The sequence below is a fragment of the Streptomyces sp. NPDC037100 genome, assembly GCF_055606225.1.
The window spans coordinates 466,926-523,630 of the sequence record NZ_JBVJSX010000001.1; the positions used below are offsets into that span (position 1 = coordinate 466,926).

The window sequence follows — 56,705 nt, forward strand, 5'->3', positions numbered from 1 at the left end:
CGTTGGCGGGCCCGGCAACCCGACCCGGGGCCGAATCCGTAGCGGTCTCGGCGCCCCGGCCCAAGGCCGAATCCGTGCCAGGCCCGGCGCCCCGGCCCGAGGCCGAATCCGTGGCGCCTGCCCGCCCCGCGGCCTCGGATTCAACTCGGTTGTCCTCCTCTTCCTCCGCACCGGCCGCGGAGCCGACACCGGCACCGGCACCGGCACCGGAGCTGTCACCGGCTCCGGCACCGGCACCGGCCGTGGAGCCGACACCGGCCGCGGGACCGGCACCGATACCGGCACCCGCACCCGCACCGGCACCGGCACCGGCCGCGGCGGCGGCCCGCGCCGCGTCGGCCAGGGCCCACAGGCGGTGCAGGGTGCGCAGTTCGGCCGGGGTCGCGCCGCAGACCGTGGCCAGCCGGTGCACGCTGCCGTAGTCCTGCGGCACCGACGTACCACGGCAGTAGCGGTGCAGGGTCGAGCCCGCCAGGCCTGACTTCCTTGCGAGGGCCTCGTAACTCAGTCCGGACCGGCTCTTGAGTGAACGCAACAGCGCGGCGAACCGCTCCGTTTCAGGGCATGCGGACAACGCCATTCCCCCCTCGGGAATCCCCAACGGACGCTGGTCGGGCGTCTCGTGCCGACACTGTGCCACCAAAGGCGTCCCATGGCCGTCCCAACGGTTCAGGAACGCGCCAGGCAGGCGCCGGGACGCCGTCCCGGCATCCCAGACGGCCCCCGCGTCCTTGCCCGGCCCGGTCCTGCCTTGCCAGCGTCGGGCCGTCCGCTCCACCGTCCCCGACCTCCGAGGAGACCAGGCTCATGCGCCTTTCCGTACGCCGGCACTCTCGTACGAACTCGCTGCTCGCGGTTCTCACCGTCAGCGCCGCCGCCGTCACCGCCCTGGCCGTGCCGAGCTCCGCGTCGGCGGCCCCGGCCGCGCCCGCCGCGGTGGACTGCGCGTCCGGGCACATCTGCTTCTGGACCGGAGCCAACTTCACCGGCAGCAAGTGCGCGTGGGACGTGGCCGACCCCGACTGGCAGAGCGGTGCCGTCAGGTGTTCCTGGGCCGCCACGACCAACGTGAAGTCGGTGTGGAACGCCGGCACCAGCAGCTCCACCGGTGTCGCCTACTACCGGGGCGCCAACTACTCCGACCGCGTCGGCTGCACCCGTCAGCAGCACGGCGGCAACCTGGCCGGCACGTACAAGGTCCGCTCCCACCGGTGGATCTCGGGCAGCTGCGGCTGATCCGGCCCCCGGCACGAACGCGGTGGCGTGCACGCCTGCTCGGGCGTGCACGCCACCTCGGCATGTCCCCCACGGACGGGTCAGCCCACGAGGGGTGAGCGCGCGTGCTCCTCCGGGAGGGGCCGCGTGTCGAGATAGAACCACTCGGCGTCCGCCGGGGGCCAGGGCGGTGGTTCCGCCGCGACCTCCTCGGCGGCGGTGACCGGACGCCTGGGCAGCGGCGCCGTCGCCGGGCCCTCGAAGGCGGGCGGCGCGGCACCGGCCTGCTTCGCCTCCCCCGGCATCAGCAGCTCCACCCGCAGCCCCAGCCCCCGCTGCTGGGCGGTGAACTCCTCGACCTGCTGGCGGCAGGCGTGGTCCAGGTGGGTCACGCCGGTCAGGTCGAGCCGGATCCGCGGCTTCCCCGACGCGGCGGCCGCCTCCAGCGCGTCGATCACCTTCGGCAGCCGCAGGAACGTGGCGTTGCCCGCCATGACGACCTTCGCCGTGTCCTGCTCGACGTGCTGGCGGACCACGGTCTGCGACATGCGCAGCGCGGCCAGCACGATCCCCGCGGCGAGACCGAACAGCACGCCCTCCAGCAGCGCCGTCGCCACGATGACCAGCATGGTCAGCGTCATCACCGCGAACTCGCCCCGGTCCTGCCGCCACATCTTCGGGAACTCGGCGGGCCCGAAGAGCTTCCAGCCGCTGTGCACGAGGACGCCGGCCAGCACGGAGATCGGGATCAGCGCGAGCACCTGCGGCAGCAGCAGCGCGAACGCGAGCAGCCACAGGCCGTGCAGGGTGCGCGAGAGCCGCGTCTTGGCACCGGCCTGGACGTTGGCCGAACTGCGCGCCACCACCGCGGTGATGGGGAGCGCGCCGAGGAGCCCCGCGACGGTGTTGCCGGCGCCCTGCGCGATCAGCTCGGTGTTGTAGCGGGTGCGCGGACCGCTGTGCATCCGGTCCACGGCGGCGGCCGTGAAGAGGCTCTCCGCGGACGCGATCACCGTGAAGGTGAGGATGGCGGTGATGATCGTCCCGTCGGCCAGTCCCGCGAACTGCTCGGCCCCCGGCACCTCCACCGAGTCGAGGAGGTTGCCCACCTGAAGCGTCTTCACGTCCACGCCGGGCAGCGCGGCGACGAGCACGCCGATGCCCACGGCGACCAGGGCGGCGGGGATCTTCCCGGCCGGTCCGGGCACCTTCTTCCAGACGAAGCTGAGCACGATCGTGACGACGCCGAGCAGGGTGGCGATCATCGCCTGCGGGTCGGTGAGGACGCCGGCCAGCAGCCCGGGGATGCCGGCCATGTTCTCGATCGGGGTGCCGGGGGCCTTGGCGTCGGCCATCGGGTAGGCCTGGCTGAACATCAGCGGTACGCCGATGCCGGCGAGCATGCCCTGGACGACGGCGACGGAGATGGCCTGGAACATCCGGCCGAGGCGCACCAGTCCCAGGACGATCTGGAGGAGGCCGGCGAACAATACGATCACGCCGAGCATGGCCACGCCGACCTCGGCGACGGTCTCCGCGACCAGCGCGGCGAGCCCCGCGGCCGGGCCGCTGACCTGGAGCGTGCTGCCCCGGACCGCGCCGACGACCAGGCCGCCGATCACCCCGGAGATGATCCCGAGTTCGGCGGGAACGCCGGAGGCGACGGCGACACCGATGCACAGCGGCAGGGCGACGAGGAAGACGACGAGGGAGGCGGTGATGTCGGTGACGAGGTCCCCCCTCGCTCCGCCCTTGCCCCCACCGGCTCCGCCCTTGCCTCCACCGCCCTTGGCTCCACCTCCCTTGGCTCCACCTCCCTTGGCTCCACTGACCAGACCACGGATCAGCCCACCGAGCGCACCGACGCCCGAGAGGCCCGGCCCGCCGGGGGTATTCGAGCGCCGCGGGGCATCCGTGCGGCCCGAGGTATCCGGGCGGCCCGGAAGACCTCCGCCCGGCCCGCGGTCCGAGAGTCCCCCTGATCCGCTCCCTGACCAGCCACCCGACCAGCCGCCCGACCAGCCACCCGTGTCCCCCGCCCGACCCCCATCCGACCAGGCCCCCGCATCCCCCACCGGGCCGGCGTCCGACCAATTCCCCGAAGCCCCGGCCGGACCCCCACCCGACCAACTCCCCATGTCCCCCGCCGGATCCCCACCCGACCAATTCCCCGTGCCCCCGGCCGGACCCCCACCCGACCAGCCCCCCGAACCCCCCACGGAACCGGTCCCCCACTCGGCGTCGCCCCCCGGTGGCGGCCCGCCCCCCTGTCGGCCGCCCTCGCCGCCCGACGGCCCTGCGTAGCGCCCGCCCCCCGGGCCTTGCCAGGTCCGCCCCCGCGCATGCGCCCCGCTCACGCGGCGTGCACCCGGAAGTCGCCGTCGTCGCCGAGTTCGTACACGAAGCCGGTGTCGACCTCGTAGTACCAGCCGTGCAGCCGGAGCCGGCCCGAGTCGACGCGTTGCCGCACCACGGGGTAACTCCGCAGTGCCGCCAGCTGGTTGACGACGTTGCTCTGGGAGACCTCCGGCAGGGACGGGTCGTCCGGCGCGCTCTCCAGCACGGAGGTCAGCTCGGGGCGGGCGATGCGCAGCCAGGCGTCCACGCCGGGCAGTGCCGACAGGTCGTCGCCGGACTTCAGCGCCCCCATCGCACCGCAGTGTGAGTGACCGCACACCACGATGTCCTGAACCCCGAGCACCTCCAGTGCGTACTCGATGGTGGCCGCCTCTCCACAGGCCCCGGGCCGTCCGTAGGGCGGCACGATATTTCCCGCGTTCCGAAGCTCGAATATCTCCCCGGGTCGCGCACCCGTGATCATCGCGGGTATGACACGCGAGTCCGAGCAGGTAATGAACAGCGCCTCCGGATATTGCCCTTCAGCCAGTTTCCGAAATTCGCCGCTGTCGAAATCGACGCGCGTCCTGAACGCGCGGGCACGATCCAGCAAATCCTTCAACGCACTCTCCTGAGCTGGGTGTTCATCCGATGCACCCCACCGTAGACGGCCTACCTACAGAGGAAGGTTAAGCAAAGTACAGAGCCCGGACAGCAATTGAACATTCTTTGCCCTCATTCCCATATACGGCGTCTTCTTGTAGCGTGTGAACTCCGCGGCAGGGAATGCGAATTGACGCTGCCCGGATTCATGCCGGTTTCACGGAGAGACAGGACGTATGGGCCTACGAGTGCTGCTCATCGAAGACGACGAGACGATCGCCGAGCCGCTCACCGAAGGGCTCGGCCACTTCGGGCTGACGGTCGACCACGTCGCCACCGGGACGGACGGCCTGAGAGGCCCGTACAACGACGTCGTCCTGCTCGACCTGGGGCTGCCGGACATGGACGGCATCGACGTCTGCCGCGGCATCCGGCAGGTCTCCGACGTGCCCATCGTCATCCTCAGCGCACGCGGTGAGGAGGCCGACCGCGTCCTGGGCCTGGAGCTGGGCGCCGACGACTACCTGGCGAAACCTTTCAGCGTGCGTGAACTGGTCGCCCGGGTCCGTGCCGTGACCCGCCGCACACAGCGCACCCCCCAGGCGTTCCACGAGGCCCCGGGCACACGGGGCACCCCGGAGCCGCCGCCGTACGAGCCGGCTCCGGCGCCCGCCCACGAGCCGGCCCCGGCGCTGTCCTACGACCCCCCCGCGACCACCTCGTACGACCCCGCCCCCGACCCGCCGCACGACCCGGGACCGCTGGTCGTGGACCGCCGTACCCGCCAGGTCTGGGTCGGTGACGCCCCCGTCCTGCTCACGCCCAAGGAGTTCGACCTGCTGGCGCTGCTCAGCGAGGACCCGGGCGCGGTCTACTCACGGCAGCAGATCCTCGACCGCGTCTGGGACCCGCACTACGACGGCCCGACCAAGACCCTGGACGTCCATGTGGCCGCGCTGCGCCGCAAGTTGGGGCACCCTGCGTGGATCAGGACGCTGCGGGGCGTCGGTTTCCGGCTGTCGGTGCACACGGGTCCCACCGCGCAGGTGGCCTCTCCGTGACCCGCCGGCTGCTGCTCAGCTACCTCAGCCTCGCGGCGTTGGTGCTGCTCTGCCTGGAGATCCCGCTGGGCTTCGTCTACTCGCGCGGCGAGCGGGAGAGAGTCGTCAACGCGGCGAAGGACGAGGCCGAGTCGGTCTCCGCGTACGCCGCGCTGTCCCTCGCGGCGGGGCGGGCCGAGCGGGACCTGCCCACGCGGGTGGCGCACTGCGCGGAGCGCATCGGCGGGAAGGTGGTGATCGTCGACGCCTCGGGCGCACCGCTCGCCACCTCGCACCCGGTGGACGCCGGGGTCTCCGGCGACCTGGCCGAGCGGCCGGGCATCGCGGCCGCGCTGCGGGGCACGTCGACGGTGGACGTCCGTACCTCCACGATCGGCGGGGTGGAGTATCTGTCCGTGGCGGCTCCGGTCGGCCAGGAGGCGCAGCCGACCGGCGCGGTGTGGCTGACGGTGCCCACCCGGACCGTGCACGAGCGGGTCCACCATGTGTGGCTGCTGCTGGCGCTGGGCGGACTGGCCGTGCTGACGGCGGTCGCCGTGGTCGGGTTCGCGTTCGCCCGCTGGGCGGGCCGCCCCATCCGCGAACTGGAGCAGGCGACGCACGACTTGGCCGACGGTGGACGGTTCGCACCGGTGACGATCACGAAGGGACCTCCGGAAGTCCGCAGTCTGGCCGCCGCGTTCAACCACACCGCCGCCCGGCTCGCCCATCTGCTGGCGTCCCAGCGGGCGTTCGCCGGCGAGGCCTCGCACCAACTGAAGACACCCCTGGCGGCGCTGCGGCTGCGCCTGGAGAACCTGGAGCCGGACATCGCCGCCCGGGCCCGGGGCAGTCTCACCGCCGCCGTCACGGAGACGGACCGGCTGGCCCGGATGGTCGAGCACCTGCTGGCCATGGCCCGGCTGGAGGAACACGCCGTCATTCCCGCCACCGTCGACCTGGGCGCGGTCTGCGCGGAGCGGCACCGGACGTGGCAGCCCCTGTTCGCGCGGGAGGGCGTCTCCCTCGTGCTCTTCGCGGGGAGCGTGGGGCCGGTGCTCGCGGTGCCGGGGGCCGTCGAGCAGATCATGGACAACCTGCTGTCCAACGCCCTGCGGGCGTCCCCGGCGGGCAGCACCGTCACGATCGAGCTGCGGCTGCAGGCCCCGCCCCGGCGGGCGTTGCGCGACAGCAGGCCCCGCTGGGTCGACCTGCACGTCACCGACGAGGGCCCGGGCATGACGGAGGAGCAGCGGACCCGCGCCTTCGACCGTTTCTGGCGTGCCCCGGGCGCGCCCAAGGGCGGTACGGGACTGGGTCTCGCCCTGGTGCAGCGCCTCGCCCATGCCAGCGGCGGCGAGGCGGCCCTGCGCGCGGCGGCGACCGGCGGCCTGGACGTGGTGATCCGGCTGCCGGCGGCGCGAACGCAGGGCGAGAGCGGCGGGCATGGCGGGGACCGGCCGAGGCGGCCGAGACTGGAGGCGCCGGCGCTGCCCGCGTAGAGGGCCACCGAGCGCAGAGGCCCACCCGCGCAGAGGCCCGCCCCGCGCAGGGCACTGGCGGCACACAGCACGCCGCCCCACGGCCACGAGCTGTCCACGCCCCGTCAACTCTGTCCGCTTAGCGTCCCTTCCGCCTCCCCTCACGCACAACCCTGCCGTCGACCGGCGGCAGGGCGGTACGGCACCTCTTGGAGTGAGAGTGGAACGTCGTAACCTCCTGCGCGCGGCCGTCCTCGGCGGTACCTCCGCCGCGCTGGGCGGAACCCTGTGGCGCGGCGCCGCGCACGCGGCCCCGGCCCAGCCCGGCACCGGCCCCTACGGGCCGCTGGGCTCCCCCGACGCCAACGGCATCCGACTCCCCAGCGGCTTCACGAGCCGGGTCATCGCCCGCTCCGGCCAGCGCGTCGGCAGTACGTCGTACACCTGGCACAACGCCCCGGACGGCGGCGCCTGTTACGCCGACGGCACGGGCTGGATCTATGTCTCCAACTCCGAGATCAACCCCTCGGGCGGCGCGAGCGCGGTGAAGTTCTCCTCGACGGGAGCGATCACCGGCGCGTACCGCGTCCTCTCGAACACCCGGCAGAACTGCGCGGGCGGCAAGACGCCGTGGAACACCTGGCTGTCCTGCGAGGAGGTGTCCCTCGGCTACGTCTACGAGACCGACCCGTGGGGCACGAACGCGGCGGTGCAGCGCGCGGCGATGGGCCGCTTCAAGCACGAGGCGGCGGCCGCCGACCCGGTACGCAAGGTCATCTACCTCACCGAGGACGAGTCGAACGGCCGCTTCTACCGCTTCGTCCCGACGACCTGGGGCGACCTGTCCTCCGGCAAACTCCAGGTGATGGTCGCGGGCAGCGCCACGAGCGGCTCCTTCACCTGGACCGACATCCCCGACCCCGACGGCTCCCCCACCGCCACCCGCTCCCAGGTCTCCGGCTCGAAGTCCTTCAACGGCGGCGAGGGCTGCCACTACGCGAACGACACGGTCTGGTTCACCACCAAGGGCGACAACCGCGTCTGGCAGCTCAACCTCCTGAACAACACGTACGAACTGGCCTACGACGACTCCCTCGTCAACGGCACGGCCCCGCTCACCGGTGTCGACAACATCACCGGCGCCTCCTCCGGGGACCTCTTCGTCGCCGAGGACGGCGGCAACATGGAGATCTGCGTCATCACCCCGGACGACGTCGTCGCCTCGTTCCTGCGCGTCGACGGCCAGTCGAGCTCGGAGATCACGGGCCCGGCCTTCTCCCCCGACGGCACCCGCCTGTACTTCTCGAGCCAGCGCGGCACCACCGGCAGCTCCTCGGGCGGCATCACCTACGAGGTGACGGGCCCGTTCCGCTCGTAGCCCCACCCTCCCCCTTCACATGGCCATTACAAAATGGTCACCCTTCCTTCATCCCGGGCCGCAGGGTCCTACGGTCATCCCCTCACGTACGACCCCTGGGGGGATGACCATGACCAACCCGCACACCGGCCCGCACAACAGTCCGTACCCGGCGCCGCCGATGCCGCAGCCCGGCAGACCGGCACCCCGCTGGGCCCGGAAGCGCTACATACTGCCCGCGCTCGCGCTGGCCCTGTTCCTCGGTGTCGGTATAGGCGGCGGTGGGGAGACCACCGCCGACGCGAAGCCCGCGTCCGCCAAGCCGCAGCCGACCGTCACGGTCACCGCGACGACCACCGCCACGGCCACCGCCACCCCGCTCGCCGAGAAGCCGAAGCCCGCCCCCACCGTCACCGCCACGAAGACCGTGAAGGTCACCACCACGGTCACGGCCCAGCCGGCCGGGGGCGGCGGCTCCGACGACGGCGGCTCGGGCGGCTCCGGCGGCTCCCAGGACGTCTTCTACGGCAACTGCAGCGAGGTCCGGGCCGCCGGTGCCGCCCCCATCCACCGGGGCGAACCCGGGTACGCGTCCCACCTGGACCGGGACGACGACGGGGTCGCCTGCGACACGTGACCCGGCGCGCCGGTGACCATCGGCGGGTCCGGCCGTTCCACCGGTTGGGCAGTTCGCAGCGGGCTGCCCGGCCGACGGAAGGAACACCACCGTGGACACGACCGTGCCCGTCCCGAACGCGCCGGGTGTGCTGCCCCGTGCCGAGTGGGTCAAGACACTGCCGCAGACCATCGTCGCGTCCTGCGTCCTGCTGCTCGACGCCGAGGACCGGATCCTGCTGCTGCGCTACGCGGGGGGCCTGCCCGCCGCGGGGCTATGGGGGCTGCCGGGCGGCATGCTCGACCACGGTGAGGACCCCCTCGGGGCCGCGCGCCGGGAGCTGCACGAGGAGACCGGCATCGCCCTGGACGGGGACCTGCGGTTCCTCGGGTACGACCACCGGGCCGATGTGCTGGAGACGGGGCCGGTGATCGACTTCTACTTCCACGGTGGCCGGCTCCCGGCCGGACAGCCCGTCCGGCGCAGCTCGGAGCACGATCACCACGGTTTCTTCGCCCTCGCCGACCTGGAATCGACGCCGCTGGCGACCGGGTTGCCCACCCTCACCGCGCTGGTGACCGCGGCCCGGGCCGGCACCGTCGTGTGCCTGCGGGAAGGGCTCCCCGGATAGGCCGGGACGCCGAAGGGGCGGCACCTCCGCACAGGTGCCGCCCCTTCTTCTCGTGCTCCGGAGCCGCCGCGATCGGTGAGGGTCGGGGACCGCCGACGGCTCCGGGTTCGTGCGTGGCCCCGCACGGGCCACGGTGCTAGCGGTGGTCGCTGCCCTGGGACTGGACCGCCGCCCGGCCCGCTTCCAGGCGGGCCACCGGGATGCGGAACGGGGAGCAGGAGACGTAGTCGAGTCCGACCTCGTGGAAGAAGTGGACCGACTCCGGGTCGCCGCCGTGCTCGCCGCAGACGCCGAGCTTGAGGTCGGGGCGGGTCTCGCGGCCGGCCTTGGCGGCCAGCTTCACCAGCGAGCCGACGCCGTCCTTGTCGATCGTCTCGAACGGCGAGACCCCGAAGATGCCCTTCTCCAGGTACGCCGTGAAGAACGAGGCCTCCACGTCGTCACGGGAGAAGCCCCACACCGTCTGGGTCAGGTCGTTCGTGCCGAAGGAGAAGAACTGCGCCGCCTCGGCGATCTGACCGGCGGTCAGCGCGGCGCGCGGCAGCTCGATCATCGTGCCGATGGACAGCTTCAGCTGCGCGCCCGAGGCCGCCTCGACCTCAGCGATGACCGCGTCGGCCTCCTCACGCACGATCTCCAGCTCCTGGACCGTGCCCACGAGCGGGATCATGATCTCGGCGCGCGGGTCGCCCTTGGCGGCCTTGCGCTCGGCCGCGGCCTCGGCGATGGCCCGGACCTGCATGGTGAACAGGCCGGGGATGACCAGGCCGAGGCGCACGCCGCGCAGACCCAGCATCGGGTTCTGCTCGTGCAGGCGGTGCACGGCCTGGAGGAGGCGCAGTTCGTTCTCGTGCGGCTCCTGGCGGGACTCGGCGAGGGCCACCCGGACCGACAGCTCGGTGATGTCCGGGAGGAACTCGTGCAGCGGCGGGTCGAGCAGACGGACGGTGACCGGGAGACCGTCCATCGACTCGAAGAGCTGCACGAAGTCCTGCTTCTGGAGCGGGAGCAGCTGCTTGAGGGACTCCTCGCGCTCGGCGTCCGTGTCGGCCAGGATCAGCCGCTCCACCAGCTCGCGCCGGTCACCGAGGAACATGTGCTCGGTGCGGCACAGGCCGATGCCCTGGGCGCCGAAGCGGCGGGCGCGCAGCGCGTCCTCGGCGTTGTCGGCGTTGGCGCGCACCCGCAGACGGCGCTTGCGGTCGGCGAAGGCCATCATCCGGTGGACGGCCTCGACCAGCTCGTCGGCGTCGTCGGCGCCCGGGTGCATCCGGCCCTCGAAGTACTCCACGACCGGCGACGGAACGACGGGTACCTCACCGAGGTAGACCTTGCCGGAGGAGCCGTCGATGGAGACGACGTCGCCCTCCTCGACGACGTGCCCGCCCGGCACGGTCATCCGGCGACGCTTGGTGTCGACCTCCAGCTCCTCGGCGCCGCAGACACAGGTCTTGCCCATGCCGCGCGCGACCACGGCCGCGTGGGAGGTCTTGCCGCCGCGCGAGGTCAGGATGCCCTCGGCGGCGATCATGCCGTCCAGGTCGTCGGGGTTGGTCTCGCGGCGGATCAGGATGACCTTCTCGCCGGACCGCGACCACTTCACGGCCGTGTAGGAGTCGAAGACGGCCTTGCCGACGGCCGCGCCCGGGGAGGCGGCGATGCCCCGGCCGACCTGCTGGACCTTCGCGTCCTCGTCGAAGCGCGGGAACATCAGCTGCGCGAGCTGGGCGCCGTTGACGCGGGTGAGCGCCTCGGCCTCGTCGATCAGGCCCTGGTCGACGAGCTGCGTGGCGATGCGGAAGGCCGCGCCCGCGGTGCGCTTGCCGACACGGGTCTGGAGCATCCAGAGCACACCGCGCTCGATGGTGAACTCGATGTCGCAGAGATCCTTGTAGTGGTTCTCCAGCGTCTCCATGATCTGCATCAGCTGGTCGTACGACTTCTTGTCGATCTGCTCCAGCTCGGCGAGCGGCACGGTGTTGCGGATGCCCGCGACGACGTCCTCGCCCTGCGCGTTCTGCAGGTAGTCGCCGTAGACGCCCTGGTGCCCGGAGGCGGGGTCGCGGGTGAAGGCGACACCGGTGCCGGAGTCGGGGCCGAGGTTGCCGAAGACCATGGAACAGACGTTGACGGCCGTGCCCAGGTCGTGCGGGATGCGCTCCTGGCGGCGGTAGAGCTTGGCCCGGTCGGTGTTCCAGGAGTCGAAGACCGCGTGGATGGCGAGGTCCATCTGTTCGCGCGGGTCCTGCGGGAAGTCCCGGCCGGCCTCCGTCTTGACGATCTTCTTGAACTTGGTGACGAGCTTCTTGAGGTCGGCGGCCTCCAGCTCGGTGTCGACCGTGACCTTCTTGGCCGCCTTGGCCGCGTCCAGCGCGTCCTCGAAGAGCTCGCCGTCGACGCCCAGGACGGTCTTGCCGAACATCTGGATGAGGCGGCGGTAGGAGTCCCAGGCGAACCGGTCGTCGCCGGCCTGCTTGGCGAGGCCCTGGACCGACTTGTCGGAGAGGCCGATGTTGAGGACGGTGTCCATCATGCCGGGCATGGAGAACTTGGCGCCCGAGCGCACCGACACCAGCAGCGGGTCGTCGGCCTGGCCGAGCTTCTTGCCCATGCGGGCCTCGAGCGCGTCGAGGTGGGAGCTCACCTCGTCACGCAGTGCCGCCGGTTCCTCGCCGCTGTCCAGGTAGACCTTGCAGGCCTCGGTGGTGATGGTGAACCCGGGCGGGACCGGAAGGCCCAGGTTCGTCATCTCGGCGAGGTTCGCGCCCTTGCCACCGAGGAGGTCCTTGAGGTCCTTGTTGCCCTCGGTGAAGTCATAGACGAACTTCACGCCCTCAACGCTCGCGGCCTGCTCGGCTACCGGGAGATCTTTGTTTTCCGACACGGGTCTCGACTCCTCGAGGACGCGGTGGCTGCCCTGACGGGCAGGAACATACCCAGATCAAAGGCGTCTGGGTACGTCCACTTGTGCGTCATGCGCCTGTAACCACTCGTCCGCCAGCGGATCGAAAGTCAAGGCTGAGCAAGCGATCGCAGCCGCATGTTTTCACTTCTTGAACGCAAGAGCCTCCTTGGAGACCTCTGACCGCTCATGTGAGCGGAGTTTCCGCACATGTGAGTTCGCTCGATGAACGATCAAAGGGTGGCACTCAGTGCCACTCTTTGGAGAAGTGCAGCCGCTCACGATCCGCTCATCTGAGCGCAACCCTTATCAGGGGTGGCGAGAATCACGCTGCCACAAGCGCCGGGATTTCACCATGCGGACGTGCACCGGAACCGAAACGCGGCCGTCACACCCCGAGTGCGCGCAGCCGCTCCTCGGCGCGCTCGGGCGCGTAGAGGTGCTCCACGACCATCGCACCGGCTCCGACCAGCGCGGCCCGCTCGCCCAGCCGTGCGGTCACGACGTCCAGGTGAGCCGTGGAGCGGGGCAGCGCCCGCTGGTACAGCAGTTCGCGCACGCCTGTCAGGAAGGGAGTTCCGGCCAGATCCCCGGCGATCATCAGGACTCCGGGGTTGAGCAGTGTCACGACGGTCGCGAGGACGTCCCCGACGCGGCGCCCGGCCTCCCGGGCGAGTCCGACCGCCTCCGGATGTCCGGCCGCCAGCAGATCCCGTACGTCCGAGCCGGAGGCCGCCGGCACCCCCGCTTCCGCCAGCCGCCGGGCCACGGCGCCGCCGCTCGCGACGGCGGCCAGACAGCCGTACGAACCGCACCGGCACAGCGCCCCGGCGCCCTCCGGCACCCGGATGTGCCCGATGTCGCCGGCGCCGCCGTCGGTGCCCCGGAACACCGAGCCGTCCACCACGACCCCGGCGCCGATGCCGGTGGAGACCTTGACCAGAACGAAGGCGGAGCAGTCGGGGTAGGCGGTGCGCTGTTCGCCGTACGCCATGAGGTTGGCGTCGTTGTCCACCAGCACCGGCACCCCGGTGGCGCCCGCGTACTCGGTGAGCGCCCGGGACAGCCGGCCCCTTATGTCGTAGCCGTCCCAGCCGGGCATGATCGGCGGCTGGACGACGCGGCCGGTCTCGGTGTCGACCGGGCCGGGCACCGCGAGCCCGACCCCGCAGACCGCCTCTGCCCCGTGCCCCGCCTTCTCCAGCAACTCGGCGAACCAGCGGCCGAGCTCACCGAGGACGCTGTCCGGCCCGTGCTCGACGACGAGGGTGCCGGAGTGCTCGGCGAGGATCTCGCCGCTCAGCGACAGGACCGCCGCCCGGGCGTGCCGGGTGTCGAGGTCGGCGGCCAGGACCACCGCGTGCTCGTCGTCGAACTCCAGGGTGATGGAGGGTCGCCCGCCCAGCGGCGAGTCCACCGGTCCCCCGGCGCCCTCGCGCAGCCAGCCCGCACGGAACAGCCGGTCCAGCCGCTGCCCGACGGTGGCCCGGGACAGTCCGGTCGCCTGCTGCAGCGCACCCCGGGTCACGGCACGGCGACTGCGCACCAGTTCGAGCAGATCGCCGGCGCTCGCCTGACCCGTACCTCGTCCGGTTCTCCCGGGCTGTCCGGTCATGTACACCCCCTTGTGTTTCCCAACCCTGCATTACATATTGGGTTTTGCGTGTTAAATAGACGTAACCCTACGGTAGCCCCTGCCGATCCCGGTCAGAAGTACGTCTTTGGGAGAGCCCCGAGTGGATCGCATCGCCCAGCTCACCACGCGTCCCGCGGGGCGCGAGATCGCATACGATCCGGCCGCCGCGCCGCCTTCCCTGCACGTCAGGGCCGCACAGGTCCTGGAGGGCAACTGGACGGGCCGGTCCACCGTGCCCTCGCGCGGCCTGTATCCGCACCAGTGGTCGTGGGACTCGGCGTTCATCGCGATCGGCCTCAGGCACCTCTCGCCGTTACGGGCGCAGACGGAACTGGAGACGCTGCTGACGGCCCAATGGGCGGACGGGCGGGTCCCGCACATCGTCTTCAACCCCTCCGTCCCCCTCGACGCGTACTTCCCGAGCCCCGACTTCTGGCGTTCCTCGACCGCCGGGCGCACCGCCGGCGCCCCGCGCACCGTACAGACCTCCGGGATCGTGCAGCCACCGGTCCACGCCCTGGCCGCGTGGCTGGTGCACCTCGCCGACCCGGGCCTGTCCAGGGCGCGCGGCTTCCTCACCCGGGCGTACCCCCGGCTGGCCGCCTGGCACGACTACCTCCTGCAGCGTCGCGACCTCGGCGGGGACGGGCTGGTGTCCGTCGTGCACCCCTGGGAACAGGGTATGGACAACAGCCCCTGCTGGGACCGCCCGTTGTCCCGCGTCACCCCCGCCCCGGCCCGCTCCTTCCGTCGCGCCGACCTCGACCACGGCGCCCCCGAGGACCGGCCGACGGATCTGGACTACGGGCGGTACGTGCGGCTGGCCACCGACTACCGGGACCGCGGATACCTGGACGGCCCGGGTGATTTCGCTGTCGAGGACCCGGCGTTCAACGCCCTGCTCATCGCCTCCGAGTACGCCCTGGCACGGATCGCGCGGGAGCTGGGCGCGGCGGACCCGTCCCGGCTGAGCCGCGCCGAGCGGCTGACCGCCATGCTCGTGGAGCGGCTGTTCGAGCCGGCGGCGGGGATGTTCCTGTGCCGGGACGTGCGCGCCGGGGAGCTGATCCCCGAACGCGGCGTCTCCGGGCTCGTGCCCCTGCTGCTCCCCGCCCTGCCGCACGACCTCGCGGCCACCCTGGTCCGCACGGCCTGCGGCCCGCACTTCGGCCTCGGCGGCACGACCCGCCTGGTCCCGAGCTACGACCTGCTCGGCGAGTCCTTCGACCCGCACCGCTACTGGCGCGGCCCGGCCTGGTTCAACACCAACTGGCTGCTGGAGCGCGGGCTGCGGCTGCACGGCGAGCGCGGCCGGGCCGACGCCCTGCGCAAGGGCATGCTGCACACCGCCGGCGCCTCCGGCTTCGCGGAGTACGTCGACCCGTACACGGCACAGGCCTGCGGCGTCACCGGTTTCTCCTGGACCGCCGCGCTCACGCTCGACCTGCTGCACGACCGGCCCGCACGGGGCAGGAACGGCCTCACAGCGATCACGGAAGGGGACCGGGGATGACGGACCGGCATCATCTGCTCGTGCACGGCCGGACGTTCGCCGCCGTCGGCGACCGCGGCGACATCAGCGGCTACCGGGGCGGCAGCGCCCCGGACGGCATGTTCGTACGGGACGCCCGGCATCTGAGCCGGTGGCAGCTCACCGTCGACGGGGCGGTGCCCGACACGCTGACCCCGGTGGCCGACGGGGACACCGCGCGCTGCGTGCTCGTCCCGCGCTGCGGGCGGGACGAACCGCCCGCGTACACGCTCTTCCGCGAGCAGGCCGTCGGGGACTCCTCGTTCGTGGAGTCGCTGCGCGTCACCAGCAACCGTCCGGTGCCGACGACGGTCCGCCTCGCGGTCACCGCCGACGCCGACTTCACCGACCAGTTCGAGCTGCGCTCCGACCACCGCACCTACACGAAGGCCGGCGCCGTACGCTCCCGCCACGTGCTCGCACACGGCGTGGAGTTCGCCTACCGGCGCGGCGAATGGCGGTCCGTCACGACCGTGACCGCCGACCCCCCGCCGGACGCCGTGGAGGAGACCGGCACCGGAGCCCGCCGTCTGGCGTGGACCCTGGACCTCGAACCGCACGGCACGGCCGAGCTGACCCTGCGGGTCATGGCCCGCCCGCACGGCGACCTGCGCGCCCTGCGCGTGCCCCGCTCACCCGCCGCCGCCCAGGAGCAACTGCGTGCCCGGGAGGACGAGTTCGTCCGGGATGTGACCTTCGCGGCCGGCTGGCCCCAGCTGGCCGCTGCCTGCACCCGGGGTCTCGCCGACCTCGCCGCCCTCCAGGTCCCGGCCACCGGCCCGGACGGCGAGGCACTGTGCGTCCCGGCCGCCGGCGCCCCCTGGTTCCTGACGCTGCTGGGCCGGGACGCCCTGCTGACCTCGCTGTTCGCCCTGCCCTACCGGCCGGGTCTGGCCGCCGCCACGCTGCCCGCGCTCGCCGCGACCCAGGCCACCGGAACCCGTGCCGACGAGATCGCCCAGCCCGGCAAGATCGTGCACGAGGTGCGGCACGGCGAACTGGCCCACTTCGGCCAGGTCCCCTACGGCCGCTACTACGGCTCGGTCGACGCCACCCCGCTCTTCCTCGTCCTGCTCGGCGCGTACACCGAGCACACCGGCGACACCGGCCCGGCCCGCCGTCTCGAACCCCACGCCCGCGCCGCGATCACCTGGATGCTCGACCACGGCGGCCTGACCTCGCGCGGCTACCTCGTCTACCGCGCCGACCAGGGCGGCCTCGCCAACCAGAACTGGAAGGACTCCCCCGGCGCCATCTGCTCCGCCGAAGGCACCCGTCCGCACGGGCCGGTGACGGCGGCGGGCGCCCAGGGCTACGCCTACGACGCCCTGCGCCGCACGGCGGGCCTCGCCCGCACGGTGTGGCAGGACGCCACGTACGCGCACCTGCTGGAGCAGGCCGCCGGCGACCTGCGCGAGCGTTTCCAGCGGGATTTCTGGATGCCGGAGCACTCCTTCCCGGCCCTCGCGCTCGACGGCCGGGGCCGACAGGTCGACGCGTTGGCCTCCGACGCCGGGCACCTGCTGTGGTCGGGGCTGCTGGACAAGGAGTACGGCGAACTCGTCGGCCGGCGGCTCCTCGAGGCGGACTTCTTCTCCGGCTGGGGCGTGCGCACCCTGGCCGCCGGGCAGCCGGCGTACCACCCGCTCTCCTACCACCGCGGCTCGGTCTGGCCGCACGACAACGCGCTGATCGCCCTCGGCCTGGCCCGCTACGGGCTGCACGACGAAGCCCGCGCGATCGCCCACGGCCTGGTCGACGCGGCGAGCGCGACCGGCCACCGGCTCCCGGAGGTCCTCGCGGGCTACGGCCGCGACACACACCCGGAGCCGGTGCCGTACCCGCACGCGTGCGTGCGTGAATCCCGTTCGGCGTCGGCCCCGTTGGCGCTGCTCACGGCGGTCGGGGTGGTCTGAGGGCCGGTTGGCCCGCCGTTTGCCGGGTGTTTGCCCAGCGCTGGCCCGGCGGGCTGAACACACCCGGGGAACACCCCGTACGGAACAGTGGCGGACCCGTACCCCCACCCGGGTCCGCCACCTCACCGGTTCCGTACGGAAGGACCTCCGGGTGCCTGTCTTCACACGCTTCAGCGAGTCGTCGCGGCCGGGCGACGGCGTTTTTGAGGCCGAGGCCGAGAAGGCGGCGGGTGGGGACGGCGGGGAGGACGAGGGAGCGCAGGCGGTCACGCCCGATCCCGCCCCGGCCGCCTCACGTGTCGGCCTCGGACCCCGCTTCACTCGTCTGCGCACCTGGCGTACCCGCCACCCCCGGGCCGCCCGCGCCGTCCGTCTGGCCACCACCGTCCTCGCCGCCGCCCTGGTCGTGGGCGCCCTGCTCCTCCCCAACACGCTCCCCGCCCTGATGGCGGTCAGCTTCGCGCGGATCCCGGCGGAGGCGGTCCTCGGGGCCGTCGTCGTCCTGGCGCTGCCGCGCCGGCCCCGGCTGGTGGCGGCGGTGCTGTACGGGCTCGGCCTCACCGTCCTGACCACGGTGAACCTGCTCGACATGGGGTTCAACGAGTACCTGGGCCGGGGCTTCAACGCCGCGCTCGACTGGGACCTGCTCCCCGACGCGCAGGCGTACGTCGAGGACACGCTCGGCGGGGGCGTCGCGACCGCCGCCGCCGTCGGCGCGGTGGTGCTCGTGCTGCTCGTGGCGGCCGTCATGGTCGCGGCGTCGATCCGGCTCGCCGACGTGCTGGCACGCCATCGGGTGCGGGCGTCCAAGGGCGCCCTGATCGCCGGCACCGTCTGGGTCGCCTGCTCCGCCCTGGGCCTGACGCTGTTCGGCGGGCCGATCGCCTCCGAGCGCGGGGCCGGGGCCCTGAAGGTGCACGCGCAACGGACGGTGGAGTCGCTGCGGGACGAGGCGGCGTTCGCGCAGCAGTCCAAGGCGGACAGCTTCGGCAACACGCCGCCCGGTGAGCTGCTGCCCGACCTGCGCGGCAAGGACGTGATCTTCACGTTCATCGAGAGCTACGGCCGCAGCGCCATCGAGGACCCGATCATGGCGCCGGGCGTCGGCCGGACCCTCGACACGAGCACCAAGGCCCTGGAGAAGGCCGGTTTCGCCGCCCGCAGCGGCTGGCTGACCTCGGCCACGTACGGAGGCAGCAGCTGGCTCGGCCACTCCACGACCATGTCCGGCCTGTGGATCGACAACCAGCGCCGCTACCGCACGGTCAGCGCGGGCGACCACCTCACCCTCACCAAGGCCTTCCAGAAGACCGGCGCGTGGGACACGGTCGGCGTCATGCCGGGCGTCCAGAAGGGCTGGCCGGAGGAGAAGTGGTACGGCCTCGACAAGCTCTACGACTCGCGGGACCTGGGCTACCGGGGCCCGAAGTTCAGCTGGTCGACCATGCCCGACCAGTACGCGCTGGAGGCGTTCCAGCGTCAGGTGCACGGGAAGAAGCGCGACAAGCCGCTGATGTCCTTCGTCATCCTGACCTCCAGCCACCAGCCCTGGGCGCCCATCCCGAAGACGGTCGGCTGGGACGAACTCGGCGACGGCTCGGTCTTCGACGCGATCCAGAAGGCCGGCAACAAGGCCTCGGACGTCCTGACCGACACCACCAAGTCCCGCGAGGAGTACGGCAGGTCCATTCAGTACTCGGTCTCCAGCCTCACCCAGTGGCTGGAGCGCTACGGCACCGACGACACCGTGCTGGTCTTCCTCGGCGACCACCAGCCCATCGCCCGGGTCAGCGGGAACGGGGCCTCCCGGGACGTGCCGGTGTCGGTCGTCGCGAAGGACCCGAAGGTCCTGGACAAGGTCGCCGGCTGGAACTGGACGGAGGGCCTCAAGCCCGACCGGGACGCGCCCGTGTGGAAGATGGACTCCTTCCGCGACCGCTTCCTGAAGGCGTTCGGCTCCACACCGCACCCCTCCAAGGGCTGATTCAGCCGCCGGAGGTGTCGAGTTCGGCGTCCTCGCCGACCCCGGCGCAGTCGTAGGGGTCCTTCAGCCAGCCGTCCGGCAGCACCACGCGGTTGTTGCCGGAGGTGCGGCCCCGGGGTCCGTCGGCGCCGGTCGGCCAGGGCTGGTCGAGGTCCAGCTCGTCCAGGCCGGAGCGCAGCTCCTCGAGGGACGAGGTGATCGCGAGGCGCTTGCGCATCTCGGAGCCGACCGCGAAGCCCTTCAGGTACCAGGCCACGTGCTTGCGGAAGTCGACGACGCCCTTGGACTCGTCGCCGATCCACTCGCCGAGCAGCGTGGCGTGCCGGACCATGACGTCGGCGACCTCGCGCAGGGCGGGGCGGGCGATGTCCTCGGTGCGGCCCTCGAAGGCGGCGACCAGGTCCGCGAACAGCCAGGGCCGCCCCAGGCAGCCGCGGCCGACGACCACGCCGTCGCAGCCGGTCTCGCGCACCATCCGCAGGGCGTCCTCGGCGGACCAGATGTCGCCGTTACCGAGCACCGGGATCTCCGGCACGTGCTCCTTCAGCCGGGCGATGGCGTCCCAGTCGGCGGTGCCGCCGTAGTGCTGGGCGGCGGTGCGGCCGTGCAGGGCGACGGCGGTGACGCCCTCCTCGACGGCGATCCGGCCGGCGTCGAGGAAGGTGATGTGGTCGTCGTCGATGCCCTTGCGCATCTTCATCGTCACGGGCAGGTCGCCGGCGCCGCTGACGGCCTCGCGCAGGATGGCCCGCAGCAGGTTCCGCTTGTAGGGCAGCGCGGAGCCGCCGCCCTTGCGTGTGACCTTCGGCACCGGGCAGCCGAAGTTCAGGTCGATGTGGTCGGCGAGGTCCTCCTCCGCGATCATGCGGACGGCCTTGCCGACGGTCGCGGGGTCCACGCCGTACAGCTGGATCGAGCGCGGCGTCTCCGTCGCGTCGAAGTGGATCAGCTGCATGGTCTTCTCGTTGCGTTCGACCAGCGCCCGGGTGGTGATCATCTCGCTGACGAACAGGCCCTTGCCGCCGCTGAACTCTCTGCACAGAGTGCGGAAGGGCGCGTTGGTGATCCCGGCCATGGGGGCCAGGACGACAGGGGGCCGGACGGTGTGCGGGCCGATCTGGAGGGGCGTGGACATGCCTCCATTGTGCCGTGCAATGAGATGGCAAAATTCATTAGTTAGCCACACTATCGAAGTCGGCTACGATGGACCGCATGCCCGAGCTCAGCCCCCGCCGCCGCATGCTGGTGCTCGCGATCTGCTGCATGAGCCTGCTGATCGTGAGCCTCGACAACACGGTCCTTAACGTGGCCCTGCCGTCCATGCAGCAGGACCTGCACGCCAGTACGTCGGGTCTGCAGTGGACGATCGACGCGTACACCCTCGTCCTGGCCTCGCTGCTGATGCTCGCGGGCTCCACGGCCGACCGGATCGGCCGCAAGCGGGTCTTCATGGCCGGTCTGGTCGTCTTCACCGCCGGCTCGGTGCTGTGTTCGCTCGCGCCGAACCTGGAGGCGCTGGTGGCGTTCCGGATGGTGCAGGCGGTGGGCGGCTCGATGCTGAACCCGGTGGCCATGTCGATCATCACCAACACCTTCACCGATCCGCGCGAGCGGGCCCGGGCCATCGGCGTCTGGGGCGCGGTCGTCGGCATATCGATGGCCGCGGGCCCGCTGGTCGGGGGCCTCCTCGTCGACTCCGTCGGCTGGCGCTCCATCTTCTGGATCAACCTGCCGGTGGGCTTGGCGGCCCTGCTGCTCACCCTGCGCTTCGTCCCCGAGTCCCGCGCCCCTCGCGCCCGCCGCCCCGATCCCGTCGGGCAGGTGCTGGTGATCGCGCTGTTCGGCTCGCTGACGTACGCGATCATCGAGGCGCCGAGCACGCCGTTCAGGTCCCTGGCGCCACTGGCCGTGGTCGCCCTCGCCGCCCTGACGGCACTGCTCGCCTACGAGCCGCGCCGCAAGGAACCGCTGATCGACCTGCGCTTCTTCCGCTCGGCACCGTTCAGTGGGGCGACGGTCATCGCGATCAGCGCGTTCGCCGCGCTCGGCGGCTTCCTGTTCCTGTCGACGCTGTACCTGCAGAACGTACGGGGTCTGACCGCCCTGGAGGCGGGCCTGTGGATGCTGCCGATGGCCGTGCCGACCTTCCTGTGCGCGCCGCTGTCGGGCCGCCTGGTGGGCACGCATGGTCCCCGCCCGCCCCTGCTGATCGCGGGCTTCGCGATGACGACGAGCGGTGTCCTGTTCGCCGCGTTCGAGGCGGAGACCTCGAACGTCACGCTCTTCGCGGGCTACGTCCTCTTCGGTATCGGCTTCGGGTTCGTCAACGCGCCCATCACCGACACGGCGGTCTCCGGCATGCCACGCGCCCAGGCGGGCGTCGCGGCGGCGGTCGCCTCCACGAGCCGCCAGCTCGGGCAGACGCTGGGGGTCGCGGTGGTGGGCGCGGTGCTCGCCTCGGGCATCGGCGCGTCCTCGTACCGGGACACGTTCGTGTCCGCGGCGCGGCCCGGGTGGTGGATCCTCGCGGTGTGCGGGTTCGCGGTGCTGGCACTGGGAGCGGTGACGAACGGACGGTGGGCCCGGGGCACGGCCGAACGGGCCGCCGCGAGGCTGGAGTCGGCGCACGTGCGGGACGCCGCCGAGGTCCGTGTCTGAGCGGACGGCATCTCTCACGGCCGGTCGCCGATCCGGTCGTACCGAAGTGCCGCCCGCCCGCGCCGGTGTCGGCAGCGGCGTGATGATCACCACCCAGCAGCCGGCGCCGGCCCTCGGTGTGGCGACCCTGGGCACGCTGCTCCCGTCCCTGGCCCCGGGGATGGGCATGCGGGACGCCCTGGTCACGACTCCGCTGGTGCAGCTCGGCGGTGTCGTGCCGACCGGCCCGCTGGTCCTGCGACTGCCCCGCACCATCGCCTGAGGTCCCTCACAGCCTGATAACCCTCTTCCGGGGAAACCCTGTTGATGCCCGTCTTACTGCACACTCCTTGCTGCGAGCAGACCGGGACGGTGGATTTCTCGACGCGGGAGGCGTCATGGCACAGATCGACACGAGCAAGGTCAGCCGGTGGGACCAGCACGGCCGGGAACATGTGGTGCGGGTGCACCGGACGGGTGTGCAGCGCACGATCAGATGCGACACCTGCGGCTGGCACCGAGGCGCCCAGTTCCTGCCCTGGCTGAAGGCGGAGGAGCATCTGCTGGAGGCCCACCAGGCCACCGTGGATCCGACGGCGGCATAGGGGCAGGCTCGGGCCGCTGACGGGCCGGGGACTACGGCGCCCGCAGCCCCTGCACCAGCAGGTCGACGACCGCCGCGAAGTCGGCTTCGGTGCCCGGCTCCTTCCACTCCCTCGCGTAACAGGGGTCGTGGAAGCGGCCTGTGGCCTCGAAGACCGCGCGGGCTCGAAGGGGAACCGCGCCTCGGACCACGCCGCCCTTCACATCGACCTGGACCTCTGAAGGTCCACGTCGACCCGGCCCGGTGAAAACGCGGCGGTGCCGGGCCCCTCCGTGGAGGGACCCGGCACCGTGACGCAGCCGGCAGCGATCAGCAGCCGATGAGGCGGGCCGCCAGGTAGCCCTCGATCTGGTCGAGGGAGACGCGCTCCTGCTTCATCGAGTCGCGTTCGCGGACGGTGACGGCGTTGTCGTCGAGCGTGTCGAAGTCGACGGTCACGCAGAACGGCGTACCGATCTCGTCCTGACGGCGGTAGCGGCGGCCGATGGCGCCGGCGTCGTCGAACTCGATGTTCCAGTTCTGCCGGAGCGCCTGGGCGAGGCCCTTGGCCTTCGGGGACAGCTCCGGGTTGCGGGAGAGCGGCAGCACCGCGACCTTCACCGGGGCGAGGCGCGGGTCGAGGCGCAGCACGGTGCGCTTCTCCATCTTGCCCTTGGCGTTGGGGGCCTCGTCCTCGATGTAGGCGTCCAGGAGGAACGCCAGCATCGCGCGGCCGACACCGGCCGCGGGCTCGATGACGTACGGAGTCCAGCGCTCGCCGGCCTCCTGGTCGAAGTAGGTGAGGTCCTGGCCGGAGGCCTTGGAGTGGGCACCGAGGTCGTAGTCGGTGCGGTTGGCGACGCCCTCGAGCTCGCCCCACTCACTGCCGCCGAACTGGAAGCGGTACTCGATGTCGGCGGTGCGCTTGGAGTAGTGGGAGAGCTTCTCCTTCGGGTGCTCGTACCACCGCATGTTCTCCTCGCGCAGGCCGAGACCGGTGTACCAGTTCCAGCGCTGCTCCATCCAGTACTCCTGCCACTTCTCGTCCTCGCCCGGCTTGACGAAGAACTCCATCTCCATCTGCTCGAACTCGCGGGTGCGGAAGATGAAGTTGCCGGGCGTGATCTCGTTGCGGAAGGACTTGCCCATCTGGGCGATGCCGAACGGCGGCTTGCGGCGCGAGGTGGTCTGCACCTGCGAGAAGTTGGTGAAGATGCCCTGGGCGGTCTCGGGGCGCAGGTAGGCGACGGAGCCGGAGTCCTGCGTCGGACCGAGGTGGGTGGACAGCAGGCCCGAGAACTGCTTGGGCTCGGTGAACTGGCCCTTGTTGCCGCAGTTGGGGCAGTTGATGTCGGCCAGGCCGTTCTCCGGGGCGCGCCCCTTCTTCTCCTCGTAGGCCTCCTCCAGGTGGTCCGCGCGGAACCGCTTGTGGCAGGAGGTGCACTCGGTCAGCGGGTCCGTGAAGGTGGCGACGTGACCGGATGCGACCCAGACCTCGGGGGCCAGGATCACGGACGAGTCGATGCCCACGACGTCCTCGCGCGACGTCACCATGTAGCGCCACCACTGGCGCTTGAGGTTCTCCTTGAGCTCGACACCCAGCGGGCCGTAGTCCCAAGCGGCGCGCTGACCGCCGTAGATCTCACTACAGGGGAATACGAAGCCACGGCGCTTGCTCAGGCTGACGATGGTGTCGATCTTGTCGGCGGCCACGGTGCTCTCTTCATTACGACGACGGGCGACGGAGCGAGTTGCTTCCAGCGAATGCTTCAGGTTACCGGCGGGGACGCCCCCTCAATCAAATCGCTCCCCCTCCGGCGACCTCAAGACCCCGCTCGGACGGTTTGTTGACAACGGTTTCCATATTTGTTGAAAATGAGTGTCATGAACGTACGACGACGCCTCATACCCGCCGCCGCGGCCGCCTCTCTCGGCCTCGGCGCCCTGACCGCCTGCTCCAGCGACAGCGCGGCGACGGGCAACACGGACAAGTTCGACGTCGTCGCGTCGTTCTACCCCATGGCGTTCCTCGCCCAGCAGATAGGCGGGGACCACGCGAACGTCACCAGTCTGACCGAGCCCGGCCAGGAGCCGCACGACCTGGAGATCAGCACCCAGCAGCGCGCGCAGCTGGAGGAGGCCGACGCGGCGCTCTACCTCAAGGGCCTCCAGCCCGCCGTCGACGAGGCCGTCGGCCAGACCGGCATCAAGACCAAGATCGACGCGGCCTCGCTGACCCACCTCGAGGACCACGGCACCGGCGGCCACAGCCACGAGGGCGAGGAAGGCCACTCCGAGGAGGACGAGCACGGCAGCGACCCGCACGTCTGGCTCGACCCGGTGAAGTACGCCGAGATCGCCCAGGGCGTCGGCAAGGCCTTCGAGAAGGCCGACCCGGACCACGCGGCCGACTACAAGAAGAACACCGAGGCCCTGGTCACGAAGCTGAAGGGCCTCGACGGGGACTTCGAGAACGGCCTGAAGGACACGAAGACCAAGGTCTTCTTCACCAACCACGCCGCCTTCGGCTACCTCGCCGAGCGCTACGGCCTCACCCAGGAGGCCATCTCCGGCGTCGACCCCGAGAGCGAGCCCAGCGGCGCCCGCGTCCGGGAGCTCCAGCAGGAGGCCAAGGCCGACGGCGTCACCACCGTCTTCTACGAGACACTGGTCTCCGACAAGACCGCGAAGACCCTGGCCCGTGACGCGAACCTCAAGACCGACGTCCTCGACCCGCTCGAGGGCATCACGGACAAGTCCCGCGGCGACGACTACTTCCAGGTCATGGAATCCAACCTCAAGGCGCTGCAGAAGGCCCTGGGAGCCAAGTGATCGACCCATCGGAGGACGGCATGACCGAGCCCGTCGTATCCCTGCGCGGCGTCCGCGCGGACCTGGGCTCGCGCCCCGTGCTGCGCGGCATCGACCTCACCGTGCACCGCGGCGAGGTCGTCGCGCTGCTCGGCGCGAACGGCTCGGGCAAGTCCACGGCCGTGCGCAGCGTCATCGGCCAGGTGCAGACCGGCGCCGGCGACATCGAGCTGTTCGGCACGGACCGCAGGCGGTTCCGCGACTGGCACCGCGTGGGCTACGTCCCGCAGCGCACCACGGCCGCCGGCGGCGTGCCCGCCACGGTGACCGAGGTGGTCTCCTCCGGCCGCCTGTCCCGGGCCCGCTTCGGCGTGCTGCGCAAGGCCGACCACGCGGCCGTACGACGCGCCCTGGACCTCGTCGGCATGGCCGACCGGGCCAAGGACTCCGTCGACGCGCTGTCCGGCGGTCAGCACCAGCGCGTCCTGATCGCCCGCGCGCTCGCCTCCGAACCCGAACTGCTGATCATGGACGAGCCGATGGCCGGCGTCGACCTGGCCAGCCAGGAGGTCCTCGCGCACACCCTCACCGAGCAGGTCTCCCAGGGCGCGACCGTGCTGCTCGTGCTGCACGAACTGGGCCCCCTGGAGCCCCTGATCGACCGGGCGGTCGTGCTGCGCGACGGCTGCGTCGTCCACGACGGGCCGCCCCCGAAGGCCGTCGGCCAGCACGCCCTGCCCGGCCACGACCACGTGCACCCGCACGCACCGGCGGGCGCCGAACCGATCCGCACGGGACTGCTGAGCTGATGGACTTCCTCGACTACGCCTTCATGCAGCGGGCCCTGCTCGCCGCCGTCCTGGTCGGCATCACGGCCCCCGCGGTGGGGATCTACCTGGTCCAGCGCCGCCAGGCCCTGATGGGCGACGGCATCGGCCACGTGGCGATGACCGGCGTCGGCCTCGGCTTCCTGCTGACCTGGTCGCCGGTGTGGATGGCGACCCTCGTCTCCGTCCTCGGCGCGGTCCTCATGGAGCTGATCCGCTGGTACGGCAAGACCCGCGGCGACATCGCCCTCGCGATGCTGTTCTACGGCGGCATGGCCGGCGGTGTGATGTTCATCAACCTCGCGCCGACGGGCTCCAACGCCAACCTGACGTCGTACCTGTTCGGCTCGCTGTCGACGGTGTCCGAGTCGGACGTCACGGCGATCTGTGTCCTGGCCGCGTTCGTCGTCCTGGTCACCCTCGGCCTGCGGCGGCAGCTGTTCGCGGTCAGCCAGGACGAGGAGTTCGCCCGGGTGACGGGCCTGCCGGTGCGGGTCCTGAACCTGCTGACGGCGATCACTGCGGCCGTCACGGTGACGGTGGCGATGCGGGTGGTCGGCCTGCTGCTGGTCAGCGCGCTGATGGTGGTGCCGGTCGCCGCCGCTCAGCAGATCACCCGCAGCTTCGCCGCCACCTTCGCGATCGCCGTCGCCATCGGCGTGAGCGTGACGATCGGCGGCACCGTGACCTCGTACTACCAGGACGTGCCGCCCGGCGCGACGATCGTGCTGCTGACCATCGGCGCGTTCATCGTACTGACGGCGCTCGCGGCCCCGCTGGCCCGCCGCCGCGCCCGTGCCCGGGCAGCCGCGGACGGCTCGACCGACCCCGGGGAGTGCACGATCCCGGGCAGCCGCCGGACGGCCGACGAAGTCGGCGTCTGACCGCCCCCACCCCGGGCTGGCACAATGGCCCGGGCAAGGCAGACGTGAGGAGGCAACGGTGACGACCGCTGGACCGTCCGTGAAGGGCCGCGCCACCAAGCAGCGGGCCGCTGTGGCGGCGGCCCTGCAGGAGGTCGACGAGTTCCGCAGCGCGCAGGAACTGCACGACATGCTCAAGCACAAGGGCGACTCGGTCGGGCTCACCACGGTCTACCGCACCCTGCAGTCCCTCGCCGACGCCGGTGAGGTCGACGTCCTGCGCACGGCCGACGGAGAGTCGGTCTACCGGCGTTGTTCCACCGACGACCATCACCACCACCTCGTGTGCCGCGGGTGCGGCAAGGCCGTCGAGGTGGAGGGCCCGGCGGTGGAGAAGTGGGCGGAGGCCATCGCCGCCGAGCACGGCTTCGTGAACGTGGCCCACACGGTGGAGATCTTCGGGACGTGCGCGGACTGCGCGAAGACCTCCGGCGGTTGAGCCGTTTCGCTCCCCGCCGTGGGGGTGAGGGCTTCGTCGGCGGCTGCGGGCGCGTGGGGGTTGTTCGCACCGTTCCCCGCGCCCCCGAGGTCAGAAGCCTCCTGCGCGCCCCGGGCGCTCGGCCTGGGCCGGACGAGCAGCGACAGGGCCGAGGAGGCCAGGATCACGGCGCCGCCGGCCCGCAGGATGAGGTCGTAGGCGCGTTCCGGGCCGGTCTCGGGGGTGAGCACACCGCCGCCATGGCCCGGCAGCCACCGGAAGGCCGCCGGGCCTTCGCTCGCTACGGCTGCTCGCCCTCCCTGGCCAGCAGCTCCTCGTTCGGGATCGCCCCGCCGAAACGGCGGTCCCGCGAGGCGAACTCCAGGCAGGCCCGCCACAGGTCACGCCGGTCGAAGTCCGGCCACAGCACGTCCTGGAAGACCATCTCGGCGTAGGCGCTCTGCCAGATCAGGTAGTTGGAAGTGCGCTGCTCACCGCTGGGCCGCAGGAACAGGTCCACGTCCGGCATGTCCGGGTAGTACATGTACTTCGCGAAGGTCTTCTCGTTGACCTTCGACGGGTCGAGCTTGCCGGCCTTCACATCCGCCGCCAGTGCCTGCGCCGCGTCGGCGATCTCGGCCCGCCCGCCGTAGTTCATGCAGAAGTACAGCGTGAGCTTGTCGTTGTCCTTGGTCTGCTCCTGGGCGATCTGGAGCTCCTTGGCGACGGACCGCCACAGCTTCGGCATCCGTCCGACCCAGCGCACCCGGATGCCCAGCTCGTCGAGCTGGTCCCGGGTCTTGCGGATGAAGTCCCGGTTGAAGTTCATCAGGAAGCGCACCTCGTCCGGCGACCGCTTCCAGTTCTCGGTGGAGAAGGCGTACAGCGAGATGGCGCCCACGCCCATCTCGATGGCCCCCTGGAGCACGTCCAGCACACGCTCGGCGCCGACCTTGTGCCCTTCGGTGCGGGGCAGCCCCCGGTCCTTGGCCCAGCGGCCGTTGCCGTCCATGACGATCGCCACATGCTGCGGTACGAACTCCCCGGGGATCTTCGGGGGCCGCGCGCCGGACGGGTGCGGCTCCGGCGTCCTGTACTCCCGGCGCTGGCGCCCCAGGATCCCGCGTACGGCCATGTGTTTCTCGTCTCCTCGTGCTCGCTTGCTTCTGTGCTGCTCTGCTCTTGCTCTGCTCTTGCGCTGCTCGCGCTACTTCTCGACGTAGCGCAGGGAGCGCAGCCCGCGCTCCATGTGCCAGTGCAGATACGCGGACACCAGCCCACTGCCCTCCCGGACGTAGCGCGCCTCGCACGCGTCCGCGGTCTCCCAGTCTCCCGTCAGCAGGGCGCCGAGGAGCTCCAGGGCCTGGGGCGAGGGTACGACGCTGCCGGGGACACGGCAGTCCACGCAGACGGAACCGCCCGAGGCGACCGAGAAGAACCGGTTGGGTCCGGGCATCCCGCACTTCGCGCAGTCGGTGAAGCTCGGGGCGTACCCGTTGACGGCGAGGGAGCGGAGCAGGAACGCGTCGAGCACGAGATGGGGTGCGTGCTCCCCCCGGGCGAGGGTGCGCAGTCCGCCGACCAGCAGCAGGTACTGCTGCACGGCCGGCTCCCCTTCGTGGTCGGTGAACCGCTCGGCGGTCTCCAGCATGACGGTCCCGGCCGTGTACCGGGCGTAATCGCTGACGATGCCGCCGCCGTACGGCGCGATGGTCTCGCTCTGGGTGCACAGCGGCAGCCTCCGCCCGACCAGCTCGCTCCCCTTGGCGAAGAACTGCACGTCGACGTGGGAGAACGGCTCGAGACGCGCACCGAACTTCGACTTCGTCCGGCGCACGCCCCGGGCCACCGCGCGTACCCGGCCGTGACCGCGCGTGAGCAGCGTGATGATCCGGTCCGCCTCACCCAGTTTCTGGGTGCGCAGCACGATGCCGTCGTCGCGGAACAGACTCATGGAGCCATTCTGGCAGGGCCGTCACGTCAAGGGACCTCGCCCCTGCTGCGGGCGTTGGCATACGCGGTCGCCGCGCGCAGCCGCTCGGCCGGGGTGGCGTGCCGGACGGCTCCGGGGTCGGCGTCCCACTCCCTGCCGCCCCCGTACGGCCTCAGCTGCACGTAGGGCCCCTCATGCCCCATCACGATGCCGATCCGGCCACTGCGGGTGTCCACGACATACGCGCCGACGGGAGGCTTCATCGCGGCACCGCCGCGAGCCGCCGGGCGTCGTCCGGGGAGGTCCGGCCCGAGACGACGAGCGGGCAGGGCGCTTTCCGCGCGAGACTCACCGGGTCACGTCCCAGTGAGGGCTGGACAATTCCGTCCTTGGCGAGTTCTGCCCGCAATTCTTTCACCGCGTCCTCCGCTTCTTCGGCGCAGAGCGCCGAGTGTCGTGCCTCCACCCTGCTCCCCCCTCCTGCGGGTTTTCACTCTTCGCGTCTTTTCGGTGACGCTCGGCGACTACACTCCGGAGGGGTCTGCGTTCTACAACTGCTGTGCAGAGCAGAGGGGTTCGGCACGAGGCGCTGCAAAACGGGCGTCTTTTCGAAACAATCCAGTCGTGAGAGCAGCGGAAAGGCACCCTGAGCGGGAATGGGGCATGCGCCCCGCGGGGCCGGCGGACGTCGAGGCGATAGCGGAACTACGGGCCGTGGTGATGCGCCCGGACCTGGAGCGGCTGGGCCGCTACGACGAACACCGGGTCAGGCAGCGCCTGCGGGACGGCTTCTCCCCCCGGCACACGTCGATCATCACGACGGCCGGCGCCTTCGCGGGCAGCGTCACACTGCGTCCGTCCGAGAACGGCCACCGGCTGGAGCACTTCTATCTCACCCCGGCGCTCCAGGGCCGCGGCCTGGGCTCGGCGGTCCTGCGCGCCCTGCTGCGCACCGCGGACGTCTCCGGCGACCTCGTCCGCCTCAACGTCCTCCAGGGCAGTCCGGCCCGCCACCTCTACGAACGGCACGGCTTCACGGTGGAGACGCAGGACACGATCGACGTCTTCATGCTGCGACGCCCCGCGCCTCGGCTCACCGAGCCGGATGCGGCGCAGGCCTCGGCGATGGCCGAGGACACCCGGTGGAAGTACCGCGATACACGGAATCCGCGAGACGTGAATCGGGGGTAATCCCCCGTGCACATAGGGCAGTTACCCGGATGTGACCTTCTGCGCGAGTCGGTCAGGCTGCTGGACATGAAGCGGATCACAAAATGCGCGGCACTGATCGCCGCCGCCGGCGCGGTGCTGGGGCTCGCCGGGCCTGGTGGGGCGTCCGCCACCACACCCGGCCCGCTCAAGTGGACCAGGTGCGCCGACCCCGGCCTCGACCCCAGGCAGCAGTGCGCCACCCTAGCCGTCCCCATGGACTACTCCGACCCGGACAGTCCGAAGATCCGGATCGCCGTCTCCAGGATCCCCGGTGAGAAGCCGTCCGCGCGGCGAGGAGCGCTGCTGCTCATCCCGGGCGGTCCCGGCGGCGACAGTCTCGCCGACCCCTCCGGCAAGGGGCAGAAGCTGCCGCAGAGGGTGCGCGACGCCTACGATCTCATCGGGTTCGCGCCGCGCGGCATGGCGCCCTCGACCGCCGTGGACTGCGAACTCGACCCCGCGGACATCGGCATGACGAAGCGTCTGCCCTGGCCCGCCCCGGACGGCTCCGTCGGCGAGAACATGGCCACCGCCCGGCGTACGGCGCAGGCGTGTGCCCGCAACGGCGGTGAGCTGATCCGGCACATCAGCACCGCCAACGAGGCCCGCGACCTGGACCGTCTCCGGGCCGCCCTCGGCGAGGAGAAGATCTCCGCGTGGGGTGTCTCGTACGGCACCTACGTCGGCGCCGTCTACAGCCAGTTGTTCCCGCACCGCACCGACCGCATCGTGCTGGACAGCAACGACGACCCCGACCCGACCCGCGTGACCCGCAGCTGGCTCGCCGCCTTCGAGGCCGGGGTCGAGGACACCTTCCCCGAGTTCGCCAAGTGGGCCTCCCGGCCCGGCAACCCGTACCGGATCGCCCGTACGCCCGCCGAGGTACGGTCCGGCTTCCTGCGGCTCGCCGCCCGGCTGGACCGCGACCCCCTGCCCTGGCCCGGCGCCAACCCCCCGCGGCTGGACGGCAACGCGCTCCGTCAGACCATGCTGTCCAGCCTCTACGACCCCGACGACTACCCGGTCCTGGCCAAGACCGTCCGGGCCGCCCGCCGGGGCACCGTGCCGCCCGTACCCGAGGCACCGCCCGGGTCGGTCCTGCAGAACGTCGCCGCGGTGGGCGTCGGCACCATCTGCAACGACGTCGACTGGCCCGGCTCGGCCGCCGCGTACCAGCAGGGTGTCGACGCGAGCCGGGCCGCGTACCCGCTGACCGCGGGCATGCCGCGCGGGCCGATGGTGTGTGCCGCCTGGCCGTACGCGCCGAAGGAGCCGGCCGTGCGGGTCACCGACCGCGGCCCCTCCAACATCCTGCTCGTGCAGAACGAACGGGACGTCGCCACCCCGCTCGCGGGAGCCCGGAAGCTGCGCCGAGCCCTCGGGGAGCGGGCCGTCATGGTCACCGTGAACTCCACCGGCCATGACGCCTATCTGGCCAACGGCAACGCCTGCGGCGACCGGACCGTCTCCCGTTTCCTCGCCACCGGCGCGCGGCCCGCCTCCGACCTCTACTGCGACTGACGGGTGCGGTGGCCCGCCGCCCCGTATCGGCGGGCCACCGCGCGGAACGCCTCCTTCGGCTCCCAGTGCCAGCCGGAGGCGGCGTCCGGGCGGTCCTTGATCACCTTCGTGAGGGCGTACGACGCCATGCCGAGGTCGAGGGCGTCCGCGCGGTGCGGTGCGTCGGCGCTGATGGACTCGAAGGCCATCGCCGCGTACAGGCCCATCGACTCGAAGACGTCCAGCAACCCGCCCACGTGGAGGCTGCCCCTTGCCGCACCCGCGTACGTACCACCGAGGAGAGAGTCACCCCTCGCCGAACCCGCGCACGTACCGCCGCTGCCAAGGCGTCTCCACGGCGTGCCGGTCGTAATGCCGCCGGACGTATCCCACCGCCTCCTCCCCCGGCACCCCGTCCAGCACCGCCAGGCAGGCCAAGGCCGTGCCGGTGCGACCGCGGCCGCCTCCGCAGGCGAGCTCCACCCGCTCCCCGGCGGCCCGTTGCCACACATCGGCCAGTACCGCTCGGGCGGCCGCCCGGTCCGCCGGGAGACGGAAGTCGGGCCAGCGGATCCAGCCCGACTCCCAGGGGACCTCGGGCGGCTGCCGGCCCAGCAGGTAGACACCGTAGGAGGGGAGGGGCGCGCCGGGGTCCAGGGGGTGGCGCAGGCCCCGGCCCCGTACCAGCCGGCCGGACGGCAGTCTCAGGACGCCGGCGTCACCCTCGCTCCACAGTTCGGTCATGCCCCTCATCATGGTCCGCTCCCGCCCGCCCGGTGACGGATTCGGCGACCGGGCCCGGAACGTCCTGACCTCCCGCCTCCGGTCATTCACCCGGTGCCGTATCAGGCTCGATACACCGTCAACTCAGCACGTCGGGCGCCGCCGTCGGTCCGGCCTCCGGCGGATACGCCATTCGTGTGCGAGCCCTTGACCGCCCCCACGGCCCCTCCTAAGGTCGCGCTGACCACAGGACGTAGGACGTCGTATCTCCGCTGCCAGCCCCCTCCCCCCAGACCTCGCTGGAGGACCCGTGCGCGACGTGACCACCGACGTGCCGGCGCTGAACCGCCGGTCGCTCCTGAAGTACACCGGCGCGCTGGGCGCGGCCGCCACCGTCTCCGCATCGCTGTCGGCCTGTTCGTCGGGACCGGAGTCCACCAACGACACCGGCAGCGGCGGCGGCCGGGACCGGACGCTCACCGCGGTGATCGGCTACGGCAACGACGGCAGCTGGGACCCCACCCAGACCGCGTCCGCGTTCTGCATGGCCGCCAACCACCACATCTACGAGGGGCTGCTGGACACGGACCCGATCTCCCGCGAGCCGTACGCCGCGCTGGCGACCGAGGTGCCGAAGGACCCGGACAGCACGTCGTGGAGGTTCGCGCTGCGCGCCGGAGCCACGTTCCACGACGGCAGGCCCGTCACCGCCGACGACGTCGTGTTCGTCTTCCGGCGGATCCTCGACCCGGACACCCAGACCCTCGCCAAGGGCTTCTTCGCGAGCTGGCTGAAGGAGGTCCGGAAGATCGACGCGCGGAACGTGGAGCTGGTGCTGAAGTTCCCGTTCCCGGACGGGCTTTCGCGGCTGACGCTCGCGAAGATCATGCCGAAGCACGTGTTCTCCCGGCCGGGCGCCTGGGACGACGCCATCAAGGGCAAGGCCATCGGATCGGGGCCGTACCGGCAGACCGCGCACCATCCGAAGTCGAACACGACCTTCGAGGCGTTCGACGGCTACAACGGCCCCCGCAAGCCCGCCTTCCGGAAGATGAACTGGCTGACGATCGTGGACGCGGCTCCCCGCGTCGCGAAGATCTCGGGGTCGAGCGCCGGCGCGCAGATCGCGGACAACATCCCGTACGCCAACATCGGCCAGTTGGAGAGCGGCGGGATGACGGTGGCCGGCGGAGCCGGGATGAACAACCTGTTCCTGATGTTCAACACCCGGCACAAGCCCTTCGACGACGTGCGGGTGCGCCAGGCCCTGCACTACGCCATCGACACCGAGAAGATGGTGGAGGTCGCGCTCAAGGGCCACGGCAAGCCGTCCAGTTCCTTCCTCGACGAGGCCAACCCGTCCTACCGCAGGGCGAAGACGGTCTACGACCACGACCCCGACAAGGCGAAGGCCCTGCTGGAGGAGGCCGGGGTCAAGGGGCTGAGCATCGAGATCCTGGCCGTGAACGTCAGCTGGATCGTCGACTGCCTGCCCACCATCAAGGCGTCCTGGGACGCGATCGGCGTGAGGACGACCCTGTCCCCGCAGGAAACCACGGCAGTGTTCACGAAGTTGGACCAGAAGCAGGACTACCAGGTCGTGGCCGCCGCCTCGAACCCCAACCAGTTCGGCCTCGACGCCGACCTGATCATGCACTACAACTACGGCCCCGAGAACCTCTGGATGCAGTACACCCGCTGGGCCGCCGACCCCGTCGCCAGGCAGCTCTTCAAGGACATGGACCGGGCCACCCGGGAGCCCGACCCGGCGAAGAAGAAGGCGATGATCCAGGACTACGTCGACGTCGTCGCCGAGCAGGCCGTGCTCTACCCGGTCGTCCACAACGAGCTGATGACGGCCTGGAACCCGGCACGGCTCAGCGGCATAAGGGCCCAGCCCTACCCGGGCATCAACCTCCTCCAGGCCAGGTGGGCCTAGCGCCATGACGGCCGTCCTGCGGATTCTGCTGCGCCGTGTCGCCCTCCTCGTGCCGCTGATGCTCGGCATCGTGCTGTTCGTGTTCCTGGTGATGCGGTTCTCGGACGTCGACCCGGCGTCCGCGTTCTTCCAGGGCGCGAACCCGACACCGGCGCAACTGCACGCCTTCCGTGAGGAACACGGCCTGCTCGACCCGCTGCCGGTGCGTTACGCCGACTTCGTCGGCGACCTGCTGCACGGCGACATGGGCACCAGCGCGCTGACCCGGGCCCCGGTGATCGACCAGGTGACGACCGCGCTGCCGCTCACCCTGCAACTGACCTTCCTGGGGCTGGGCATCGCGGTCGTCCTGGCCCTGCTCGGCGGTGTGACCGCGGCGATCCACCGGGACCGGCTTCCCGACCAGCTGATCCGGGTCGTGTCGCTGACCGGCGTCGCCGCGCCCGGCTTCTGGCTGGCGCTGCTGATGATCCAGTATCTGGCGGTCGACCTCGGCTGGTTCCCGACCGGCGGCTACATCAACCCGGCCGACTCCTTCACCGGCTGGCTGCGGACGATGACGCTGCCCGCGCTCGCCCTCTCCCTCCCGGTGGCGGCGCAGCTGACCCGGATCGTACGGACGGCCGTCGTGGAGGAGCTCGACAAGGACTACGTACGGACGGCGATCGGGAGCGGGCTGCCGCCCCGGGTGGTGGTGGGGCGGAACGTCCTCAGAAACGCGCTGATCAATCCCCTCACCGTGCTCGGCCTGCGCGTCGGCTACCTCCTCGGCGGGGCGGTCGTCATCGAGACGATCTTCTCGCTGCCGGGCATGGGCAAGCTGATGATCGACGCCGTGAAGAACGGCGATCCGGCCGTCGTCCAGGGCGTCGTGCTGACCACGGCGGCCGGGTTCGTCGTCGTGAACCTCGTCATCGACGTCCTCTACCTGCTGGTCAACCCGCGACTGAGGGACGCCACCCCATGATGACCCGCACGAGTCTCACCGCGGCGCTGTCGCGGCCCGGCGTACGGCTGCGCGGCCTGCGCCGGCTGCCGTTGCTGTCGAAGATCGCCGTCTGCTTCCTGGCGGTCGTCGTCCTGATGGCGCTGCTCGCGCCGCTCCTCGCCCCGCACGACCCGCTCGACCAGCAGCCGCCGGTCGACGGCACCGGGCACCCGTCCGCCGAACACTGGATGGGCCAGGACAGCCTCGGCCGGGACATCCTCAGCCGGCTGATGTACGGGGCGCGCTGGTCGCTCGCGATCGGGCTCGGCGCGACCGGGCTCGCCCTGGTGGCCGGTGCGCTGCTCGGGGCGGTCGCGGCGACCTCCCGCAAGGCGGTCGACGAGACGCTGATGCGCTGCCTTGACGTCGTGATGGCGTTCCCGGGCATCGCGCTGGCCGCCGTGCTGGTGGCGGTGTTCGGCGGTGGCATCACGGTGCTGATCTGCGCGATCGCGTTCCTGTTCACGCCCCCGGTGGCGCGGGTGGTCCGGGCGAACGTCCTCGACCAGTACGGCGAGGACTACGTGACGGCGGAGCGGGTGATCGGCGCGCGGACGCCGTACATCGTGCTGCGGCACGTGGCGGTCAACTGTGCGGCCCCGGTGCTGGTCTTCTGCACGGTCCAGGTGGCCGAGGCCGTCGTGTTCGAGGCGTCGCTGTCTTTCATCGGAGCGGGCGTACGGCCGCCGGATCCGTCCTGGGGCAGTGTCATCGCGGACGGCAAGAACATGGTGCTGACCGGCGGCTGGTGGGCGACGGTGTTCCCCGGGCTGCTGATGCTGGTGACGGTGCTGTCGCTGAACATCCTGTCCGAGGGGGTGTCGGACGCCTGGGCGGCCCCGGCGGCACGGGAGGTGGACGCACCGGACGACGACCGGCTTCAGGAGCCGGAGCCCGGCGGCGGGGAGACCGTGCCGCTGCCCGGCCTGGCGGAGGCCGCGCGCCGGTTGCGGGCCCGGGCCCGTCGTCTGCCCCGGGACGGCCGGCCGGTGCTCGCGGTGGAGAACCTCGTCATCGGCTTCGACCGACGGCACGGGGGCGTCGACATCGTGGACGGCATCAGCTTCGAGGTGCATCCCGGGGAGGTGCTCGGGCTGGTCGGCGAGTCGGGCTGCGGCAAGTCGCTCACCGCACTGGCGATCATGGGCCTGGAGCCGAAGGGGGCGCGGGTCGGCGGCCAGGTCCGTTTCCGGCAGCGGGACCTGCTCGCCGAGCCGATGCGGGTACGCCGCAGACTGCTCGGCCACGAGATGGCGATGATCTACCAGGACGCGCTGTCGTCGCTGAACCCGGCGATGACGATCCGCGCGCAGCTCAAGCAGGTCGTGCGGCGTGGCGGACACCGCGGTCCCGCCGAGCTGCTGACGATGGTCGGCCTCGACCCCGGGCGGACCCTGCGCAGCTACCCGCACGAACTGTCCGGCGGGCAGCGCCAGCGCGTCCTGATCGCCATGGCCCTGTCCCGCGACCCGAAGCTGATCGTCGCCGACGAGCCGACGACCGCCCTGGACGTGACCGTGCAGGCGCAGGTCGTGGAGCTGCTGCTGCGGCTGCGCGAGGAGCTCGGCTTCGCGCTGATCCTCGTCTCGCACGACCTGGCCCTGGTCGCGGACGTCACCGACCGGGTGGTGGTGATGTACGGCGGGCAGATCGTCGAGACGGGCGTGACCGCCGACCTGGTGGAGGCACCGGCGCACCACTACACGCGCGGCCTGCTCGGCAGCGTGCTGTCGCTGGAGTCGGCGCAGGAGCGGATGACGCAGATCAGCGGCGTCGTGCCGTCCCCGGCCGACTTCCCCGCGGGGTGCCGTTTCGCCGGCCGGTGCCCGCGTGCGAGCGAGGTCTGCGGTACGACGGCTCCCGTCCTGGCCGGCCCTCCCGAGCACGCGGCGGCCTGTCATCACCCGGCCGTGGATCCGGCGGCCACCGAGAGCGAGGCGGTGTCATGAGCGCGCTGGTGGAACTGGCGGGCACTCACGTCGTCCACAAGGCCCGCAGCGGGGGCCTGTTCACCCGCGACCGGGTGTACGCGCTCACCGGCGTCGACCTGTCCGTCGCGCCCGGCGAGACCGTCGGTGTGGTCGGTGAGTCCGGCTGCGGGAAGTCGACGCTGGCGAAGGTGCTGGTCGGAGTGCAGCAGCCGACACGGGGGAGGGTGTCGTTCCGGGGCCGGGACCTGTGGGCGATGCCGGCCGCCGAGCGCCGCCGGGCCGTGGGCGGCAGCACCGGCATGATCTTCCAGGACCCGTCGACGGCCCTGAACCGCCGCCTGACCGTCCGGCAGATCCTGCGGGACCCGCTCGATGTGCACGACCAGGGCACCGGAAGCCGACGTGAGGAAAGGGTCCGCGAGCTGATGTCCCTCGTGGGACTCCCCCGGGCCCTCGCCGCCGCCCTGCCGGCCCAGTTGTCGGGCGGGCAGCGCCAGCGCGTCGCGATCGCCCGGGCACTCGCGCTGGACCCGGACCTGGTCGTGGCCGACGAGCCGACGAGCGCCCTGGACGTGTCGGTCCGGGCCCAGATCCTCAATCTCCTGCTCGACCTGAAGGAACGCCTGGGCCTGGCCCTGGTGTTCGTCTCGCACGACATCCAGACGGTACGGCGGATGAGCGACCGGGTGATCACCATGTATCTGGGCCGGATCGTGGAGGAGTCACCGGCCGCCCTGGTCACCGACCGGGCACGGCACCCGTACACCCGCGCCCTGTTCTCCGCCACGCCCGGCCTGCTCCACCCGATCGATCCGATCCCGCTGGTCGGCCCGGTGCCGTCGGCGACCCGCCCGCCGAGCGGCTGCCCGTTCCGCACGCGCTGCTGGAAGGCGGACGAGATCTGCGCGGAGCGGATGCCGGGCTTCTCGGCCGCGTCGGCGCCCGCGCACCGCTTCCGCTGCCACCATCCTGTCCGGGAGGACGAGTCGACCCGCGACCTCGTCCACCGGCGCGACCCGATGGAGGCTCCATGACTCTCGCCCCGCTGACCGGTGTCATCCCACCCGTCTGCACGCCTCTGACACCGGACGGCGAGGTGGACGTCCCCTCGCTGCTCTCGCTCGTCGACCATCTGGTGGCGGGCGGGGTGCACGGGCTGTTCGTGCTCGGCTCGACCTCGGAGGCGGCGTTTCTGCCGGACCGGCAGCGCAGGCTCGTCGTCGAGTCGGTCGCGGGTCATGTGCGCGGGCGGCTCCCGGTGCTGGCCGGGGCGATCGACATGACGACGCCCCGGGTGCTGGACCATGTCGCGTCGGTGACGGCGGGTGGCGCGGACGCGGTCGTCGTCACGGCGCCGTTCTACACCCGCACCCATCCCGCGGAGATCGTCCGCCACTTCCGCGCGGTCGCCGCCGCGAGCCCGGTCCCGGTCATCGCCTACGACCTTCCCGTCGCCGTCCACACGAAGCTGCCGGCCGACGTCGTCCTGGAGCTCGCCGCCGACGGGGTCGTGGCCGGGCTCAAGGACTCCAGCGGTGACCTGGCCGCCTTCCGCCAGGTGGTGACCGGCGTCCGGGAACGCGGGGGCCTGACCGGGTTCAGTGTGCTGACCGGGTCCGAGCTGATCGTCGACGCGGCCCTCGCGATCGGCGCGGACGGCACGGTGCCGGGCCTCGGCAACGTCGACCCGCACGGCTATGTCCGCCTGGACCGGCTGTGCCGCGCCGGGGACTGGGACGGGGCCCGCGCCGAACAGGAACGCCTGTGCGCCCTGTTCGGCATGGTGACCGTCGGAGATCCGGCCCGCATGGGTCCGAACTCCTCGGCCATCGGCGCCTTCAAGGCCGCGCTGCACCTGCGCGGCGTCATCGCCTGCCCGGCGACGGCACAGCCGCAGATCCCGCTGTCCCCGGACGAGGTGGAGCAGGTCGGGAAGTACCTCGCGGCGGCCGGGCTGCTCTAGGTCGTGTCCGCAAAGTCCCGCCTGCCCCACGACGCCTGGCACGCACTCTCGCCGCACCGGACGAAGACCCGAGTACGTCCAGTACGAGGGGGCTCCGCCCGGCACGCCGAGAGCACGCACCGGACACCGCGGGGCCCGCCCTCCGGGCGGACGACGGGACTTTGCGGACACGACCTGGTACCGCGGCAGGCACGGGAAGGGAGCCCGGTCCGTCAGACGCTGCCCGGTGTCACCATCCCCGACTCGTACGCGACGATGACCAGCTGAGCCCGGTCCCGTGCCGCCAGCTTGCCCATGATGCGGCTGACGTGCGTCTTCGCGGTGAGCGGGCTCAGGCCCAGCGCGTGGCCGATCTCGGTGTTGTTGAGGCCGCGCGCGACCAGGGCGAGCACCTCCCGCTCCCGCCCGGACAGGCACTCGGGCCCGCCCGTCTCCGGTGCGGAGGGGCTGCGCAGGAACCGCTCGATCAGCCGTGCCGTGGGGCCGGGCGACAGCAGGGCCTCGCCGGCCGCGACCGTGCGGATGGCGTCGAGGAGTTCGGCCGGCCTGGTGTCCTTCACCAGGAATCCCGAGGCACCGGCCCGCAGCGCCTCGACGATGTTCTCGTCGGTGTCGTACGTGGTGAGCACGAGCACTCGTACGCCCGCGAGGTCCTCGTCGGCCGCGATGAGCCGGGTCGCCTCGATGCCGTCCAGGTCGGGCATGCGGATGTCCATCACCACGAGGTCGGGGTGTGCGCCGCGGGCCAGTTCGACGGCCTGCCGGCCGGTGGCGGCCTGGCCGACGACCTCCATGTCCCGGGCCGACTCCACGAGCATCGCGAACGCCTCCCGCACCAGGGTCTGGTCGTCCGCGAGCAGCACCCGAACGGTCATCCGGCTCTCTCCCCCGTCGTGGTCAGCGGCAGAACCGCCCTCACCTCGAATCCGCCCCCGGTGCGCGGTCCGGCGTCGAGTGTGCCACCGACGCTGCGGGCCCGCTCCCGCATCCCGACGAGCCCGAATCCCGCGGTTCGGCCCGGGGCCGGTCCGGTGCCGTCGTCGCGGACCGACAGGTGCAGGGCGCCCTGCCGTTCGTCGAGTTCGACGTGGACGGCCGGTTCGGTTCCCGCGTGCCGTACGGCGTTCGTGAGTGCCTCCTGCACGATGCGGTAGGCGGCGGCGCCCACGGCGGGCGGCGCCTGCCGTACGCGTACGGTCTGCTCGACGCGGGCTCCGGCCAGCCGCGCGGCCTCGGCGAGGTCGGGCAGCCCGTCCAGGCCGGGCAGCGGGCCGCGGGCCTCAGGGGGGCCGTGCTCGCGCAGCACCTCCAGGGTCGTACGGAGTTCGCCGCGGGCGCTGCGGCAGGTCTCGGCGATGTCGTCGAGGGCCTTGGCCACCGTCTCGCGATCGAGCCGCTCCGGATCGGCGGACAGCACATGGGCGGCGACGGAGGTCTGCACACCGATCAGGGTGATGCTGTGGGCGAGCAGGTCGTGCAGGTCCCGGGCGATGCGCAGCCGCTCCTCGGCGACGCGCCGCCGGGCCTCCTCCTCCCGGGTCCGTTCGGCCCGTTCGGCGCGCTCCACGATCGAGGCGACGTACTTGCGGTAGACACGCACGTCGATGCCGCAGAACAGCACGGCGACGACCCAGCCGGATATCCGGAGCACCTCCAGCGCCTCGTGCATGCTGACGGTGAGCATCACGCTGACCGAGAGGCCGACGACACCGGTGCCGACCAGGACGGTGCGCAGCGGCCGGCCGGTCACGGCGACGGTGTAGAGGGCGATGTACGTCGCCGGGGTCGGCGCGGAGTGGGTGTTGTCCAGGGCGTGGTACGGGGCGACGCACGCCACGACCGCGAGCAGCACGAGCAGCGGCTGCCGGCGCCGCCACGCGATGGGGACGTTGCAGGCGAGAAGCAGCGTCCAGCCCAGCGCGTCGGGCCTGCGCCCGTCGTCGACGAGCAGGGCGAGGGCGACGGCGAGGGCGAGGGCGACGACGGCGAGCAGCGCGTCGTTGCGGGCGGCGTGCGGGGCGGTCAGGGGGTCGCGGTTGATGGCGGCCATGATCCGCTCGGCGGGCCGCGACCAGGTGGGCTGCGGGGTGGTGGGTGCCTGCACGGGCATCATCCTCGGCCAGGAAGGCGCCCCTCCGGGAGAGGAGGGGCGCCGTCGGTCAGCGGGCGTCGGCCGCCACGGGCTCGTGCTCCCGCGGCTCCTGCGGCGAAGCCGTGGGCTTGGGCGCCCGCGAGAGAGCGCCCGGCCACCACACCCGGCGCTTCAGCAGCACGCTGGCCGTGGTGACCAGGTACGTCCGCACGAGGAACGTATCCAGCAACACGCCCACCGCGATGACGAACCCGAGCTCCACCAGCCCGACCATCGGCAACGTCGTCAGCACGGCGAACGTGGCCGCCAGCACCACCCCGGCCGAAGCGATCACCCCGCCGGTCGTCCGCAGCGCGGTGAGCGCCGCCGCCTCGGGCTCGGCCCCGCCCACGGACTCCTCCCGCATCCGGTGCATCAGGAAGATGCCGTAGTCGACACCGAGGGCGACCAGGAACACGAAGGACAGCAGCCCCAGCCCCGGATCGGTCCCGGCGAACCCGAACACCGGCTCGAACACCAGCCCGCCGATGCCGAGTGCGGCGCCCCAGACCGCGACCACCGCCGCCAGCAGCAACAGCGGCGCGACGAGACTGCGCAACAACGCGACCAGGATGACGAACACGGCGGCCAGCACCAGCGGCACGATCACCTTCCGGTCCCTCGACTCGCTGTCGGCCAGGTCGATCTGCTGGGCGCTGGGCCCGCCGACGTAGGCGCCCATGGGGTCGAGCCCGGCCCGCAGCGCCTCGATGGTCCGGGTCTCGGCCGGGGTCTCGGGGGCGGCGGTGGTGAAGACGGCGATCTCGGTCCACCCCGAGCCGCTGCGCCCCGGTGCCACCTCGGCGACGCCCTCGGTCGTACGGGCCCGGTCGGCGGCCGCCCCGGCCCGCTCCTCGGGCGCGATGACCGTCACGGGCCGGCTGCTGCGCTCGGGATACTCCTGCGCCAGGGTCCGCATCGCCGTGATGGACTCGGGCCGTTCGGTGAAGGAGTCCTCCTGCTTCAGGCTGCCGGACAGGTTGAGCGTGCCGAGCGCGAGGGCGCCGAGCAGCGCGGCCCCGCCGACGAGCACGGTGGCGGGGCGCCGCGTCGCCGAGGAGCCCATCGCGGCGAACAGCGACCGCCGGGCCTTCGGCTCGCTCCCGAACGCGGGGACCAGCGGCCAGAAGACCCGCCGCCCCAGCAGCACCAGGACCGCGGGCAGCAGGGTCGTCATGGCGACCAGCGCGGCGAGCACCCCGACCATGCCGACCGGTCCCATGCCGCGGCTGCTGTTGAGGTCCGCGGCGAGCAGGCACAGCAGCCCGGCCGCGACCGTCCCCGAGGAGGCCAGGACGGCCGGTCCGCAGCCGCGCAGGGCGGTGCGCATGGCGTCGTACGGCCGCTCGTGGCGCCGCAGTTCCTCCCGGTAGCGGGAGACGATCAGCAGCGCGTAGTCGGTGCCGGCGCCGAGGACCAGCACGGTCATCACACCGCCGCTCTGGCCGGTGACGGTGACGTCGAACAGTTCGTGCAGCCCGTACCCGGCGGCCATCGACACGGCGGCGGCCACGCCCGCCACGGCGAGCGGCACCAGCCACAGGAACGGGCTGCGGTAGATGAGGACGAGCAGCACGGTGACGACGGCGAGCGTGGCGAACAGCAGCGTGGCGTCGAGCGTGCCGAACACCTTGTTCATGTCGGTGTTCAGCGCGCCGGGGCCGCCGACCTCGACGCTCAGTCCGCGGCCGCCTTCGGCGATGTCCCGCACCCCGTCGACGAAGGCGTCCCGGGCTTCTTCGTCCTGGCCGGGCTGGGTGCTGGAGACCGGGTACATCAGGGTGGAGCCGTCCTTCGACAAGACGCCCTTCGGTTCCCCCGTCAGGTCGTGGGCGCGGCTCGTCTCGGCGATCTGCTCGTCGGCGGTGCGCCGGTCGGCTTCGGTGAGCCCGCCGCCGCGGTGGTAGACGAGCACCAGGTCGGTCGACTCACCGCCCGGCAGCTCGTCCTGGATCCTCGCCACCTGGGTCGAGTCGGCACTGTCGGGCAGGTAGTCGACCGCGCGGTTCTGCTGGATGTCGGCGAACTTGCCCGCGAGCGGCCCGACCAGCACGAGCGCGGCGAGCCACAGCCCGACCACCACCCACGGCACGGCCCGTTTCCGCCCGCTGCGCGTCCTTACGGCCCCCATGGGTCCGGCTCCCTCCGGTCGGGTGTCTGGATCGGTCTCCAGACTCCCGCCGGGCGGTGGCAGGTTCGTCGGCCGTGAGGGCGAGTCGGGCGCTACTGCCGGGGGCGGTCCCGGCCTCGGGTTACTCCCCGGGGAGTAACGGGAGGTGTGCCCTAGGAAGGCGTGCGCGCCGCCGCGAGCAGCCGGGTCACGTCGTCGGAGCAGATGGTGAGCGCCGCCCCCACCGTCGCCAGCACATCCCGCTCGGCCGTGGTGTACGGACCGTCCGCCAGGGCGATGCGGGCGCCCTGGAGCAGGATCGATTCGCGGCCGGCCGCGGCGAGGTGCGGAGTGAGCGGGTCCAGCGCCTCGTGGAGCTCTATGGCCAGCCCCGCGCCGCAGGGTTCGCCGGCGATCCGGCCGGTGTCGGCCTCCAGCGCCTCGACGAGGGCGGCCAGCTGCTCCTCCGTGCAGTCGTCGAAACCGGCCGCGCGGACCGCGAGGACGGCGGCCTCCAGGGCCGTACGGGCCCCGGCGCCGCCCGCCGCCAGCACCGCCAGGGCGACGGTGTGCACGGCGTCGCGGAGCATCGCGGAGAAGCGGGTGGTGGTCGGATGGTCGAGGACGTCGGTGCCGAAGTGGCGGCGGCAGGCCGCGCACTCCACGACCGGGCCGGTCTCGCCACGCGGCAGCACGGGCAGACCGAGCAGGGTGAAGCGGCGTTGTCCGGTCAGCCGCTGGTAGTTGCGGTCGCCACCGCAGCCGGGGCAGAAGAACTCCCCGTCACCGGCGGCCGTCCACGCGGTTCGGGTGCCCAGGATGCGCGAAAGCCTGGCGGCATGGCCGTTTCGTCCCCGTCCTGGCAGCACGTCGCACCTCCGTCACGCCGCACGGCAACGTCGCCGCGCTTGCGTGATGTTAGCCACATCGGAGACGAGGAGTCAGCACCCCGGAGGAGACCTTTCCGTGACCTCCACAGCAAATGGCCGGTATACGACGGGGCTCCGCCCGCCGGACATCGGCGGACGGAGCCCCTGCGGCATCCGTGAGCGGCCTGTCGCCGCAGACCCGTACGGCTGGTCAGCGAGCCGCGCGGTTGACGGCCGAGACGACGGCCTTCAGCGAGGCCCGCGTCGTGTTCGCGTCGATTCCGATGCCCCACAGGACCTTGCCGTCGATCGCGCACTCGATGTAGGAGGCGGCCTGCGCGGAGGCACCCTCGCTCATGGTGTGCTCCTGGTAGTCCAGCAGACGTACGTCGATGCCGACGGACTGCAGGGCGTCGAAGAAGGCCGAGATCGGACCGTTGCCCGTACCGGTCAGGACGGTGTCCCGGCCGTCGACCGTGGCCTCCACCTTGAGCGTGTCGACGCCGTCGGTGTCGGTCGTCGACTGGCCGTTGCGCACCTGGATCCGGCCCCACGGGTTCTCGGGGTTCGGCAGGTACTCGTCCTGGAAGACCGCCCAGATGTCCTTCGGCGTGACCTCGCCGCCCTCGGCGTCCGTCTTGGCCTGGATGACCTTGGAGAACTCGACCTGCATACGGCGCGGCAGGTCCAGGCTGTGGTCGTTCTTCAGGACGTAGGCGATACCGCCCTTGCCGGACTGCGAGTTGACCCGGATGACCGCCTCGTAGGAGCGGCCGACGTCCTTGGGGTCGATCGGCAGGTAGGGGACGGCCCACTCGATGTCGTCGACCGTGACGCCCTGGGCGGCCGCGTCGGCCTCCATGGCGTCGAAGCCCTTCTTGATGGCGTCCTGGTGGGAGCCGGAGAAGGACGTGTAGACCAGGTCGCCCACGTACGGGTGGCGCGGGTGGACCTCCATCTGGTTGCAGTACTCCCACGTGCGACGGATCTCGTCGATGTCGGAGAAGTCGATCTGCGGGTCGACGCCCTGCGAGAACAGGTTCATGCCGAGGGTGACCAGGTCGACGTTGCCGGTGCGCTCGCCCTGGCCGAACAGACAGCCCTCGACGCGGTCGGCGCCGGCCATCAGGGCCAGCTCGGCGGCGGCGACGGCGGTGCCGCGGTCGTTGTGCGGGTGGATCGACAGGCAGACGTGCTCACGGCGGGACAGGTTGCGGCCCATCCACTCGAAGCGGTCGGCGTGCGTGGACGGCGTGGAGCGCTCCACGGTGGCCGGCAGGTTGAGGATGATCTCGCGGCCCGGGCCGGGCTGCCAGACGTCCATGACCGCCTCGCAGACCTCCAGCGCGAAGTCCAGCTCGGTGTCGGTGAAGATCTCGGGGCTGTATTGGTAGCCGAACGTCGTGCCATCAGCCTCGGGGCCCAGCAGCTTCTCGGCGTACTCGATGACCAGCCGGGTGCCGTCGACGGCGATCTGCTTGATGTCGTCCTTGGAGCCGCGGAAGACGACCCGGCGGAAGACCGGGGCCGTGGCGTTGTACAGGTGGACCGTGGCGCGCTTGGCGCCCTTCAGGGACTCCACCGTGCGCTCGATCAGGTCCTCGCGGGCCTGGGTCAGTACGGAGATGGTGACGTCGTCGGGGATGGCGCCCGGCTCTTCGATGATCGACCGTACGAAGTCGAAGTCCGTCTGGCCGGAGGCCGGGAAGCCGACCTCGATCTCCTTGTAGCCCATCTTGACCAGCAGGTCGAACATGGCGCGCTTGCGGGCGGGCGACATGGGGTCGATCAGGGCCTGGTTGCCGTCACGCAGGTCGGTGGAGAGCCAGCGGGGGGCGGTGGTGATGCGCTGCTCCGGCCAGGTGCGGTCCGGGATGTCGACCTGCTCGTAGCGGCCGTACTTGTGGATCGGCATGGAACTGGGCTGCTGGCGGTTCGCCATGATGCGGGGGCTCCTCAGGGGGTGTCCGGAAGGACGGCCGACGACGCAGCACCAAGCTCCGCGGGGAGGGAGTCGGCCTCGACTACAGGCCCTCGCCGCGGCAGCTAAGGAGAAGCAGCCCGAAACGCATGATGCGCAGCATGCTAGCCGAGCCCCTCCCCGGCGCGCGGGGTCGTATCAGTATGCGGGACCGGACGCCCAAACGGGACAAAAAGTGCGCCACGCCACTTTGCCATAGCACTCGGCACGGAGCGTGAAGGGCGTTGTCCCGGTATTTCACCAATCATGGTGGCGACTAGTGACAGCCCCGTCACTCAGTGCAAGGGTGCCGGGCATGACGACTCACGGGGGCTTCGAGCCCGTCTTCTGCACCATCGTTCCGCCCCATGTCCTCGACCGGCTCGCCCAGGCCGAGGACCCCGCGCTCGCCGGTCCCGCCCGCCGCACCCTGCAGCGCGACGCCTTCGAGCGCACCCAGCGCCGCCTCACCACGGTCATCGGCGCGAGCGCCGTCGCCGCGGTCGCCGACGGCAAGCCGCAGCGCACCATCCACGACGCCCGGCACGGCACCGACCTGCCCGGCCACAAGGTCCGCGGCGAGGGCGACAAGCCCGGCAAGGACGCCACCGTCAACCGCGCCTACGCGGGCCTCGGCGCCACCTTCGAACTGTTCCTCCAGGCGTACCAACGCGACTCGATCGACGGCAACGGCCTCCCCCTGAACGCGACGGTGCACTACGACCGCGACTACAACAACGCGTTCTGGAACGGCGAGCAGATGGTCTTCGGCGACGGGGACGGGGAGATCTTCCTCGACTTCACCATCCCGATCGACGTCATCGGCCACGAACTCGCGCACGGCGTCACGCAGTACACGGCCAACCTCACCTACTTCGGCCAGCCCGGCGCGCTCAACGAGTCCCTGTCCGATGTCTTCGGCGCCCTGATCAAGCAGTACACGCTCGGCCAGACCGCAGCCGAGGCCGACTGGCTGATCGGCGCGGGCCTGCTCGCCCCACGGGTCACGGGCACGGCGCTGCGCTCCATGAAGGCACCGGGCACGGCGTACGACGACGACGTCCTCGGCAAGGATCCGCAGCCGGCGACGATGGACGACTTCGTGCGCACCGGCCGCGACAACGGCGGTGTCCACATCAACTCCGGCATCCCGAACCACGCCTTCTACCTGGCCGCCACGGCCCTCGGCGGCCACGCCTGGGAGCGGGCCGGGCAGGTCTGGTACGACGTGCTGACCGGCGGCGAACTGAGGCAGGACGCGATGTTCGTCGACTTCGCGACGCTCACCGTCAAGGCCGCCCGGGAGCGCTTCGGCGACGGGGAGGAACTGGACGCCGTGTCGAAGGGCTGGGAGCAGGTCGGGGTGCGGACCCTGTAGTTCCGTACTAGACAGGTGCCATGCGGATTCAGGTGAGACGCACGGGCGGGTTCGCGGGCATCGAGCGATATGCCGAGGTGGACACCTCGGGCCGGCCCGATGCCCCGGACTGGCACGCCCTGGCCGATCAGGCCCTGGCCGCCGGCCGGAGCACACCGCCGGTCGGGGTCCCGGACGGGTTCGTCTACCAGCTCACGGTGGACGGGAAGACCGTGTACTGCGCGGACCCCCGGCTGACGGAGGAGCAGCGCAGGCTGATCTCGCGGGTGCTGAAGGAAGGGGCGTGACAGCACGGGCGTAACAGCTCCTTCCCGCCCGGGCGTTGACTTCCGTTACCGCCGGTACGGATGATCCAGCGCATGGCGACTGACGCAGGCAACCCGATCCCCCGCTTCCCGGCCGGCTTCCTCTGGGGCGTGTCCACGTCCGCGCACCAGATCGAGGGCGGCGTGAACGAGCGCGAGCCGTCCGTGTGGGACGCCTTCACGGCCGGGCCGGGACGGGTGAAGGACGGCTCGACGGCGGCGGTGGCCTGCGACCACGTCCACCGCCACCACGAGGATGTGGCCCTCCTGGCCGGCCTGGGCGTCAACGCCTACCGCTTCTCGATCTCCTGGCCGCGAGTGCGCTCCGAGAAAGGCCTGGACTTCTACGACCGGCTGGTCGACGACCTGTGCGCGGCCGGCGTCCGTCCGGTGCCGACGCTGTTCCACTGGGACCTGCCGGCGGACCTGGACTGGCTGGAGCGGGACACCGCCGAGCGCTTCGCCGAGTACGTGTCGTTGGTCGCGGACCGGCTGGGCGACCGGGTGACGAAGTGGATCACTCTGAACGAGCCCGCCGAGCACACCCTGCTGGGCCACGCCCTGGGCGTGCACGCGCCGGGGAAGCGGCTGCTGTTCGACGCGCTGCCGGCCGCCCACCACCAGCTGCTCGCCCACGGCCTGGCCGTCCGGGCCCTGCGCGCCTCGGGCGCCACGGACATCGGCGTCGCCAACTCGCACGGCCCGACCTGGGCGGCGTCGACCGAGGCGCCGGACGTGGAGGCGGCGGACTTCTACGACCTGCTGCTGAACCGCCTGTTCGCGGACCCGCTGCTGCTGGGCCGCTACCCGGACGGCATCGGCGAGCTGATGCCGGGCGACGTCGAGGCGGATCTGAAGGTGATCGCCGAGCCGCTCGACTGGTACGGGATCAACTACTACGCCCCGACCAGGGTGGGTGCTCCCCAGGGCGCGGAGATCGAGTTCGGCGGCATCACCATGCCCGCCGAACTGCCCTTCTCCGTGCGGGAGATCGAGGGGCACCCGGTCACCGACTTCGGCTGGCCGGTCGTCCCCGAGGGCCTCACCGAAGTCCTCACCACCTTCCGCGACCGCTACGGCGACCGGCTCCCGCCCGTCGTCATCACCGAGAACGGCTGCTCGTACCCGGGCGTCGACGACCAGGACCGCATCGCCTACCTGGACGGCCATGTCCGGGCCCTGCACCGGGCGGTGGAGGCGGGCGTCGACGTGCGCGGCTACTTCGTGTGGTCCCTGCTCGACAACTTCGAGTGGGCGGAGGGCTACGCACGCCGCTTCGGCCTGGTCCACGTCGACTTCGACACCCTGGAGCGGACCCCGAAGGCCTCGTACGACTGGTATCGGCAGCTGTTGCGGTCGCAGCGGTCTACGGCTTGATGCCCACCCCGGTCCACAGGCTGTTGCCCAGGTTCCCAGCCCTGGAGGCCGCGACGCTCCGCGTCGCCCTCACCAGACGCGATTCCTCCCGGGGCTGAAGCCCCGGGGTTCCTCGCGAGATTCCGCTGAAATTGTCAGGCAGATAGTTGCAGCGTGAACTGCTCTGCGAGCATAGTTACTTGGGTGACCAGGGTTCCGGAAGCAGCAACTCCCCCACCCGGCCGGTCCGTTGTCCGCTCGCCCCTTCCTTGATTGCGCCAACCCCCCACGGAAGGCGATCGCCGTGTCCCCCCACACGACATCCACTCCCCGGTTCCTGGACGCGGTGCGCCCGGACCGCACCGACTGGCTGGAGCTGCCCCCGCAGCGGACCAGCGTCAGAGCCGCCCGCCACGCCATGCGCGCGCGGCTGGACGCGTGGCAGGTGCCCGACGAGGTGTGCGCGAACGCGGTGCTGCTCGTCTCCGAGCTGGTGACCAACGCCGTGCTGCACACGCTCAGCGAACGGATCCTGTGCGGGGTCCAGCTGATGACGGGCGCGCGCTTCCGGCTGGAGGTCCACGACGGCGACCTCACGGGCCGCGGCATCCCCGACCGCTGCCCCGGCCCCGACGACGAGGGCGGCCGCGGCCTGCTGCTCGTCCGCGAGATAGCCGACAGCTGGGGCATCACCCGCTCGACCCTCACAGGCGGCAACGCGGTGTGGGCGAGCCTGGTGACAGAGCAACACCCCTGAGAATCCCTAAATGTTGAATCGGTAACCCAATCGCCTTTTCAGGCAAACCGGATCTCTTGCTGCAAATCCCCTGTTGGTGTCTATGGTGGAAGAGATAACCGATAGCGACGCGCGCAATTCAGGAGGTGCAACGCCATGCGCACCTACGAGCGTCCGACGCTGACTGCGGTCGGCTCCTTCCGCAAGACCGGTCTGGGCTTCCGGGCAGGGCCGGAGAGGTTCTGGTTCTTCCGGAGGAGGTTCTTCTGACCCGCCGGGGATGCCGCCGGCGCAGGATCTCAGAGGGGCGGTAGGACGTCGGTCCTGCCGCCCGTATCTCTTGATCACCTCAGAGCTCGGCGTACGGGAAGGGACCGGCATGGTCGATTTTCCTGATTCCGGCGAGAGGCCGGGCTGGTTCGTCGTCCTTCCGGACTGCGCTTCGGCGGCCGTGGTGTCCGCCGCGCTCCGCGCCCGCGAGGTCCAGGAGGTCAGCCACCCGTCGGGACGGCCGTGGCTGCTCGGCGACTGGTCTCCCGGTGCCCTGACCATCGGGGAGGCGGGCCGGACGAAGATCGTGGTCGTCGGTGAGCACGCCGTCACCGCCGACCGGCTCACCCTGGCGGCCGGCCGGATCGGGTCGATCGCCGACCTGGACGGTCTGGCCCGAGGCATGGCCGGGAGTTCACACCTGATCGCTTCGGTCGCCGGACGGGTGCGGGTCCAGGGGAGCGTCACCGGCTTTCGCCGGGTGTTCCACGCCAGGACCGGGGACGCCACCGTGGCCGCGGACCGGGCCGACGTCCTGGCCGCTCTGCTCGACGCGGAGGTCGACGCGCAGCGGCTGGCGACCCGCCTGCTGAATCCGTGCGCGCCGCACCCGCTGGCCGGCGAACCGGTCTGGCGAGGCGTGGGCGCCCTGGGGATCGGCCACTACCTCGCCCTCGACGCCGACGGCCGGGGACACCCCGTCGGATGGTGGGCGCCTCCCGAGCCGGTGGTGCCGATGGCGGAGGGCGCGCCGGCGTTGCGGGAGGCACTGTCGGCGGCGGTGGACGTCCGGGTCCGGGGCCGGAACGTGGTGAGCTGCGATCTGGGCGGCCTGGACTCGACCTCGGTGTGCGCTCTGGCCGCACGGGGCACGGCGAAGGTCATCGCCTACACCGCCGACGGTCTCGATCCCCTGTGCGACGACGTGACCTGGGCTCGCCGCACGGTCGCGGGGCTGGACGACGTCGGCCACCACGTCATCGCCGGAGACCGGTTGCCGATGGTGTACGAGGGCCTCCGGGACGTGGACGAGCACTTCGACGAACCGTGCCCGGCGATGATGCATCCCAGCCGCTGTCTGCTCATTCCGCGGCTGGCCGCGGCGCAGGGCTCACACATGCACCTGACGGGCTTCGGCGGGGACGAACTGCTCTCCGGCTCGCCGGCGCATCTGCACACGCTGGCCCGGACCCACCCCAGGACGGCGGTGCAGCGCCTGCGCGGCTTCGCCGCCCAGGGGCCGTGGCCGTATCGGGAGACGCTGCGGCAGTTGTGGGACAACAGCTCCTACCGGACGTGGTTCGCCCGAGCCGGCGACCTGCTCACCGCCGTACCGCCCCCCTTGGAGACACCGGCGCTGGACTGGGGGACACCGCCGCGGCTCCCCCCGTGGGCGACGCCGGACGCCGTCGCCGCCGTACGCGAGCTGATCCGCACCACGGCGCGTACCGCCCGGCCACTGGCCGACGGGCGCGGGCAGCACATCGAGCTGGAAGCGCTGGGAAACAACTCCCGCATGGTCCGGCAGGTGGCTCAGCTGGCCACCCGCGCCGGACTCACCCTCGCCGCCCCCTACTACGACGACCGGGTGATCGAAGCGGGCCTGGCGGTGCGGCCGCAGGACAGGATCACTCCCTGGCAGTACAAGCCGCTCATCGTGGAGGCGATGCGCGGCATCGTCCCCGACGAGAGCCTGACCCGCCACACCAAGGACGAGGGTTCCTACGAGGCGGAGGTCGGGATGCGGGAACACCGTGCCGAGTTGCTGGCCCTGTGCGAGGACTCCCGCTTGGCCCGGCTGGGTCTGATCGACGCGCAGAGGTTGCGTGAGACGTGCCGTCGCCCCCTGCCCCCGGCCCTGCCGTTCGACGCGCTGTACCAGACCGTGGTGTGCGAGATGTGGCTGCGCTCGCTGGAAGCCGCCACCACCGCTGTTCCGGGCTGAATGGAGACGGCCGATGGCGTTCAAGCTGCGTGAGGGTGTGTTCACGACCGAGACCGACTACGGGATCGCCATCCTCGACGAGGACCGCGACCAGTACTGGACGCTCAATCCCAGCGCCGCGATCGCCTTGCGCACGTTGCTGGAGGGCGGCACCGAAGCCGACGCCGCGCAGACGCTCAGCGAGCAGTACGCGGTGGACATCGGCACCGCGCGACAGGACGTCCGGGACCTGATCGACGGACTGCACTCGGCGGGCCTGGGAGCAGAGGGAACCGGCGGGCCGGAAGACCGGCCTTCGACGGCACCCGCGGGAGGGCTGCTGCGGCCCACGATGCACGGCCGGTGGCCGCACCTGCGCGGCCGGCGTGCGGGGAGGAGCGGCCGCCGTGCGGGGAGGAAGGCGCGATGACTTCACCGGAGGCGATCTTCCACGACCCGCGCTCGGTGCCTCTGCGGCGGCGGATCCCGGTCCGGCTCGCCGTGGGCGCGGCGCGGCTCCTGGCCCGTCGGCGCCCCCGGCGCATACGGGCCGCACTGGAGTGGCTGCGCCGGGGCGCCCGTCCGGCCACCCTCGAACAGACCCGGGCCGCCCGGGACTCCGTGGTCACGGTCAGTCTGGCGTGCGGGGGACGGGAAGGGTGCCTGCCCCGGTCCCTGGCCACGGTCCTGCTGTGCCGCCTGCACGGCCAGTGGCCCACCTGGTGCGTGGGCGCCCGGCGCCTGCCGCCCTTCGGTGCGCACGCCTGGGTGGAGGCGGAGGGGGTGCCGGTGGGGGAGGATCACCCGCCGGACTACTTCCGCCCCCTGTTCACCGTGCCCTGCGCTCCTGGTTCCGTCAGCCGTGAGGCCGTGATCCATGAAGCCCGAAACGACGGATGAGACCGGCGAGCGGAGCCGGAAGGCCCCGTGGGACTTCCTGCGCCTGTTGTACGGCCACCGGCGGTGGGTCGCCCTCGCCGTCCTGCTGACGCTGGGAGCCTCGGCTCTGAGCCTGGCCCAGCCGCTGCTGGTCAAGCAGGTGATCGAGTCGACCGCGTCCGGCGCGTCGATCGGCCCCGCACTGGCGCTGCTCGTCGTCCTCTTCCTCGCCCAGGCACTGGTACAGGGCCTCGCCCAGTTCGTCCTGGCCCGGACGGGCGAGGGCATCGTCCTGGGGATCCGGCTCGGTCTGATCAAGCATGTGCTGCGGCTGCCCATGGCCGTCTACGACCGCCACCGCATCGGCGATCTCATCTCGCGCACCAGTACCGACAGCACGACGTTGCGGCTGCTCGTCGCGGAAGGCTTCACCGAAGCGGTGACCGGCGCCATCGGGTTGATCGGCATCGTGGTGCTGATGGTCTGGCTGGACTGGCTGATGTTCCTCGTCGTGCTGGCGATGGTGGCGATCGCCACCGTGATCGTCGTCTCGGTGCTGCACGGCATCGAGGTGGCATCGCTGTCCACACAGCGGGCGACGGGGGCGATGACCGCTGATCTGGAGCGTGCGCTCGGTGCCATCCGCACCGTCCGGGCCAGCCGCGCCGAGCAGCGCGAGACCGACCGCATCGCGGGTGGCGCCAGATCGGCGTACGTGGGAAGCGTGCGGATGGCGAAGCTCGACGCCGTGGTGGCACCGGCGATCCAGCTGGCCGTCAAGGGATCCTTCGTCGTCGTGCTGCTCATCGGCGGCATGCGGGTCGCCGACCGGCAGGGGTCGGTCGCCGATCTCGCCGCCTTCCTGCTGTACATGATCTACCTGGTGGAGCCGATCGGCATGCTGTTCCAGTCCCTCAGCACCATGGAGCAGGGCGTGGGCGCGTACCGCAGGGTCACGGAGGTGCTGGAGCTGCCCACGGAGCAGGACGCGGTGCCAGGAGCCGGGGTTCCTGCGCCCTGCGCGGCGAGGGACGGTGTCGGCCCGTCACGGGCGCCCGCGCTGGAGTTCCGCGACGTCTGGTTCGGCTACGATCCGCGGCGCCCCGTCCTTCGCGGGGTGACCTTCGAGGCGCCGGAACGGTCCCATGTCGCCCTGGTCGGCAGCTCAGGGGTCGGAAAGTCCACCGTCTTCGCACTGATCGAGCGGTTCTACGACCCGGATGACGGCCACATCCTCTTCGACGGCCGTGACATAGGAGTGATCGGCAGAGCTGAACACCGGGCCCGGGTCGGCCTGGTGGAACAGCATGCCCCGGTGCTGTACGGCACGCTGCGGGAAAACCTGACCTACGCCGTCCCGGACGCCGGGCCGGAGGAGCTGGACCGGGTGGTCGAGCTGGCACACCTCACGGACCTGATCGCCCGTCTGCCGCGGGGTCTGGACAGTGACGCCGGGGAGCACGGCATGGCTCTCTCCGGTGGCGAGCGCCAGCGGATCGCGATCGCACGTGCTCTGCTGGCCCGGCCGCGGCTGCTCCTGCTGGACGAGCCGACAGCCCATCTGGACGCGGTCAGCGAAGCGGCGCTGCGCCAGTCGATGCGGGAAACCGCGCGGGAGTGCACGCTCGTCGTGATCGCACACCGCATGTCCACCATTCGCGCCGCGGACCTGATCGTGGTCCTCGACGCCGGCCGGGTCGTCGCCACCGGCAGTCACCGGGATCTCGTCGACAGCAGTGAGCACTACCGCTCGCTCATCCTCGCTCAGCAGACCGGTGATCTCCGCGTGCCGCGCACGGCCTGAAGGCCGCCTCAGAACCCCAGCGTGCGCAACTGCCCGGGATCCCGCTGCCAGTCCTTCGCCACCTTCACACGCAGGTCGAGGCTGCATCGACTTGCGGCTACCGCCGCGCGGCGGGCATGCCCGGCAAAACCTCCACCCACCACACCCGAACCGCCCCAGCCACCCGCGCCCTGCGCCTCAGAACCCCAGCTTGCGCAACTGCCGGGGATCCCGCTGCCAGTCCTTCGCCACCTTCACATGCAGGTCGAGGAAGACAGGTGTGCCGAGGAGCGCCTCGATCTGCTTGCGGGACTTGATGCCGACCTCCTTCAGGCGCTTGCCCTTGGGGCCGATGATGATGCCCTTCTGGCTGGGGCGCTCGATGTAGACGAAGGCGTGGATGTCGAGGAGGGGCTTGTCGGCGGGGCGGTCCTCGCGCGGGAGCATCTCCTCGACGACGACCGCGATGGAGTGCGGCAGCTCGTCGCGGACACCTTCCAGCGCGGCCTCGCGGATCAGCTCCGCGATCATGACCTGCTCGGGCTCGTCGGTCAGGTCGCCCTCGGGGTAGAGCGCCGGGCCCTCGGGCAGCAGGGGGACGAGCAGGTCGGCCAGCAGATCCACCTGCTGGTCGGCGACGGCCGAGACCGGCACGATCTCGGCCCACTCGAAGCCCAGCTCCTTGCCGAGCTGGTCGATGGCGATCAGCTGCTCGGCGAGCGTCTTGCTGTCCACGAGGTCGGTCTTGGTGACGATCGCGATCTTCGGCGTCTTCTTGATGGACGCGAGTTCCTTCGCGATGAAACGGTCGCCGGGGCCGAGCTTCTCGTTCGCCGGCAGACAGAAGCCGATCACGTCGACCTCGGCCCACGTCGTGCGCACGACGTCGTTGAGCCGCTCCCCCAGCAGCGTGCGCGGCTTGTGCAGCCCCGGGGTGTCGACCAGGATCAGCTGGGCGTCCGGGCGGTGCACGATGCCCCGCACGGTGTGCCGCGTCGTCTGCGGCTGGTTCGCCGTGATCGCCACCTTCTGGCCGACCAGAGCATTCGTGAGGGTGGACTTGCCCGCGTTGGGACGGCCCACGAAGCAGGCGAAACCGGCCCGGTGGACGGCTCCGGCCGGCTCTTCGGATGACTGGGTACGAACGCTCATGGCGCCCATTGTCCCTGATCCACGAAGCCGCCCCGTACCGGACGTGCGCCGTGAGCTCCTCGAAACCCTTACGCAACGAAACGTCACGGAAACACACCCGTACGCAACCGGAAACGCGGGGCGGTGAACCTCTGACGAGCCCCCGGAGCCCCCACCCGTTGGAGACACCGTGCCTCTGGCCGCCGCAAGCGCCGACACCGGCGACACCGCCTGGC

The 56,705-nt window shown here is 71.5% G+C and carries 49 protein-coding genes and 4 pseudogenes (1 of these 53 only partly in view); 33 read left to right on the forward strand and 20 right to left on the reverse strand.

The window, feature by feature from the left end:
• Positions 1-574, reverse strand: a 574-nt coding sequence (locus ACZ7EG_RS02155) for a helix-turn-helix domain-containing protein (protein WP_471070924.1), incomplete at its 3' end; no start/stop codon positions are given.
• Between the two features lie 233 nt (positions 575-807).
• On the opposite strand from ACZ7EG_RS02155, the gene ACZ7EG_RS02160 reads away from it, so the two are divergent.
• On the forward strand, positions 808-1,236 hold the full coding sequence (locus ACZ7EG_RS02160; RefSeq protein WP_221759049.1) for a peptidase inhibitor family I36 protein: 429 nt from the start codon (positions 808-810) through the stop codon (positions 1,234-1,236).
• A gap of 80 nt (positions 1,237-1,316) precedes the next feature.
• Here the strand turns inward: ACZ7EG_RS02160 and ACZ7EG_RS02165 are convergent, their stop codons facing one another.
• Both ACZ7EG_RS02165 and ACZ7EG_RS02170 read right to left on the reverse strand, forming a co-directional pair.
• Complete coding sequence (locus tag ACZ7EG_RS02165; protein WP_471072435.1) at positions 1,317-2,936, reverse strand: SulP family inorganic anion transporter; 1,620 nt, start codon at positions 2,934-2,936, stop codon at positions 1,317-1,319.
• A gap of 632 nt (positions 2,937-3,568) precedes the next feature.
• Positions 3,569-4,174, reverse strand: a complete 606-nt coding sequence (locus tag ACZ7EG_RS02170; protein WP_471070927.1) for a carbonic anhydrase — start codon at positions 4,172-4,174, stop codon at positions 3,569-3,571.
• Between the two features lie 217 nt (positions 4,175-4,391).
• Here ACZ7EG_RS02170 and ACZ7EG_RS02175 point away from each other — a divergent pair, with 217 nt between their 5' ends.
• From ACZ7EG_RS02175 to ACZ7EG_RS02195, 5 genes are all read left to right on the forward strand, one after another.
• The gene (locus tag ACZ7EG_RS02175) at positions 4,392-5,216 is read left to right on the forward strand and encodes a response regulator transcription factor (RefSeq protein WP_471070930.1); all 825 of its coding nucleotides are present in this window, start codon (positions 4,392-4,394) and stop codon (positions 5,214-5,216) included.
• A complete protein-coding gene (locus ACZ7EG_RS02180; protein WP_471070933.1) occupies positions 5,213-6,697 on the forward strand; it encodes a sensor histidine kinase in 1,485 nt (494 codons plus the stop codon). The genes ACZ7EG_RS02175 and ACZ7EG_RS02180 overlap by 4 nt, the downstream gene beginning before the upstream one ends.
• A 199-nt stretch (positions 6,698-6,896) precedes the next feature.
• On the forward strand, positions 6,897-8,054 hold the full coding sequence (locus tag ACZ7EG_RS02185) for an alkaline phosphatase PhoX (protein ID WP_471070936.1): 1,158 nt from the start codon (positions 6,897-6,899) through the stop codon (positions 8,052-8,054).
• Positions 8,055-8,163: 109 nt separating this feature from the next.
• Entirely contained in the window at positions 8,164-8,670 is a 507-nt protein-coding gene (locus tag ACZ7EG_RS02190; RefSeq protein WP_471070939.1) for an excalibur calcium-binding domain-containing protein, read from the forward strand.
• Positions 8,671-8,761: 91 nt separating this feature from the next.
• Positions 8,762-9,280, forward strand: coding sequence for an NUDIX hydrolase (locus ACZ7EG_RS02195; protein WP_471070942.1), 519 nt, complete (start codon positions 8,762-8,764; stop codon positions 9,278-9,280).
• Positions 9,281-9,416: 136 nt separating this feature from the next.
• Here ACZ7EG_RS02195 and ppdK read toward each other — a convergent pair whose 3' ends face one another.
• On the reverse strand, positions 9,417-12,164 hold the full coding sequence (gene ppdK, locus ACZ7EG_RS02200; protein ID WP_471070945.1) for a pyruvate, phosphate dikinase: 2,748 nt from the start codon (positions 12,162-12,164) through the stop codon (positions 9,417-9,419).
• Positions 12,165-12,570: 406 nt separating this feature from the next.
• Positions 12,571-13,797, reverse strand: a complete 1,227-nt coding sequence (locus tag ACZ7EG_RS02205) for an ROK family transcriptional regulator (RefSeq protein ID WP_471070948.1) — start codon at positions 13,795-13,797, stop codon at positions 12,571-12,573.
• 121 nt (positions 13,798-13,918) lie between these two features.
• Between ACZ7EG_RS02205 and ACZ7EG_RS02210 the strand changes: the two genes are divergently transcribed.
• From ACZ7EG_RS02210 to ACZ7EG_RS02220, 3 genes are all read left to right on the forward strand, one after another.
• Positions 13,919-15,331: an MGH1-like glycoside hydrolase domain-containing protein gene (locus ACZ7EG_RS02210; protein ID WP_471070951.1), complete on the forward strand. Its 1,413-nt coding sequence runs from the start codon at positions 13,919-13,921 to the stop codon at positions 15,329-15,331.
• Complete coding sequence (locus ACZ7EG_RS02215; protein WP_471070954.1) at positions 15,328-17,265, forward strand: amylo-alpha-1,6-glucosidase; 1,938 nt, start codon at positions 15,328-15,330, stop codon at positions 17,263-17,265. Before ACZ7EG_RS02210 ends, ACZ7EG_RS02215 begins: the two co-directional genes overlap by 4 nt.
• 151 nt (positions 17,266-17,416) lie before the next feature.
• Positions 17,417-19,249, forward strand: a complete 1,833-nt coding sequence (locus ACZ7EG_RS02220; RefSeq protein WP_471070957.1) for a sulfatase-like hydrolase/transferase — start codon at positions 17,417-17,419, stop codon at positions 19,247-19,249.
• A gap of 1 nt (position 19,250) precedes the next feature.
• Here ACZ7EG_RS02220 and dusB read toward each other — a convergent pair whose 3' ends face one another.
• On the reverse strand, positions 19,251-20,384 hold the full coding sequence (dusB, locus tag ACZ7EG_RS02225) for a tRNA dihydrouridine synthase DusB (RefSeq protein WP_471070960.1): 1,134 nt from the start codon (positions 20,382-20,384) through the stop codon (positions 19,251-19,253).
• A gap of 77 nt (positions 20,385-20,461) precedes the next feature.
• Between dusB and ACZ7EG_RS02230 the strand changes: the two genes are divergently transcribed.
• The 3 genes and pseudogenes from ACZ7EG_RS02230 to ACZ7EG_RS02240 all read left to right on the forward strand — a co-directional run bounded on the left by ACZ7EG_RS02230 (position 20,462) and on the right by ACZ7EG_RS02240 (position 22,491).
• Positions 20,462-21,907 carry an MFS transporter gene (locus ACZ7EG_RS02230; RefSeq protein WP_471070963.1) on the forward strand — a complete coding sequence of 482 codons (1,446 nt, stop codon included), beginning with the start codon at positions 20,462-20,464 and terminating at the stop codon, positions 21,905-21,907.
• 40 nt (positions 21,908-21,947) lie between these two features.
• A pseudogene (locus tag ACZ7EG_RS02235) lies at positions 21,948-22,169 on the forward strand (MFS transporter); the annotation flags it as partial.
• A gap of 115 nt (positions 22,170-22,284) precedes the next feature.
• Positions 22,285-22,491: a hypothetical protein gene (locus ACZ7EG_RS02240; RefSeq protein WP_104780685.1), complete on the forward strand. Its 207-nt coding sequence runs from the start codon at positions 22,285-22,287 to the stop codon at positions 22,489-22,491.
• 31 nt (positions 22,492-22,522) lie between these two features.
• Here ACZ7EG_RS02240 and ACZ7EG_RS02245 read toward each other — a convergent pair.
• Both ACZ7EG_RS02245 and ACZ7EG_RS02250 read right to left on the reverse strand, forming a co-directional pair.
• Positions 22,523-22,660, reverse strand: a pseudogene (locus tag ACZ7EG_RS02245) (TetR/AcrR family transcriptional regulator); the annotation flags it as partial.
• 139 nt (positions 22,661-22,799) lie between these two features.
• Positions 22,800-24,182 carry a glycine--tRNA ligase gene (locus ACZ7EG_RS02250; protein ID WP_471070967.1) on the reverse strand — a complete coding sequence of 461 codons (1,383 nt, stop codon included), beginning with the start codon at positions 24,180-24,182 and terminating at the stop codon, positions 22,800-22,802.
• A 171-nt stretch (positions 24,183-24,353) separates the two neighbouring features.
• Here ACZ7EG_RS02250 and ACZ7EG_RS02255 point away from each other — a divergent pair, with 171 nt between their 5' ends.
• Genes ACZ7EG_RS02255 through ACZ7EG_RS02270 form a run of 4 tightly spaced genes read left to right on the forward strand, consistent with a single transcriptional unit; the run spans position 24,354 to position 27,469 of the window.
• Positions 24,354-25,301 (forward strand): metal ABC transporter substrate-binding protein, encoded by a 948-nt coding sequence (locus tag ACZ7EG_RS02255; protein WP_471070970.1) that lies wholly within the window; start codon positions 24,354-24,356, stop codon positions 25,299-25,301.
• Positions 25,302-25,321: 20 nt separating this feature from the next.
• On the forward strand, positions 25,322-26,089 hold the full coding sequence (locus tag ACZ7EG_RS02260) for a metal ABC transporter ATP-binding protein (RefSeq protein ID WP_389963766.1): 768 nt from the start codon (positions 25,322-25,324) through the stop codon (positions 26,087-26,089).
• Positions 26,089-26,991 (forward strand): metal ABC transporter permease, encoded by a 903-nt coding sequence (locus ACZ7EG_RS02265; protein ID WP_471070974.1) that lies wholly within the window; start codon positions 26,089-26,091, stop codon positions 26,989-26,991. Before ACZ7EG_RS02260 ends, ACZ7EG_RS02265 begins: the two co-directional genes overlap by 1 nt.
• Before the next feature lie 58 nt (positions 26,992-27,049).
• A complete protein-coding gene (locus tag ACZ7EG_RS02270; RefSeq protein ID WP_471070977.1) occupies positions 27,050-27,469 on the forward strand; it encodes a Fur family transcriptional regulator in 420 nt (139 codons plus the stop codon).
• 280 nt (positions 27,470-27,749) lie between these two features.
• Here ACZ7EG_RS02270 and ACZ7EG_RS02275 read toward each other — a convergent pair whose 3' ends face one another.
• From ACZ7EG_RS02275 to ACZ7EG_RS02290, 4 genes are all read right to left on the reverse strand, one after another.
• The gene (locus tag ACZ7EG_RS02275) at positions 27,750-28,583 is read right to left on the reverse strand and encodes an isoprenyl transferase (RefSeq protein WP_471070980.1); all 834 of its coding nucleotides are present in this window, start codon (positions 28,581-28,583) and stop codon (positions 27,750-27,752) included.
• 72 nt (positions 28,584-28,655) lie between these two features.
• Positions 28,656-29,402, reverse strand: a complete 747-nt coding sequence (recO, locus tag ACZ7EG_RS02280) for a DNA repair protein RecO (RefSeq protein WP_471070983.1) — start codon at positions 29,400-29,402, stop codon at positions 28,656-28,658.
• A gap of 26 nt (positions 29,403-29,428) precedes the next feature.
• Positions 29,429-29,644: a hypothetical protein gene (locus ACZ7EG_RS02285; RefSeq protein WP_030836519.1), complete on the reverse strand. Its 216-nt coding sequence runs from the start codon at positions 29,642-29,644 to the stop codon at positions 29,429-29,431.
• Positions 29,641-29,847 carry a hypothetical protein gene (locus tag ACZ7EG_RS02290; RefSeq protein WP_471070986.1) on the reverse strand — a complete coding sequence of 69 codons (207 nt, stop codon included), beginning with the start codon at positions 29,845-29,847 and terminating at the stop codon, positions 29,641-29,643. Before ACZ7EG_RS02290 ends, ACZ7EG_RS02285 begins: the two co-directional genes overlap by 4 nt.
• Before the next feature lie 197 nt (positions 29,848-30,044).
• On the opposite strand from ACZ7EG_RS02290, the pseudogene ACZ7EG_RS02295 reads away from it, so the two are divergent.
• Positions 30,045-30,467 (forward strand): annotated as a pseudogene (locus ACZ7EG_RS02295) (GNAT family N-acetyltransferase); the annotation flags it as partial.
• Positions 30,468-30,638: 171 nt separating this feature from the next.
• The gene (locus tag ACZ7EG_RS02300; RefSeq protein WP_471070988.1) at positions 30,639-32,114 is read left to right on the forward strand and encodes an alpha/beta hydrolase; all 1,476 of its coding nucleotides are present in this window, start codon (positions 30,639-30,641) and stop codon (positions 32,112-32,114) included.
• Here the strand turns inward: ACZ7EG_RS02300 and ACZ7EG_RS02305 are convergent.
• Positions 32,102-32,353, reverse strand: a pseudogene (locus ACZ7EG_RS02305) (abortive phage infection protein); the annotation flags it as partial. The gene ACZ7EG_RS02300 and the pseudogene ACZ7EG_RS02305 sit on opposite strands and share 13 nt — an antisense overlap.
• 46 nt (positions 32,354-32,399) lie before the next feature.
• Entirely contained in the window at positions 32,400-32,837 is a 438-nt protein-coding gene (locus ACZ7EG_RS02310; RefSeq protein ID WP_471070990.1) for a protein-tyrosine phosphatase family protein, read from the reverse strand.
• 289 nt (positions 32,838-33,126) lie between these two features.
• On the opposite strand from ACZ7EG_RS02310, the gene ACZ7EG_RS02315 reads away from it, so the two are divergent.
• Genes ACZ7EG_RS02315 through ACZ7EG_RS02335 form a run of 5 tightly spaced genes read left to right on the forward strand, consistent with a single transcriptional unit; the run spans position 33,127 to position 39,637 of the window.
• Positions 33,127-34,755, forward strand: a complete 1,629-nt coding sequence (locus tag ACZ7EG_RS02315; protein WP_471070992.1) for an ABC transporter substrate-binding protein — start codon at positions 33,127-33,129, stop codon at positions 34,753-34,755.
• Between the two features lie 4 nt (positions 34,756-34,759).
• Positions 34,760-35,722 carry an ABC transporter permease gene (locus ACZ7EG_RS02320; protein ID WP_471070994.1) on the forward strand — a complete coding sequence of 321 codons (963 nt, stop codon included), beginning with the start codon at positions 34,760-34,762 and terminating at the stop codon, positions 35,720-35,722.
• A complete protein-coding gene (locus ACZ7EG_RS02325; protein ID WP_471070996.1) occupies positions 35,719-37,692 on the forward strand; it encodes a dipeptide/oligopeptide/nickel ABC transporter permease/ATP-binding protein in 1,974 nt (657 codons plus the stop codon). The genes ACZ7EG_RS02320 and ACZ7EG_RS02325 overlap by 4 nt, the downstream gene beginning before the upstream one ends.
• Positions 37,689-38,708, forward strand: coding sequence for an oligopeptide/dipeptide ABC transporter ATP-binding protein (locus ACZ7EG_RS02330; protein WP_471070999.1), 1,020 nt, complete (start codon positions 37,689-37,691; stop codon positions 38,706-38,708). The genes ACZ7EG_RS02325 and ACZ7EG_RS02330 overlap by 4 nt, the downstream gene beginning before the upstream one ends.
• Positions 38,705-39,637: a dihydrodipicolinate synthase family protein gene (locus tag ACZ7EG_RS02335; RefSeq protein WP_471071002.1), complete on the forward strand. Its 933-nt coding sequence runs from the start codon at positions 38,705-38,707 to the stop codon at positions 39,635-39,637. The genes ACZ7EG_RS02330 and ACZ7EG_RS02335 overlap by 4 nt, the downstream gene beginning before the upstream one ends.
• Before the next feature lie 212 nt (positions 39,638-39,849).
• On the opposite strand, the gene ACZ7EG_RS02340 is transcribed toward ACZ7EG_RS02335, so the two are convergent.
• From ACZ7EG_RS02340 to leuA, 5 genes are all read right to left on the reverse strand, one after another.
• Positions 39,850-40,512 carry a response regulator gene (locus ACZ7EG_RS02340; RefSeq protein WP_471071005.1) on the reverse strand — a complete coding sequence of 221 codons (663 nt, stop codon included), beginning with the start codon at positions 40,510-40,512 and terminating at the stop codon, positions 39,850-39,852.
• Positions 40,509-41,750, reverse strand: a complete 1,242-nt coding sequence (locus tag ACZ7EG_RS02345; RefSeq protein WP_471071008.1) for a sensor histidine kinase — start codon at positions 41,748-41,750, stop codon at positions 40,509-40,511. Before ACZ7EG_RS02345 ends, ACZ7EG_RS02340 begins: the two co-directional genes overlap by 4 nt.
• 46 nt (positions 41,751-41,796) lie before the next feature.
• A complete protein-coding gene (locus ACZ7EG_RS02350) occupies positions 41,797-43,899 on the reverse strand; it encodes an MMPL family transporter (protein ID WP_471071011.1) in 2,103 nt (700 codons plus the stop codon).
• A 152-nt stretch (positions 43,900-44,051) separates the two neighbouring features.
• Complete coding sequence (locus ACZ7EG_RS02355; RefSeq protein ID WP_471071014.1) at positions 44,052-44,747, reverse strand: TerB family tellurite resistance protein; 696 nt, start codon at positions 44,745-44,747, stop codon at positions 44,052-44,054.
• Between the two features lie 211 nt (positions 44,748-44,958).
• Complete coding sequence (leuA, locus tag ACZ7EG_RS02360) at positions 44,959-46,689, reverse strand: 2-isopropylmalate synthase (RefSeq protein WP_471071017.1); 1,731 nt, start codon at positions 46,687-46,689, stop codon at positions 44,959-44,961.
• Positions 46,690-47,023: 334 nt separating this feature from the next.
• On the opposite strand from leuA, the gene ACZ7EG_RS02365 reads away from it, so the two are divergent.
• The 9 genes from ACZ7EG_RS02365 to ACZ7EG_RS02405 all read left to right on the forward strand — a co-directional run bounded on the left by ACZ7EG_RS02365 (position 47,024) and on the right by ACZ7EG_RS02405 (position 55,359).
• On the forward strand, positions 47,024-48,085 hold the full coding sequence (locus ACZ7EG_RS02365) for a M4 family metallopeptidase (protein WP_471071020.1): 1,062 nt from the start codon (positions 47,024-47,026) through the stop codon (positions 48,083-48,085).
• A 20-nt stretch (positions 48,086-48,105) separates the two neighbouring features.
• A complete protein-coding gene (locus ACZ7EG_RS02370; protein ID WP_471071023.1) occupies positions 48,106-48,372 on the forward strand; it encodes a protealysin inhibitor emfourin in 267 nt (88 codons plus the stop codon).
• Between the two features lie 60 nt (positions 48,373-48,432).
• Entirely contained in the window at positions 48,433-49,767 is a 1,335-nt protein-coding gene (locus ACZ7EG_RS02375) for a GH1 family beta-glucosidase (protein WP_471071026.1), read from the forward strand.
• A gap of 283 nt (positions 49,768-50,050) precedes the next feature.
• A complete protein-coding gene (locus ACZ7EG_RS02380) occupies positions 50,051-50,503 on the forward strand; it encodes an ATP-binding protein (RefSeq protein ID WP_471071029.1) in 453 nt (150 codons plus the stop codon).
• A 135-nt stretch (positions 50,504-50,638) separates the two neighbouring features.
• A complete protein-coding gene (locus ACZ7EG_RS02385) occupies positions 50,639-50,752 on the forward strand; it encodes a keywimysin-related RiPP (protein WP_107092234.1) in 114 nt (37 codons plus the stop codon).
• Positions 50,753-50,861: 109 nt separating this feature from the next.
• Positions 50,862-52,697 (forward strand): lasso peptide isopeptide bond-forming cyclase, encoded by a 1,836-nt coding sequence (locus ACZ7EG_RS02390; protein ID WP_471071033.1) that lies wholly within the window; start codon positions 50,862-50,864, stop codon positions 52,695-52,697.
• 13 nt (positions 52,698-52,710) lie between these two features.
• A complete protein-coding gene (locus tag ACZ7EG_RS02395) occupies positions 52,711-53,106 on the forward strand; it encodes a lasso peptide biosynthesis PqqD family chaperone (protein WP_471071036.1) in 396 nt (131 codons plus the stop codon).
• Positions 53,103-53,576, forward strand: a complete 474-nt coding sequence (locus ACZ7EG_RS02400) for a lasso peptide biosynthesis B2 protein (RefSeq protein ID WP_471071039.1) — start codon at positions 53,103-53,105, stop codon at positions 53,574-53,576. The genes ACZ7EG_RS02395 and ACZ7EG_RS02400 overlap by 4 nt, the downstream gene beginning before the upstream one ends.
• On the forward strand, positions 53,554-55,359 hold the full coding sequence (locus ACZ7EG_RS02405) for an ABC transporter ATP-binding protein (protein WP_471071042.1): 1,806 nt from the start codon (positions 53,554-53,556) through the stop codon (positions 55,357-55,359). Before ACZ7EG_RS02400 ends, ACZ7EG_RS02405 begins: the two co-directional genes overlap by 23 nt.
• A 177-nt stretch (positions 55,360-55,536) precedes the next feature.
• On the opposite strand, the gene era is transcribed toward ACZ7EG_RS02405, so the two are convergent.
• Positions 55,537-56,490: a GTPase Era gene (gene era, locus ACZ7EG_RS02410; protein WP_471071045.1), complete on the reverse strand. Its 954-nt coding sequence runs from the start codon at positions 56,488-56,490 to the stop codon at positions 55,537-55,539.
• Positions 56,491-56,659: 169 nt separating this feature from the next.
• Here era and ACZ7EG_RS02415 point away from each other — a divergent pair, with 169 nt between their 5' ends.
• A protein-coding gene (locus ACZ7EG_RS02415) for an ammonium transporter (protein ID WP_471071048.1) crosses the window boundary here: on the forward strand, positions 56,660-56,705 show its beginning. The gene runs 1,265 nt beyond the window's last position; the window shows 46 of its 1,311 coding nt (coding positions 1-46); it begins with the start codon at positions 56,660-56,662; its stop codon lies beyond the right edge, outside the window.

What these genes read in the sequence shown, in the direction of transcription:
- ACZ7EG_RS02160 (WP_221759049.1), top strand. Translation starts at nt 808, where the DNA reads ATGCGCCTTTCCGTACGCCGGCACTCTCGTACGAACTCGCTGCTCGCG.
- ACZ7EG_RS02175 (WP_471070930.1), top strand. Translation starts at nt 4,392, where the DNA reads ATGGGCCTACGAGTGCTGCTCATCGAAGACGACGAGACGATCGCCGAG.
- ACZ7EG_RS02190 (WP_471070939.1), top strand. Translation starts at nt 8,164, where the DNA reads ATGACCAACCCGCACACCGGCCCGCACAACAGTCCGTACCCGGCGCCG.
- ACZ7EG_RS02205 (WP_471070948.1), bottom strand. Translation starts at nt 13,797, where the DNA reads ATGACCGGACAGCCCGGGAGAACCGGACGAGGTACGGGTCAGGCGAGC.
- ACZ7EG_RS02215 (WP_471070954.1), top strand. Translation starts at nt 15,328, where the DNA reads ATGACGGACCGGCATCATCTGCTCGTGCACGGCCGGACGTTCGCCGCC.
- dusB (WP_471070960.1), bottom strand. Translation starts at nt 20,384, where the DNA reads ATGTCCACGCCCCTCCAGATCGGCCCGCACACCGTCCGGCCCCCTGTC.
- ACZ7EG_RS02230 (WP_471070963.1), top strand. Translation starts at nt 20,462, where the DNA reads ATGCCCGAGCTCAGCCCCCGCCGCCGCATGCTGGTGCTCGCGATCTGC.
- ACZ7EG_RS02240 (WP_104780685.1), top strand. Translation starts at nt 22,285, where the DNA reads ATGGCACAGATCGACACGAGCAAGGTCAGCCGGTGGGACCAGCACGGC.
- ACZ7EG_RS02255 (WP_471070970.1), top strand. Translation starts at nt 24,354, where the DNA reads ATGAACGTACGACGACGCCTCATACCCGCCGCCGCGGCCGCCTCTCTC.
- ACZ7EG_RS02260 (WP_389963766.1), top strand. Translation starts at nt 25,322, where the DNA reads ATGACCGAGCCCGTCGTATCCCTGCGCGGCGTCCGCGCGGACCTGGGC.
- ACZ7EG_RS02265 (WP_471070974.1), top strand. Translation starts at nt 26,089, where the DNA reads ATGGACTTCCTCGACTACGCCTTCATGCAGCGGGCCCTGCTCGCCGCC.
- ACZ7EG_RS02275 (WP_471070980.1), bottom strand. Translation starts at nt 28,583, where the DNA reads ATGGCCGTACGCGGGATCCTGGGGCGCCAGCGCCGGGAGTACAGGACG.
- recO (WP_471070983.1), bottom strand. Translation starts at nt 29,402, where the DNA reads ATGAGTCTGTTCCGCGACGACGGCATCGTGCTGCGCACCCAGAAACTG.
- ACZ7EG_RS02285 (WP_030836519.1), bottom strand. Translation starts at nt 29,644, where the DNA reads ATGAAGCCTCCCGTCGGCGCGTATGTCGTGGACACCCGCAGTGGCCGG.
- ACZ7EG_RS02300 (WP_471070988.1), top strand. Translation starts at nt 30,639, where the DNA reads ATGAAGCGGATCACAAAATGCGCGGCACTGATCGCCGCCGCCGGCGCG.
- ACZ7EG_RS02310 (WP_471070990.1), bottom strand. Translation starts at nt 32,837, where the DNA reads ATGACCGAACTGTGGAGCGAGGGTGACGCCGGCGTCCTGAGACTGCCG.
- ACZ7EG_RS02320 (WP_471070994.1), top strand. Translation starts at nt 34,760, where the DNA reads ATGACGGCCGTCCTGCGGATTCTGCTGCGCCGTGTCGCCCTCCTCGTG.
- ACZ7EG_RS02325 (WP_471070996.1), top strand. Translation starts at nt 35,719, where the DNA reads ATGATGACCCGCACGAGTCTCACCGCGGCGCTGTCGCGGCCCGGCGTA.
- ACZ7EG_RS02330 (WP_471070999.1), top strand. Translation starts at nt 37,689, where the DNA reads ATGAGCGCGCTGGTGGAACTGGCGGGCACTCACGTCGTCCACAAGGCC.
- ACZ7EG_RS02335 (WP_471071002.1), top strand. Translation starts at nt 38,705, where the DNA reads ATGACTCTCGCCCCGCTGACCGGTGTCATCCCACCCGTCTGCACGCCT.
- ACZ7EG_RS02340 (WP_471071005.1), bottom strand. Translation starts at nt 40,512, where the DNA reads ATGACCGTTCGGGTGCTGCTCGCGGACGACCAGACCCTGGTGCGGGAG.
- ACZ7EG_RS02345 (WP_471071008.1), bottom strand. Translation starts at nt 41,750, where the DNA reads ATGATGCCCGTGCAGGCACCCACCACCCCGCAGCCCACCTGGTCGCGG.
- ACZ7EG_RS02350 (WP_471071011.1), bottom strand. Translation starts at nt 43,899, where the DNA reads ATGGGGGCCGTAAGGACGCGCAGCGGGCGGAAACGGGCCGTGCCGTGG.
- leuA (WP_471071017.1), bottom strand. Translation starts at nt 46,689, where the DNA reads ATGGCGAACCGCCAGCAGCCCAGTTCCATGCCGATCCACAAGTACGGC.
- ACZ7EG_RS02365 (WP_471071020.1), top strand. Translation starts at nt 47,024, where the DNA reads ATGACGACTCACGGGGGCTTCGAGCCCGTCTTCTGCACCATCGTTCCG.
- ACZ7EG_RS02370 (WP_471071023.1), top strand. Translation starts at nt 48,106, where the DNA reads ATGCGGATTCAGGTGAGACGCACGGGCGGGTTCGCGGGCATCGAGCGA.
- ACZ7EG_RS02375 (WP_471071026.1), top strand. Translation starts at nt 48,433, where the DNA reads ATGATCCAGCGCATGGCGACTGACGCAGGCAACCCGATCCCCCGCTTC.
- ACZ7EG_RS02385 (WP_107092234.1), top strand. Translation starts at nt 50,639, where the DNA reads ATGCGCACCTACGAGCGTCCGACGCTGACTGCGGTCGGCTCCTTCCGC.
- ACZ7EG_RS02390 (WP_471071033.1), top strand. Translation starts at nt 50,862, where the DNA reads ATGGTCGATTTTCCTGATTCCGGCGAGAGGCCGGGCTGGTTCGTCGTC.
- ACZ7EG_RS02395 (WP_471071036.1), top strand. Translation starts at nt 52,711, where the DNA reads ATGGCGTTCAAGCTGCGTGAGGGTGTGTTCACGACCGAGACCGACTAC.
- ACZ7EG_RS02400 (WP_471071039.1), top strand. Translation starts at nt 53,103, where the DNA reads ATGACTTCACCGGAGGCGATCTTCCACGACCCGCGCTCGGTGCCTCTG.
- ACZ7EG_RS02405 (WP_471071042.1), top strand. Translation starts at nt 53,554, where the DNA reads ATGAAGCCCGAAACGACGGATGAGACCGGCGAGCGGAGCCGGAAGGCC.
- era (WP_471071045.1), bottom strand. Translation starts at nt 56,490, where the DNA reads ATGAGCGTTCGTACCCAGTCATCCGAAGAGCCGGCCGGAGCCGTCCAC.